The 56479-nt window shown below is 59.8% G+C and carries 51 protein-coding genes and 4 tRNA genes (1 of these 55 cut by a window edge); 25 read left to right on the top strand and 30 right to left on the bottom strand.

Annotated features, from left to right (window positions below):
• Positions 1-854: the 5' portion of an outer membrane protein assembly factor BamD gene (locus KW838_RS18815; RefSeq protein ID WP_015096879.1), read on the bottom strand. Its footprint begins 169 nt before the window's first position; the window shows 854 of its 1023 coding nt (coding positions 1-854); it begins with the start codon at positions 852-854; its stop codon lies off the left edge, out of view.
• Between the two features lie 151 nt (positions 855-1005).
• Here KW838_RS18815 and rluD point away from each other — a divergent pair, with 151 nt between their 5' ends.
• The 7 genes from rluD (at position 1006) to KW838_RS18780 (ending at position 6100) form a co-directional block, all read left to right on the top strand.
• Complete coding sequence (rluD, locus tag KW838_RS18810; RefSeq protein WP_007990414.1) at positions 1006-1968, top strand: 23S rRNA pseudouridine(1911/1915/1917) synthase RluD; 963 nt, start codon at positions 1006-1008, stop codon at positions 1966-1968.
• Complete coding sequence (pgeF, locus tag KW838_RS18805; RefSeq protein WP_218502412.1) at positions 1965-2690, top strand: peptidoglycan editing factor PgeF; 726 nt, start codon at positions 1965-1967, stop codon at positions 2688-2690. Before rluD ends, pgeF begins: the two co-directional genes overlap by 4 nt.
• Positions 2691-2820: 130 nt before the next feature.
• Positions 2821-5385 carry an ATP-dependent chaperone ClpB gene (clpB, locus tag KW838_RS18800; RefSeq protein WP_015096877.1) on the top strand — a complete coding sequence of 855 codons (2565 nt, stop codon included), beginning with the start codon at positions 2821-2823 and terminating at the stop codon, positions 5383-5385.
• A gap of 300 nt (positions 5386-5685) precedes the next feature.
• A tRNA-Asn gene (locus KW838_RS18795) sits at positions 5686-5761 on the top strand.
• A 9-nt stretch (positions 5762-5770) separates the two neighbouring features.
• Positions 5771-5847 (top strand) — tRNA-Pro (locus KW838_RS18790).
• Positions 5848-5852: 5 nt separating this feature from the next.
• A tRNA-Lys gene (locus KW838_RS18785) sits at positions 5853-5928 on the top strand.
• 95 nt (positions 5929-6023) lie between these two features.
• A tRNA-Pro gene (locus KW838_RS18780) sits at positions 6024-6100 on the top strand.
• Positions 6101-6272: 172 nt separating this feature from the next.
• Here KW838_RS18780 and KW838_RS18775 read toward each other — a convergent pair.
• Genes KW838_RS18775 through KW838_RS18760 form a run of 4 tightly spaced genes read right to left on the bottom strand, consistent with a single transcriptional unit; the run spans position 6273 to position 9009 of the window.
• A complete protein-coding gene (locus KW838_RS18775; RefSeq protein ID WP_218502401.1) occupies positions 6273-7571 on the bottom strand; it encodes an NAD(P)/FAD-dependent oxidoreductase in 1299 nt (432 codons plus the stop codon).
• Positions 7572-7631: 60 nt separating this feature from the next.
• A complete protein-coding gene (locus tag KW838_RS18770; protein WP_007970531.1) occupies positions 7632-7805 on the bottom strand; it encodes a DUF3094 domain-containing protein in 174 nt (57 codons plus the stop codon).
• Between the two features lie 53 nt (positions 7806-7858).
• A complete protein-coding gene (locus KW838_RS18765) occupies positions 7859-8386 on the bottom strand; it encodes an MOSC domain-containing protein (protein WP_102701609.1) in 528 nt (175 codons plus the stop codon).
• Positions 8383-9009, bottom strand: a complete 627-nt coding sequence (locus tag KW838_RS18760; protein WP_007970534.1) for a DUF1780 domain-containing protein — start codon at positions 9007-9009, stop codon at positions 8383-8385. The genes KW838_RS18765 and KW838_RS18760 overlap by 4 nt, the downstream gene beginning before the upstream one ends.
• A 219-nt stretch (positions 9010-9228) precedes the next feature.
• On the opposite strand from KW838_RS18760, the gene KW838_RS18755 reads away from it, so the two are divergent.
• Genes KW838_RS18755 through KW838_RS18745 form a run of 3 tightly spaced genes read left to right on the top strand, consistent with a single transcriptional unit; the run spans position 9229 to position 13080 of the window.
• Positions 9229-10572 (top strand): aromatic acid/H+ symport family MFS transporter, encoded by a 1344-nt coding sequence (locus KW838_RS18755; protein WP_102701610.1) that lies wholly within the window; start codon positions 9229-9231, stop codon positions 10570-10572.
• A gap of 3 nt (positions 10573-10575) precedes the next feature.
• Positions 10576-11796, top strand: a complete 1221-nt coding sequence (locus tag KW838_RS18750) for a benzoate/H(+) symporter BenE family transporter (protein ID WP_102701611.1) — start codon at positions 10576-10578, stop codon at positions 11794-11796.
• A gap of 15 nt (positions 11797-11811) precedes the next feature.
• Complete coding sequence (locus KW838_RS18745) at positions 11812-13080, top strand: OprD family porin (protein WP_218502399.1); 1269 nt, start codon at positions 11812-11814, stop codon at positions 13078-13080.
• Between the two features lie 9 nt (positions 13081-13089).
• Here KW838_RS18745 and KW838_RS18740 read toward each other — a convergent pair whose 3' ends face one another.
• Complete coding sequence (locus tag KW838_RS18740; RefSeq protein WP_057713259.1) at positions 13090-13332, bottom strand: DUF2790 domain-containing protein; 243 nt, start codon at positions 13330-13332, stop codon at positions 13090-13092.
• A 121-nt stretch (positions 13333-13453) separates the two neighbouring features.
• Here KW838_RS18740 and KW838_RS18735 point away from each other — a divergent pair, with 121 nt between their 5' ends.
• Both KW838_RS18735 and KW838_RS18730 read left to right on the top strand, forming a co-directional pair.
• Complete coding sequence (locus KW838_RS18735) at positions 13454-14386, top strand: LysR family transcriptional regulator (RefSeq protein ID WP_218502397.1); 933 nt, start codon at positions 13454-13456, stop codon at positions 14384-14386.
• A 71-nt stretch (positions 14387-14457) separates the two neighbouring features.
• Positions 14458-15147 (top strand): energy-coupling factor ABC transporter permease, encoded by a 690-nt coding sequence (locus tag KW838_RS18730; RefSeq protein WP_218502387.1) that lies wholly within the window; start codon positions 14458-14460, stop codon positions 15145-15147.
• 18 nt (positions 15148-15165) lie between these two features.
• Here the strand turns inward: KW838_RS18730 and yacG are convergent, their stop codons facing one another.
• From yacG to KW838_RS18710, 4 genes are read right to left on the bottom strand one after another with little or no spacing between them, the layout of a single operon-like run.
• The gene (gene yacG, locus KW838_RS18725) at positions 15166-15366 is read right to left on the bottom strand and encodes a DNA gyrase inhibitor YacG (protein ID WP_007970539.1); all 201 of its coding nucleotides are present in this window, start codon (positions 15364-15366) and stop codon (positions 15166-15168) included.
• Positions 15363-15986 carry a dephospho-CoA kinase gene (coaE, locus tag KW838_RS18720; protein WP_007970541.1) on the bottom strand — a complete coding sequence of 208 codons (624 nt, stop codon included), beginning with the start codon at positions 15984-15986 and terminating at the stop codon, positions 15363-15365. The genes yacG and coaE overlap by 4 nt, the downstream gene beginning before the upstream one ends.
• Positions 15983-16855: an A24 family peptidase gene (locus KW838_RS18715; protein WP_218502377.1), complete on the bottom strand. Its 873-nt coding sequence runs from the start codon at positions 16853-16855 to the stop codon at positions 15983-15985. The genes coaE and KW838_RS18715 overlap by 4 nt, the downstream gene beginning before the upstream one ends.
• Position 16856: 1 nt before the next feature.
• On the bottom strand, positions 16857-18074 hold the full coding sequence (locus tag KW838_RS18710) for a type II secretion system F family protein (RefSeq protein WP_218502375.1): 1218 nt from the start codon (positions 18072-18074) through the stop codon (positions 16857-16859).
• A gap of 227 nt (positions 18075-18301) precedes the next feature.
• Between KW838_RS18710 and KW838_RS18705 the strand changes: the two genes are divergently transcribed.
• On the top strand, positions 18302-18724 hold the full coding sequence (locus tag KW838_RS18705; protein ID WP_218502373.1) for a pilin: 423 nt from the start codon (positions 18302-18304) through the stop codon (positions 18722-18724).
• A gap of 433 nt (positions 18725-19157) precedes the next feature.
• Positions 19158-19514, top strand: coding sequence for a BON domain-containing protein (locus KW838_RS18700; RefSeq protein WP_056728649.1), 357 nt, complete (start codon positions 19158-19160; stop codon positions 19512-19514).
• Positions 19515-19781: 267 nt separating this feature from the next.
• Here the strand turns inward: KW838_RS18700 and KW838_RS18695 are convergent, their stop codons facing one another.
• The 16 genes from KW838_RS18695 to dksA all read right to left on the bottom strand — a co-directional run bounded on the left by KW838_RS18695 (position 19782) and on the right by dksA (position 40736).
• Positions 19782-20075: a DUF2845 domain-containing protein gene (locus tag KW838_RS18695; protein ID WP_218502371.1), complete on the bottom strand. Its 294-nt coding sequence runs from the start codon at positions 20073-20075 to the stop codon at positions 19782-19784.
• Positions 20075-23032, bottom strand: coding sequence for a DUF748 domain-containing protein (locus KW838_RS18690; protein ID WP_218502362.1), 2958 nt, complete (start codon positions 23030-23032; stop codon positions 20075-20077). The genes KW838_RS18695 and KW838_RS18690 overlap by 1 nt, the downstream gene beginning before the upstream one ends.
• A 93-nt stretch (positions 23033-23125) precedes the next feature.
• Positions 23126-24142, bottom strand: coding sequence for a class I SAM-dependent rRNA methyltransferase (locus tag KW838_RS18685; RefSeq protein ID WP_102701622.1), 1017 nt, complete (start codon positions 24140-24142; stop codon positions 23126-23128).
• Between the two features lie 103 nt (positions 24143-24245).
• Positions 24246-25118 (bottom strand): oxygenase MpaB family protein, encoded by an 873-nt coding sequence (locus tag KW838_RS18680; RefSeq protein ID WP_102701623.1) that lies wholly within the window; start codon positions 25116-25118, stop codon positions 24246-24248.
• Positions 25119-25226: 108 nt separating this feature from the next.
• On the bottom strand, positions 25227-27164 hold the full coding sequence (gene acs / locus KW838_RS18675) for an acetate--CoA ligase (RefSeq protein ID WP_218502360.1): 1938 nt from the start codon (positions 27162-27164) through the stop codon (positions 25227-25229).
• A 193-nt stretch (positions 27165-27357) separates the two neighbouring features.
• The gene (gene pgi, locus KW838_RS18670) at positions 27358-29022 is read right to left on the bottom strand and encodes a glucose-6-phosphate isomerase (RefSeq protein WP_102701626.1); all 1665 of its coding nucleotides are present in this window, start codon (positions 29020-29022) and stop codon (positions 27358-27360) included.
• A 224-nt stretch (positions 29023-29246) separates the two neighbouring features.
• On the bottom strand, positions 29247-29627 hold the full coding sequence (gene panD / locus KW838_RS18665) for an aspartate 1-decarboxylase (protein WP_003228271.1): 381 nt from the start codon (positions 29625-29627) through the stop codon (positions 29247-29249).
• Positions 29628-29811: 184 nt separating this feature from the next.
• Positions 29812-30672, bottom strand: coding sequence for a pantoate--beta-alanine ligase (panC, locus tag KW838_RS18660; RefSeq protein ID WP_218502357.1), 861 nt, complete (start codon positions 30670-30672; stop codon positions 29812-29814).
• On the bottom strand, positions 30669-31469 hold the full coding sequence (panB, locus tag KW838_RS18655) for a 3-methyl-2-oxobutanoate hydroxymethyltransferase (protein ID WP_095965623.1): 801 nt from the start codon (positions 31467-31469) through the stop codon (positions 30669-30671). The genes panC and panB overlap by 4 nt, the downstream gene beginning before the upstream one ends.
• Positions 31470-31833: 364 nt before the next feature.
• Positions 31834-32319 carry a 2-amino-4-hydroxy-6-hydroxymethyldihydropteridine diphosphokinase gene (gene folK, locus KW838_RS18650; RefSeq protein WP_218502336.1) on the bottom strand — a complete coding sequence of 162 codons (486 nt, stop codon included), beginning with the start codon at positions 32317-32319 and terminating at the stop codon, positions 31834-31836.
• 3 nt (positions 32320-32322) lie between these two features.
• Positions 32323-33723: a polynucleotide adenylyltransferase PcnB gene (locus tag KW838_RS18645; protein WP_218502334.1), complete on the bottom strand. Its 1401-nt coding sequence runs from the start codon at positions 33721-33723 to the stop codon at positions 32323-32325.
• A gap of 818 nt (positions 33724-34541) precedes the next feature.
• Positions 34542-35981 (bottom strand): sigma-54 dependent transcriptional regulator, encoded by a 1440-nt coding sequence (locus tag KW838_RS18640; protein WP_102701631.1) that lies wholly within the window; start codon positions 35979-35981, stop codon positions 34542-34544.
• Between the two features lie 22 nt (positions 35982-36003).
• Complete coding sequence (locus tag KW838_RS18635; protein ID WP_007971103.1) at positions 36004-38958, bottom strand: sensor histidine kinase; 2955 nt, start codon at positions 38956-38958, stop codon at positions 36004-36006.
• Positions 38942-39118: a hypothetical protein gene (locus KW838_RS18630; RefSeq protein ID WP_003176118.1), complete on the bottom strand. Its 177-nt coding sequence runs from the start codon at positions 39116-39118 to the stop codon at positions 38942-38944. The genes KW838_RS18635 and KW838_RS18630 overlap by 17 nt, the downstream gene beginning before the upstream one ends.
• 77 nt (positions 39119-39195) lie before the next feature.
• Positions 39196-40092 (bottom strand): tRNA glutamyl-Q(34) synthetase GluQRS, encoded by an 897-nt coding sequence (gene gluQRS / locus KW838_RS18625; protein ID WP_218502331.1) that lies wholly within the window; start codon positions 40090-40092, stop codon positions 39196-39198.
• Positions 40093-40295: 203 nt separating this feature from the next.
• A complete protein-coding gene (gene dksA, locus KW838_RS18620) occupies positions 40296-40736 on the bottom strand; it encodes an RNA polymerase-binding protein DksA (RefSeq protein WP_007971100.1) in 441 nt (146 codons plus the stop codon).
• A 334-nt stretch (positions 40737-41070) separates the two neighbouring features.
• On the opposite strand from dksA, the gene KW838_RS18615 reads away from it, so the two are divergent.
• Together KW838_RS18615 and sfsA are read left to right on the top strand one after the other, a co-directional pair.
• A complete protein-coding gene (locus KW838_RS18615; RefSeq protein ID WP_218502328.1) occupies positions 41071-42243 on the top strand; it encodes a pyridoxal phosphate-dependent aminotransferase in 1173 nt (390 codons plus the stop codon).
• Positions 42243-42956 (top strand): DNA/RNA nuclease SfsA, encoded by a 714-nt coding sequence (gene sfsA, locus KW838_RS18610; RefSeq protein WP_218502326.1) that lies wholly within the window; start codon positions 42243-42245, stop codon positions 42954-42956. The genes KW838_RS18615 and sfsA overlap by 1 nt, the downstream gene beginning before the upstream one ends.
• Here the strand turns inward: sfsA and KW838_RS18605 are convergent.
• The 4 genes from KW838_RS18605 to KW838_RS18590 all read right to left on the bottom strand — a co-directional run bounded on the left by KW838_RS18605 (position 42953) and on the right by KW838_RS18590 (position 46250).
• The gene (locus tag KW838_RS18605) at positions 42953-43270 is read right to left on the bottom strand and encodes a Rieske (2Fe-2S) protein (protein WP_015096854.1); all 318 of its coding nucleotides are present in this window, start codon (positions 43268-43270) and stop codon (positions 42953-42955) included. The two genes, sfsA and KW838_RS18605, sit on opposite strands and share 4 nt — an antisense overlap.
• Positions 43271-43737: 467 nt before the next feature.
• Positions 43738-44010 (bottom strand): TfoX/Sxy family protein, encoded by a 273-nt coding sequence (locus KW838_RS18600; protein WP_007971093.1) that lies wholly within the window; start codon positions 44008-44010, stop codon positions 43738-43740.
• Positions 44011-44258: 248 nt separating this feature from the next.
• Positions 44259-44603, bottom strand: coding sequence for a pentapeptide repeat-containing protein (locus KW838_RS18595; RefSeq protein ID WP_102701635.1), 345 nt, complete (start codon positions 44601-44603; stop codon positions 44259-44261).
• 90 nt (positions 44604-44693) lie between these two features.
• Positions 44694-46250 carry a bifunctional aminoglycoside phosphotransferase/ATP-binding protein gene (locus tag KW838_RS18590; protein WP_218502324.1) on the bottom strand — a complete coding sequence of 519 codons (1557 nt, stop codon included), beginning with the start codon at positions 46248-46250 and terminating at the stop codon, positions 44694-44696.
• A gap of 115 nt (positions 46251-46365) precedes the next feature.
• Between KW838_RS18590 and mrcB the strand changes: the two genes are divergently transcribed.
• From mrcB to msrQ, 9 genes are all read left to right on the top strand, one after another.
• Complete coding sequence (gene mrcB, locus KW838_RS18585; RefSeq protein ID WP_102701637.1) at positions 46366-48684, top strand: penicillin-binding protein 1B; 2319 nt, start codon at positions 46366-46368, stop codon at positions 48682-48684.
• A gap of 16 nt (positions 48685-48700) precedes the next feature.
• Positions 48701-49456, top strand: coding sequence for a tetratricopeptide repeat protein (locus tag KW838_RS18580; RefSeq protein WP_218502312.1), 756 nt, complete (start codon positions 48701-48703; stop codon positions 49454-49456).
• Complete coding sequence (locus KW838_RS18575; protein ID WP_102701639.1) at positions 49456-49791, top strand: YqcC family protein; 336 nt, start codon at positions 49456-49458, stop codon at positions 49789-49791. The genes KW838_RS18580 and KW838_RS18575 overlap by 1 nt, the downstream gene beginning before the upstream one ends.
• Positions 49792-50274: 483 nt before the next feature.
• A complete protein-coding gene (locus KW838_RS18570; protein WP_015096847.1) occupies positions 50275-51999 on the top strand; it encodes an acetolactate synthase 3 large subunit in 1725 nt (574 codons plus the stop codon).
• Between the two features lie 2 nt (positions 52000-52001).
• Positions 52002-52493: an acetolactate synthase small subunit gene (ilvN, locus tag KW838_RS18565; RefSeq protein ID WP_003176102.1), complete on the top strand. Its 492-nt coding sequence runs from the start codon at positions 52002-52004 to the stop codon at positions 52491-52493.
• Between the two features lie 45 nt (positions 52494-52538).
• Positions 52539-53555 (top strand): ketol-acid reductoisomerase, encoded by a 1017-nt coding sequence (gene ilvC, locus KW838_RS18560; RefSeq protein ID WP_003228216.1) that lies wholly within the window; start codon positions 52539-52541, stop codon positions 53553-53555.
• Between the two features lie 144 nt (positions 53556-53699).
• Entirely contained in the window at positions 53700-54554 is an 855-nt protein-coding gene (gene pssA, locus KW838_RS18555) for a CDP-diacylglycerol--serine O-phosphatidyltransferase (protein ID WP_102701640.1), read from the top strand.
• A 58-nt stretch (positions 54555-54612) separates the two neighbouring features.
• Positions 54613-55626, top strand: a complete 1014-nt coding sequence (gene msrP, locus KW838_RS18550; RefSeq protein ID WP_218502309.1) for a protein-methionine-sulfoxide reductase catalytic subunit MsrP — start codon at positions 54613-54615, stop codon at positions 55624-55626.
• On the top strand, positions 55626-56240 hold the full coding sequence (gene msrQ, locus KW838_RS18545) for a protein-methionine-sulfoxide reductase heme-binding subunit MsrQ (RefSeq protein ID WP_218502298.1): 615 nt from the start codon (positions 55626-55628) through the stop codon (positions 56238-56240). The genes msrP and msrQ overlap by 1 nt, the downstream gene beginning before the upstream one ends.
• Positions 56241-56479: the final 239 nt, after the last annotated feature.

The following is a 56479-nucleotide window of genomic DNA, read 5'->3' as shown; positions in this document are numbered from 1 at the left end:
GCGCGGGTTTCGCCCGGCGGCAGCGGCGGACGGGACTCGATCAGGCCCAGGGTCGCCTTGCTCAGCCACGAACGGTTGTCGGCTTCGGCCACGGTCGGCACGAACTGGCCGTCTACCAGCGTCGGGTGGTTCGGGTAGTTGAGTTTCAGGGTTTCCAGGCTGGTGGCAGCCAGTTCGTCCAGGTGCAGGCGCTGATAGGCCTCGGTCATCACCGCCAGGCCGTCGCCGACCGAAGGGGTTTCCTGGAAGTTTTCCACCACGTAACGACCGCGGTTTGCCGCCGCGACATAGGCCTGGCGGGTCAGGTAGTAGTCGGCCACGTGAATTTCGTAGGCGGCCAGCAGGTTGCGCAGGTAAATCATGCGCTGCTTGGCATCCGGCGCGTAACGGCTGTTCGGGAAACGGCTGGTCAGCTGGGCGAACTCGTTATAGGAGTCGCGGGCGGCGCCCGGGTCACGCTTGGTCATGTCCAGCGGCAGGAAACGCGCCAGCAGGCCGACGTCCTGGTCGAAAGAAGTCAGGCCCTTGAGGTAGTAGGCATAATCGACGTTCGGATGCTGTGGGTGCAGACGAATGAAGCGCTCAGCCGCGGACTTGGCCGCTTCTGGCTCGGTGTTCTTGTAGTTGGCGTAGATGAGTTCGAGTTGCGCCTGGTCGGCATAGCGACCGAACGGATAACGCGACTCCAGAGCCTTCAGCTTGGCGATGGCGCTGGTGTAGCTACTGTTGTCCAGGTCATTTTGAGCCTGTTGGTACAGCTCGACTTCACTGAGGTTTTCGTCTACGACTTCCTTCGATGAGCAAGCAGCGGTCAATGCGAGGATGGCGATCAGCAGCAGGTGTTTCACTTGCATGGCGGCTTGCGTCCCTATGACGGCCGCTGTCTTGGGCGTGGCCGTCCTGTTATGATGAGCGCCCCGTTGAAAAGCCTCGGGGCAAAAGACGCCGTATTTAACCACAAGCGCGCAGCCGAAACCAAAGGCTGTGCCGACGCCTAGTCTGAGCATGTCCGATAAAATTGAACTTCGCGCAGAGGTGCCGTCCGAATTGGGCGGCCAACGCCTCGATCAAGTCGCCGCACAATTATTCGCTGAGCACTCGCGCTCGCGCCTTTCCGCCTGGATCAAAGACGGCCGCCTGACTGTGGATGGGGCGGTTATCCGCCCGCGAGACATCGTCCATGGCGGCGCCATCCTTGAGTTGACTGCCGAGCAGGAAGCTCAGGGCGAATGGGTCGCTCAAGACATAGCCCTGGACATCGTCTACGAAGACGACGACATCCTGGTGATCAACAAGCCTGCGGGCCTGGTGGTGCATCCGGCTGCCGGTCATGCCGACGGCACCTTGCTCAACGCCTTGCTGCACCACGTGCCGGACATCATCAATGTGCCCCGCGCCGGTATCGTGCATCGCCTGGACAAGGACACCACCGGTCTGATGGTGGTGGCCAAGACCATACAAGCGCAGACGCAGCTGGTGACACAGTTGCAGAGCCGCAGCGTCAGCCGGATCTACGAGTGCATCGTGATCGGTGTGGTGACGGCCGGTGGCAAGATCAATGCGCCTATCGGTCGTCACGGCCAGCAACGCCAGCGCATGGCCGTAATGGAAGGTGGCAAGCAAGCCGTCAGCCATTACCGCGTGCTCGAGCGCTTCCGCTCCCACACTCACGTGCGGGTGAAGCTGGAAACCGGTCGTACGCACCAGATTCGCGTGCACATGGCGCACATCAACTACCCGTTGGTCGGAGATCCTGCCTACGGCGGTCGTTTCCGTATTCCGCCGGCCGCCAACCCGACCATGGTCGAGTCGCTGAAGAACTTCCCGCGTCAGGCGCTGCATGCACGTTTCCTGGAGCTGGATCATCCGACCACCGGTAAGCGCATGAGCTGGGAATCGCCGTTGCCGGAAGACTTCGTCTGGCTGCTGACCCTGCTCAAGCAAGACCGCGAGGCGTTCATCGGATGAGTGACTGGCTGATTCCTGACTGGCCCGCGCCGGCCGGGGTCAAAGCCTGTGTGACCACCCGTGCGGGCGGCGTCAGTGTGGCGCCGTTCGACAGCCTCAACCTCGGTGATCACGTCGACGACAACCCTGAAGCGGTTGCCGAGAATCGCCGTCGTCTTACCGATCATTTCTCTATTCAGCCGGCCTGGCTGCAGCAGGTCCACGGCATTGTCGTGGCTCATGCCGATCCGGGCCGGGTGGACACGGCTGATGCCAGCTGGACATCAACGCCGGGTGTCGCCTGCGCAGCGATGACTGCGGACTGCCTGCCCGCGCTGTTTTGCGACCGTGCCGGGACGCGTGTCGCGGCAGCCCATGCCGGTTGGCGCGGGTTGGCGGCAGGAGTGCTGGAAGCGACTCTCGACAGCCTAAATGTGCCATCCGCCGAAGTACTGGTCTGGCTCGGCCCGGCCATCGGCCCGCAAGCCTTTGAAGTGGGCCCGGAAGTGCGCGAGACCTTCGTTCAGCAGTTGCCGCAAACCGCTGAGGCTTTTGTGCCGAGTCAGAACCCCGGCAAGTTTATGGCCGACATCTATAGGCTGGCCCGCTTGCGCCTGGCAGCTTGTGGTGTAACCGCGGTCTACGGCGGCGGTTTCTGCACCGTGACCGACTCACGCTTCTTTTCTTACCGCCGCAGTCCACGCACTGGTCGGTTTGCCTCCCTTATCTGGCTCGAACGCTAGACTTGTCTGATCTGCATCAACGTCACGACGCTTGAAACTCCCAGAATCGACCGCATCTATTGTGGTATCTGGCAGGTTTCTTCATTCAGGATGTTTTATAGGTCCGGCCTGCTCAAAAGGAAGGTGACCCATGCGTATAGACCGTTTAACCAGCAAATTGCAGTTAGCGTTGTCCGATGCCCAATCCCTGGCTGTCGGCCACGATCATCCGGCCATTGAGCCGGCGCACTTGATGCAAGCCTTGCTCGAGCAGCAGGGCGGCTCGATCAAGCCCCTGTTGATGCAGGTGGGCTTCGATGTCAACAGCCTGCGTAAAGAGCTGACCAAAGAGCTCGACCAGCTACCGAAAATCCAGAACCCGACCGGCGATGTGAATATGTCGCAGGATCTGGCGCGCCTGCTCAACCAGGCTGACCGTCTGGCCCAGCAGAAGGGCGACCAGTTCATCTCCAGCGAACTGGTGCTGCTCGCCGCCATGGACGAGAACAGCAAGCTCGGCAAGCTGCTGCTCGGCCAGGGCGTGAGCAAGAAAGCCCTGGAAAACGCGATCAACAACCTGCGTGGTGGTGAGGCCGTCAACGACCCGAACCACGAGGAAGCACGCCAGGCCCTGGACAAGTACACCGTCGACCTGACCAAGCGCGCCGAAGACGGCAAGCTCGATCCGGTGATCGGTCGTGACGATGAAATTCGCCGGACCATCCAGGTGCTGCAACGTCGTACCAAGAACAACCCGGTGCTGATCGGTGAGCCTGGCGTGGGTAAAACCGCCATCGCCGAAGGCCTGGCCCAGCGCATCATCAATGGCGAAGTGCCGGATGGCCTCAAGGGCAAGCGTCTGTTGTCCCTGGACATGGGGGCGCTGATTGCCGGTGCCAAGTATCGTGGTGAGTTCGAAGAGCGCCTGAAATCCCTGCTCAATGAACTGTCGAAGCAGGAAGGGCAGATCATCCTGTTCATCGACGAACTGCACACCATGGTCGGCGCCGGTAAAGGCGAAGGCTCGATGGATGCGGGCAACATGCTCAAGCCGGCCCTGGCCCGCGGTGAACTGCACTGCGTGGGCGCCACCACGCTGAACGAATACCGCCAATATATAGAGAAGGACGCCGCTCTCGAGCGACGTTTCCAGAAAGTGCTGGTGGACGAGCCGAGCGAAGAAGACACCATCGCCATCCTGCGTGGCCTCAAAGAGCGTTATGAGGTTCACCACAAGGTGGCCATCACTGACGGCGCGATCATTGCAGCGGCCAAGCTCAGTCATCGCTACATCACTGACCGGCAGTTACCGGACAAGGCCATCGACCTGATCGATGAAGCCGCCAGCCGCATCCGCATGGAGATCGACTCCAAGCCTGAAGTGCTGGACCGTCTGGAGCGTCGCCTGATTCAGCTGAAGGTGGAATCCCAGGCGCTGAAGAAAGAAAGCGACGACGCAGCGAAGAAGCGTCTGGAAAAACTGCAGGAGGAAATCGCTCGTCACGAGCGTGAGTACTCGGATCTCGAAGAAATCTGGAACTCGGAGAAAGCCGAAGTCCAGGGTTCTGCGCAGATCCAGCAGAAAATCGAGCAGTCCCGTCAGGAACTGGAAGCGGCCCGCCGCAAAGGCGACCTGAACCGCATGGCCGAGTTGCAGTACGGTGTAATCCCGGACCTCGAGCGCAGCCTGCAAATGGTCGATCAGCATGGCAAAGCCGAAAACCAGTTGCTGCGCAGCAAGGTGACTGAAGAAGAGATCGCCGAAGTCGTGTCGAAGTGGACCGGTATTCCGGTGTCGAAAATGCTCGAAGGCGAGCGCGACAAGCTGATGAAGATGGAAAGCCTGTTGCACCAGCGTGTGATCGGCCAGGATGAAGCGGTGGTGGCTGTTTCCAACGCGGTGCGGCGTTCCCGTGCCGGGTTGTCCGACCCGAATCGCCCGAGCGGCTCGTTCATGTTCCTCGGCCCGACCGGTGTCGGTAAAACCGAGCTGTGCAAGGCGTTGGCCGAATTCCTCTTTGATACCGAAGAGGCGATGGTGCGGATCGACATGTCCGAGTTCATGGAGAAACACTCCGTGGCTCGCCTGATCGGTGCGCCACCGGGCTACGTGGGGTATGAAGAGGGCGGTTACCTGACCGAGGCCGTACGTCGCAAGCCGTATTCGGTGATCCTCATGGACGAAGTCGAGAAGGCGCACCCGGATGTGTTCAACATCTTGCTGCAAGTGCTCGAAGACGGCCGTCTGACCGACAGCCATGGCCGCACGGTGGATTTCAAGAACACCGTGATTGTCATGACCTCCAACCTGGGGTCGGTACAGATCCAGGAACTGGTCGGTGACCGTGAGGCGCAGCGCGCAGCGGTGATGGATGCGATTTCCAGCCACTTCCGGCCGGAGTTCATCAACCGGGTCGACGAAGTGGTGATCTTCGAGCCGTTGGCGCGGGATCAGATCGCCGGCATTACCGAGATCCAGTTGGGTCGTCTGCGTAGCCGCCTGACCGAGCGCGAGCTGAAGCTTGAGCTCAGCCCTGAGGCCATGGACAAGCTGATAGCGGTCGGTTACGACCCGGTGTACGGCGCACGGCCGCTCAAGCGCGCTATCCAGCGCTGGATCGAGAACCCGCTGGCGCAGCTGATTCTGTCCGGACGGTTCATGCCGGGCGATACCGCTCACGGTGTGGTGGAAAACGACGAAATCGTCTTCGTCTGATCCATAACGGCAACAAAATCGAAAAGGCCTCGCAATGCGAGGCCTTTTTTTCGTTAGGCTGTTGAACTCAAAGGAAAAGGCTTGTAAAGTGCGCCCCGCAGTCAGTCACCCGCCAGGGTTTCCGCTCCCCAAGCTGGAATCCAAAATAAGTTGCAAATCATTAACTTGAAAGCAATTTAGGGGGTTGACAGAGGTGCTGAAGATTGTAGAATAGCGCGCCTCAGACACACGAACGCAGCGATGCGAACGGGTCGAAGAGAACGCAGTAAAGCTTCAAAGTTGTAAATTGAAATATGTAGTTCCGTGATAGCTCAGTCGGTAGAGCAAATGACTGTTAATCATTGGGTCCCAGGTTCGAGTCCTGGTCACGGAGCCAATTTCAAACCGGGGTATAGCGCAGTCCGGTAGCGCGCCTGCTTTGGGAGCAGGATGTCAGGAGTTCGAATCCCCTTACCCCGACCATATTTGGGTCGTTAGCTCAGTTGGTAGAGCAGTTGGCTTTTAACCAATTGGTCGTAGGTTCGAATCCCACACGACCCACCATTTTTGAAACCAGTTAACGCTGGAATCGAATCTTAAGATCAGACGCCAAAAGCTCTGTTCGCAGAAGGCGCCTTTCGAAGGTGCCTTTTTTTTACCGGGGTATAGCGCAGTCCGGTAGCGCGCCTGCTTTGGGAGCAGGATGTCAGGAGTTCGAATCCCCTTACCCCGACCATATTAAAAATCCTCGTATCGAAAGATACGGGGATTTTTTTTGCCTTCGATAATACTGGGCGTGCCGAAAAACCCTGTGGGAGCGAGCTTGCTCGCGATGACGGTGTATCAGGCGACATTGATATCGACAGAAAGGACGCCATCGCGAGCAAGCTCGCTCCCACAGGTTTACATCAGTGCAGCTTCAGCCTTGGCTCAGTACCGCGCCCGATCTTGCTGCCCAGCATCAGCATCGCCGTGCGGAACGGGCCATACAGCGCCATCTGGTGCATGCGGTACAGCGACACGTAGAACATCCGCGCCAACCAGCCTTCGAGCATCACGCTGCCGGTGAGGTTGCCCATCAGGTTACCCACAGCCGAAAAACGCGACAGTGAGATCAGCGAGCCGTAGTCGGTGTACTTGTACTCCGGCAGGGGCTTGCCTTCGATGCGCAGTTTCAGCGATTTGGCCAGCAACGAAGCCTGTTGGTGAGCGGCCTGGGCGCGTGGTGGCACATTGCGGTCGCTGCCTGGTTGCGGGCAGGCGGCGCAGTCGCCGAAGGCGAAGATGTTCTCGTCGCGAGTGGTTTGCAGCGTCGGCAGCACCTGCAGTTGATTGATGCGGTTGGTTTCCAGGCCATCGATGTCCTTGAGGAAACCCGGCGCGCGAATCCCCGCGGCCCAGACTTTCAGGCTGGCCTTGATTTCGTTGCCGTCGGCGGTGATCAGGCTGTCGGCCGTCACTTCGCTGACTGCGGCATTGGTCATGACGTTGACCCCGAGTTTCTCCAGGGTTTTATGCACAGGCCCGCCAATTCGCTCCGGCAGCGCCGGCAGCACCCGTGGACCGGCTTCGATCAGGGTGATGTGCATGTTTTCCGGTTTGATCCGGTCCAGGCCATAGGCTGCCAGTTCGTGGGCGGCGTTGTGCAGCTCGGCGGCCAGCTCGACCCCGGTGGCACCGGCGCCGACGATGGCCACGCTGATTTGTTCGACTGCGTCGGTCTGGCCGGCGTGAGCGCGCAGATAGTGATTGAGCAGTTTCTGGTGGAAGCGCTCGGCCTGTTTTCGGGTATCGAGGAACAGGCAGTGTTGCGCTGCGCCCTGGGTGCCGAAATCGTTGGTGGTACTGCCGACGGAGATCACCAGCGAGTCGTAAGGCACTTCTCGGGCCGGCACCAGTTCCAGACCGGCTTCGTCATAGGTGGCGGCCAACTGGATTTTTTTCTTCGCGCGATCCAGCCCGCTCATGCGCCCCAGCTGGAACTCGAAGTGGTTCCATTTGGCCTGGGCGACATAGTTGAGTTCGTCTTCGGAAGAGTTCAGGGACCCGGCTGCCACTTCGTGCAACAAGGGTTTCCAGATGTGAGTCAGGTTCGCGTCGACCAGCATCACGCTGGCCGTACCGCGCTTGCCCAGAGTCTTACCCAGACGGGTAGCCAACTCCAGACCGCCGGCGCCGCCGCCGACAATGACAATACGATGGGACATAAGGATAACTCGCAAGGCTAAAAGAAATCGGTGCAATTACCCGAGCGAGCGCAAGGCAGCTCATAGCGTCAGGTAACTGATAAGTCGGCTCAACAGGCCCAGACCAATGGTCACTGCCAATACCAGTACAAGGAGCATCCACGGCCGGAAAGGTCGGCGCTCGACTTGGTGCTGGGACAACTGCAGGTACTCTTCGACATGCTTTTGGTCGTCGGGGTTCAGGCGGCTGGTCATATCGGGCCTCGTCAAAGGTAGACGTTGCTGAATGTGTGGAAGCTACAGTGTTTTTACCCAGGGTTGAACGCAGCATAGCCGCTGTCTGGAACGGGTTCGACGCTGACGATATCGTCCAGGCGAATGATTCCACTTTGTAACACCCGGGCAGTGATTCCGCCATGTCCGCGCACGGCCTGAAAGGTGCCGATGCCCAGGTTGCTTTCAAGGCGCGCGCAGGGTTGGCACCAGCCGGTGGTTTCGAACGTTGCCTGGCCAATCCGGAAGCGGCGGCCCTTTAGGCTGAACAGATTGATGCCACTGATAACGAGATTGCGCCGCAGATCTTCAGGCCGGACCGGATGATCCTGTGCACGCCCCATCAGCGAACTGATCACCGCCAGATGCTCCCACTGAATCAGCGTGACCTGCCGCGCATTGCGCACGCCGGGGCGGGCGTGGTCGCCGGTCAGGCCGGCCTCCAGGCGCGCTTCCACGGCATCGAGTTCAAGCATCGCCGAACGTGATTGCGGGCGCACGCCGATCCAGCGCACACGACCTTGTTGCGGCACCTCGGCGATCAGCTCCTGCAGCGGGCTCACAGGCTGATACCGACGTCGAAGACAATGCTGCGTCCCAGGTTGCTGCGCAAGAAGTCCGGCGCATCCGGGTGAGCGAACAGCACGCGGGCAAATGTCGGCCCGACCAAGGACAGCGAACGCCAGCCCTGGCGCAGGTACTCGGTCGGCGGCGGGAAATGGCTGTTGAGGTCCAATACTTCGCGTTTGAGGCTGGCGAAGGCAATGATGTCCAGTTCACCCAGATCCATGCCGCGCTCTTTGTAGTTGTGCGCTTTTTTGCGCAAGGTCGGCGCCAATCGCAGCAAGAACTCGTTGGCGGGGATGCGTCGTGGCTTGGCCTCGCGGCGTACCAGCTGGCTCAGGGAAAACGCGCTGCGTCGGCGTTGCAGTTCGTCGCGCCATTCATCGTTGAGGCGCCGGCCCTCGTCGAGCACGAAGAACACCTCGAAACTGGCATCGCGAAACAACACATCCGGCGGCTCCCCGGCGGGGGCGAACTCATCGGCGCGATAGGGAATGTTCAAACCTTGCAACAGGCGCTGGCACACCCAACGCTCACGCTCCCATTTGCGGGCATTGGACAAAAACGCGTTGGCTTGCTCGGCCGCGATGGTCAGCAGGCGTAAATAATCTGAGTCATCCATAGGCCCAAGCTTAGCGTTCAAATGTGATCGCAAAGAAGACAATTTGTCGGAGAGGCTCATAAGCCTTCCGTTCCCATGCCCGTTTCAGGGCCCTGCACAAAACGGATAGTGATCTGCGCGCACTGGCTATTGCCACGTGGCGGGCGGCTCTACCCTCGGCTGTACGGACGTAAGCCGTGTTACCGCCGCTCTAAAAAACAACAACAAGAGATAGATGCCATGCGCAAGATCGACGTACATGAGGTTATCGACAACGCTCGTTTCAACCGCTTTCACTGGATGGTGCTGTTCTGGTGTGCCCTGATCATCATCTTCGACGGTTACGATCTGGTGATCTACGGCGTGGTCTTGCCGATGCTGATGAAAGAGTGGGGGCTCAGTCCTCTGCAAGCCGGTGCACTGGGCAGCTATGCACTGTTCGGCATGATGTTCGGCGCGCTGTTCTTCGGTCCGCTGTCGGACAGGATCGGCCGCAAAAAAGCCATCACGATCTGCGTGATGCTCTTCAGTGGCTTCACCGTGCTCAATGGTTTCGCCCGCAACCCCACGGAGTTTGGCCTCTGTCGCTTCATTGCCGGGCTCGGCATTGGCGGCGTGATGCCTAACGTCGTCGCACTGATGAACGAGTACGCGCCGAAAAAAATCCGCAGCACGCTGGTCGCGATCATGTTCAGCGGTTACTCGGTGGGCGGGATGCTGTCTGCCGGGCTGGGCATTGTGCTGATCCCGAGTTTCGGCTGGCAGTCGGTGTTTTACGTGGCGGTCCTGCCGTTGCTGTTGTTGCCGCTGATCATGTATTTCCTGCCCGAATCGGTGGGCTTCATGTTGCGTCAGGGGCGTCATGAAGAGGCGCGCAATATTCTTCAGCGCATCGATCCGGCCTACGTCGCGCAAACCTCCGATCAACTGCACATGGCCGAGGTAAAAGGCACGGGCACCCCGGTGTTGCAGCTGTTCCGTGAAGGCCGTGCGCTGCGCACGCTGATGCTGTGGCTGGCGTTTTTCTGCTGCCTGTTGATGGTGTACGCGCTGAGTTCCTGGCTGCCGAAACTGATGGCCAACGCCGGTTACAGCCTGGGTTCGAGCCTGTCGTTCCTGCTGGTGTTGAATTTCGGGGCGATCTTCGGTGCGGTCGGTGGCGGGGTGCTGGGCGACAAACTCAATCTGCCGCGGGTGCTGGCGGTGTTTTTCGCCATGGCGGCGGTGTCGATCACGCTGTTGGGCTTCAACAGCCCGATGCCGGTGTTGTACCTGCTGATCGCCATTGCGGGTGCCACCACCATTGGCTCGCAGATTCTCTTGTACGCCTGCGCCGCGCAGTTTTATTCCATGACGATTCGTTCTACCGGTCTGGGCTGGGCGTCGGGCATTGGGCGCAACGGGGCCATCGTCGGTCCGCTGCTGGGTGGTGCCTTGCTCGGGATCAGCCTGCCCCTGCAGCTGAATTTCATGGCGTTTGCCGTGCCCGGTGCGGTGGCGGCCCTGGCCATGACCGTGTTCGCCATAAGCAGCCGACGCAGCGCTGCAGGTCTCAATCCTGTGTTGTCAGCGACCGGTGCCTGAGTGATGAAAGCGTTTTTCCAGGACTTCTCGTTGTCAGCCGCGGTGGCTGGATTCATTGCCACGGTGATTTCCTATGCCGGTCCATTGGTGATCATCTTTCAGGCGGCAGAAGCGGCCCATCTTTCGCGGGAAATGCTGTCGTCCTGGATCTGGGCGATCTCAATTGGCAGTGCCGTGCTCGGTATCGGTTTGAGCCTGCGCTACCGCGTTCCGGTGATCATCGCCTGGTCGGCGCCAGGCTCGGCGTTGCTGGTGACGCTGTTGCCGGACATCTCCATGGCAGAGGCGGTGGGGGCTTATCTGGTCAGCAGCCTGGTCATTTTCGTGGTTGGCATCTCGGGGGCTTTCGACCGGATCATCAGCAGGCTGCCCGCGGCCATCGCGGCGGCGATGCTGGCGGGGATCCTGTTCAGTTTCGGCACCGGGTTGTTCGTGTCGATGCAGCACAAGCCGGTGCTGGTCCTGGCGATGTTTGCCTGCTACCTGATCTGCAAGCGCGTGATGCCGCGTTATGCGGTGATGCTGGTGCTGGTGGTGGGGTGTTCGATTGCCGCGTTCACCGGTGATTTGCATCGTGAAGCGCTGGTGATCGGCCTGGCCACGCCGGTGTGGATCACGCCCGAGTTCAGCCTGGGCGCGATCCTGAACATCGCCTTGCCGCTGGTGATGGTGGCGCTGACCGGTCAGTTCGTGCCCGGCATGGCGGTGCTGCGCGCCAGCGGTTATCCGACGCCGGCGAGCCCGATCATCGCCAGCAGCGCGCTGGGCACCGCGCTGCTGGCGCCCTTTGGTTGCCATGGGCTGAATCTGGCGGCGATCACCGCGGCGATCTGCACCGGTCGCGAAGCCCACGAAGATCCTCACAAACGCTACGTGGCCGGGGTCGTCGGCGGCCTGTGCTACCTGCTGTTGGGGATCTTCGGCGCCACGCTGGTCTCGCTGTTTTCAGCGTTCCCCAAAGAGTTGATCGCGGCGCTGGCCGGGCTGGCCCTGTTCGCCGCCATTGCCGGCGCGTTGACGGGCGCGATGGCGGTGCCGAGCGATCGTGAAGCCGCGCTGGTGACCTTTCTGGTCACGGCTTCGGGCATGTCGTTGTTCGGTTTGTCCGCGGCATTCTGGGGGCTGATTTTCGGCATGGTCACCCATGTGCTGTTGAGCGTCCGTCGTCCCGTTCCCCATCGCCAATCCACGGCTACTGAAGTCCTTCAACCAGTCGATCAATAACAATAAGAGAAAACGATGAAACAGATTCTCCCAACAACCGGTTCGGCGTTGTCCCTGGCTGTCGTCTCGAGTTTTTCCACAGGTGCGATGGCGGCGCAAACCGGCTTTGTCGAAGACACCACCGCGACGTTGCAGGCGCGCAATTACTACTTCAGCCGCGACTATTCCGACATCGTCGGCGCCAACCAGCAATCGAAGGCTGAAGAGTGGGCCCAGGGTTTCATCCTCAACGTGAAGTCCGGATACACCCAGGGCACTGTCGGGTTTGGGGTGGACGTCATCGGCTTGCTCGGTCTCAAGCTCGACAGCGCTCCGGACCGGACCAATACCGGTTTGCTGCCGGTGCAGGACGACGGCCGCGCGCCGGACAACTACAGCCGCCTGGAAGGCGCGTTGAAGATGCGCTACTCCAGAACAGAGCTGAAAGTCGGTGAGTTGCAACCCAATCTGCCGGTGTTGGCATTCAGCGATATCCGCCTGCTGCCACCGAGTTATCAGGGTGCAAGTATCACTTCCAGCGAGATCAATGGCCTGACGCTGCAGGGTGGTCACTTGAGTTCAACCAGCCTGCGCAACGAGGCTGGCGACGAAAAGATGCAAGCGATGCTGGGGCACGTGCCGCAGCGCCAGGTCAGCAGTGACGGTTTCAATTTTGCCGGCGCTGATTATGTCTTCAACGACAAGCGCAGCTCGGTCAGCGCCTGGTACGGACAACTGGAAGATATCTACAACCAGCGCTTTCTGGGTTTGAAGCACAGTGAACCGGTGGGCGACTGGACCCTCGGCGCCAACCTCGGTTACTACGATTCGCGCGAGGACGGCAAAAAACTGCTGGGCAACATCGACAACCAGGCGTTCTTCTCGTTGCTGTCGGCCAAGCGTGGCGGTCATACGTTTTACGTCGGCTATCAGGGCATGTTCGGCGACAGCGCGTTTCCACGGGTGTTTGCCAACATCTCGCCGCTGGGCAACGAAGTGCCGACCTACGAGTTCGCCTCCACCGATGAACGTTCCTGGCAGGCGCGCTACGACTATGACTTCGCGGCGCTCGGCGTACCGGGGCTGACCAGTACCGTGCGCTACATCAGCGGCAATAACGTCGATACCGGCAAGGGTTATGAAGGGAAGGATCGCGAGCGTGACCTGGACATCGGCTATGTGTTGCAGAGCGGCAGCCTCAAAGGCCTTGGCATCCGAGTGCGCAACGCGATGGCGCGTTCAAACTACCGCAGTGATATCGACGAGAACCGCTTGATCCTCAGCTACACCTGGACCTTGCTGTGAGCCCATTGATTACAGGTTGCTGGTGCAATCACCCATGACGTTATAGGTCACGCGGTGGGTCTGGCCCTGATGATCGACATACTCCATGGTCGCCGGTACAACCCCGCACGCGGTCGCAGTGTCGGACACAGAAACCACTTTGGCGATGTCCAGTGGCTGCGCCGGGTTGTACAGGACTGCGAGCGGCTCGTTGTCAGCGGCCATGGCCGAGGTGGCGATGACGGTCAGCAACAGGCTGATCAACGTTTTCATGTTGGCGTGCTCCGTGTTGTTGGTGATGTTTGAATTTTAGTCTTTGCCACCCACGGATAAAGGGGCGAACGGTGGATGCAGCCTTACATAAAACGTAACAGTCATCGCCCGAGGGGGGCTTATGGATGTGCTTAACAACTTGCGCGTGTTCATCCGGGTGGTGGATTGCGCCAGTTTCACCGGGGCTGCCGATGCGCTGGATCTGTCGACCGCGCAGGTATCCCGATTGGTCGCGGATCTGGAGGAACATGTACAGGCGCGCCTGCTGCAACGCACCACGCGGCGCTTGAGCCTGACCGACGCCGGCGAGCGCTTCCTGCTGCGCAGCCGGCAAATCGTCGACGCCATGGATGAGGCGACGGCCGAGGCCCGTGGCGCTCATATCAAGCCGGCCGGACGCCTGCGGGTGCACAGCATGAACGGCCTGGGGGTGCTGCTCACGCCGTTGATCGCCCGCTACAGCGAGCTTTATCCCGATGTGGTGTTCGAGCTGACCTTGTCGCAGCTCAATCCCGATCCGCTGGAGGAGGGGCACGATGTGGTGATTTCGATAGCTCCCGAACTGGCCGACTCGCAAATGGTTGCGCAGGCCGTCGGGCAGATCTACAGCGTGCCCTGTGCCTCCCCGGCTTACTTGCAACGCCGGGGTGTACCGCGGCAGCCGCTGGCGCTGAACGATCATCAATGCCTGCGCATGCTCGACCCCTTGTACAGCGATCAATGGCTTTTCCAGGACGAGCACGGCGAGCACGCCGTCAGCCCGGCCAAGACCTTTCAGTGCAACGTTGCCGAGTCGATGGTCAAGGCTTCGGAGGCGGGCATGGGCATCAGCCTGCTGCCGTTCTACACCGCGACGCGGCCCTTGAGCGATGGCACTTTGCTGCGCCTGTTACCTGCATGGCGCCTGCGCGAGCGTAATGTGTATGCGCTGTATCCTTCGCGACGCTTTCTCGATGCCAAGGTCCGCACCTGGGTGGATTTTCTCAAGTCTGAGCTGCCGAAGCTGTTTGCCGAACATGACGCGGTGACGAACGATCCGCGGCATTGGGCTTGAAGTCGAAGGGCAGGCGAGCGGCGGTGTAGACTGAGTGTCATTTGTCTTTCGCCAAGGAGTCGCGCGTAGCCATGATCGGTGCAGAGTTGCTGTCATCGCAAACCCTTGCGGTCGGCTGGCTGATCTATGTGCCCGTGTTGATCTGGGCGATCGCGCGCGCGTCGTGGGTTGAACTGTTCACCGACAGCCGTCGTCAGCATCTGCTGTTTGGAACGGTGTTTGCGCTGTTTCTGTTGTGGCTGGTGCGGCGCGACTTTGATACCGGCGTGTCTTACCACTTCATCGGCATGACAGCGGTGACGCTACTGCTGGACTGGCCGCTGGCGCTGGTTGGCGGGTTGATTGCACAAGCGGGACTGGTGCTGCTCGGCCGACAGGACCTGGCGGCGGTCGGGGTCAATGGCGCGTTGTTGATTGCGCTGCCGGTGCTGGTCACCGAGTGCTGCGCGATCCTGGTGGAGCGGGCGCAGCCACGAAATCCCTTCGTGTATATCTTCGTTTCCGGATTTTTCGCCGCCGCGCTGTCGGCATTGCTGTGTCTGCTGCTGGCGCTTTGGTTGCTATGGTTCGACGAGCGTTTTGCCATGCCGTACTGGCTGGAAGATTTTGTCGGATATCTATGGCTGATCATTTTTCCCGAAGCCTTTATCAACGGCATGATCGTCAGTGCGCTGGTCGTGTTTTGTCCGGAGTGGCTTGAGACGTTCAACCGCACCCGCTACCTCTCGGCCCCCTGGAAGGACGACGATCCCAAGCCCTGAAATCGTCGAACCGGTGGATCAGTGGCGCGGGTCGAAGTCACCGCTGAACATCTCGTCCTCGGCATCGGGAGCCACTGGAATCTTGTGTTCTTCGGACGCCCAGGCGCCCAGGTCGATCAGTTTGCAGCGGTCGGAGCAGAATGGCCGGAATTTGCTCTCGGCGGTCCATTCCACGGGGGCGCCACAGGTTGGGCATTCGACGGTTGTTGGTTGGCTCATGACTGGCCTCCACGCAAAGTAAGATAAAAGTGATGCAGGCGTTCGACCTCGCTGTGCAGCCAGGCCAGGTCGCGGTCGTTGACCACGACGTCGTCGGCATGGCTCACGCGATCCTGGCGGCTGGACTGGGCCTTGAGGATCGCCTGGACTTGTTGCTCGCTGGTCTGGTCACGTTGCAGGGTGCGTTCGATCTGCAATTGTTCCGGCGCATCGATCACCAGCACCCGTTGGGTCATGGCGTACTGGCCGGACTCGATCAGCAGCGGCGAAACCAGAATCGCATAAGGTGATTTTGCCAGCGCCAGGTGATGAGCGATTTCCTCGCCGATCAGTGGATGCAGGAGGGCCTCCAGCCAGCGGCGCTCTTCAGGCACTTCGAAGATCAATTTGCGTAGTGCGGCGCGGTCCAGTTGACCGTCGGTCTGCAACACGCCGGGGCCGAAGTGTTCGGCGATTTGTGCCAGTGCCGGGCGGCCGGGTTCAACGACCCAGCGAGCGGCATGATCGGCGTCGACCACATGCACGCCCAGATCGATGAAGTGTTGGGCGGCCGCGCTTTTACCGCTGCCGATGCCGCCGGTCAGGCCGAGAATCCAGGGTTTTTCCACAGGGGTATTCATTTCAAACCGACAAACTGCCAATAGAGGTCGGTTATTTGACCACCCCAGAGCAAGGCAATCCAGCCGGCAATGGCCAGATAGGGACCGAAAGGGATAGGTGTCGAGGTTTTTGCGTGGCGCAAGCGCAGGGTGATCAACCCGATGATTGCTCCCACCAGCGAGGACAGGAGGATGGTCAGCGGCAAAATCTGCCAGCCACCCCAGGCGCCCAGCATCGCCAGCAGCTTGAAGTCACCGTAGCCCATGCCGTCCTTGCCGGTGATCAGCTTGAACAGCCAGAACACCGACCACAGCAGGCCGTAGCCGGCGATCGCCCCCCACAGCGCCTCGTGCAACGACACGAACAGGCCGAAACTGTTGACGATCAACCCCAGCCAAATCAACGGCAGGACCAGTACGTCCGGCAATATCTGATGTTCGGCGTCGATCAGGCTCATCGCCAGTAACCCCCAGCTCAGGACCAGCACCAGGGCGGCCGGCCAACCGAAACCGAAGTGCCAGGCAACAAACGCCGACAACAACCCGCAGGCCAGTTCGGTCAACGGATAGCGCGGGCTGATCGCTGCCGCACAGGCTGAACAGCGGCCGCGCAAGAACACATAACTGAGTAGCGGGATGTTTTCCCAGGCGCGGATTCGGTGACCGCAGTGCGGGCACTGGGAGTGGGGCAGCAACAGGTTGTAGGTCGGCAGTGGCGTTTCGCCAGGTAGCCCGAGAATGTCATGGGCCTGCTCACGCCAGTCGCGTTCGAGCATTTTCGGCAGGCGCCAGATCACGACATTGAGGAAACTGCCGACCAGCAGGCCGGTGATGCCTGCGAGAAGGACAAAGGCCAGCGGAGAGTGAATCAGGATTTCATTCAAGGGCATGTCAGATCGCTGAGCCAAGTTGGAAGATGGGCAGGTACATGGCAACTACCAGTCCACCGACGATAACACCCAGCACCACCATGATGAACGGCTCCATCAGGCTGGTGAGGTTATCGACCATGTTATCGACGTTGTCTTCGTAGAATCCCGCGACTTTGTCGAGCATGGCGTCCAGGGTGCCTGACTCTTCGCCGATGGCCGTCATCTGTATCGCCATGTTCGGAAAGACGCCGGAGGTACGCATGGCGAAATTCAATTGCATGCCGGTCGAAACGTCTTGCCGGATGCGCAACACAGCGCGCTTGAACACGCTATTGCCGGTCGCGCCGGCCACTGATTGCAGGGCCTCCATCAGCGGCACGCCGGCAGCGAAAGTGGTCGACAGTGTGCGGGCGAATCGGGCCACGGCGGACTTGTGCATCAGGGTGCCCACCAGCGGCAGTTTCAGCAGCCAGGTGTCCATCCGGTCACGCAAGGCCGGGGACTTCCCGAGGGCGTGGCGCACGCCGAAGGCCATCGTGAGCAGTGCACCAAGGACCACCCACCACCAGGCCTGCATGAATTGCGACAGGCCAATGACCATCACGGTGAAGGCCGGCAGTTCGGCGCCGAAGCCTTTGAACACCGATTCGAACTGCGGCACGACATTGACCAGCAGAATCCCGGTGACAATTGCCGCGACGAACACCACCACCAGTGGGTAGGTCATGGCTTTTCGGATCCTGGCCTTGAGGGATTCGCTTTTTTCCTTGTAGGTCGCGACCCGCTCCAGAAGGGTGTCGAGGGCACCGGCCTGCTCGCCGGCATCCACCAGGTTGCAATACAGCTCATCGAAATACCGGGGCTTCTTGCGCAGGGCGGCGGCGAAGCTGCTGCCTGCTGCAACTTCCTGTTTCAGTTCGTCCACCAGCGTGCGCATGGCCGGGTTATCGAAGCCCTCGCCGATGATGTCGAAGGACTGCAACAACGGCACGCCGGCCTTCATCATCGTCGCCATTTGCCGGGTGAACAGGGCAATGTCCTGGGCCTTGATACGCTTGCCCATGCTGAACACAGATGGGTTTTTTTTGCGAACCTTGCCGGGACTGATGCCTTGCTTGCGCAGTTTCGCCTTGATCAGCGCCGGGTTTTGAGCGCTGAGTTCGCCGGTCACTTTTGTGCCTTTGCGGTCGATGCCTTCCCATGCATACACGCTGATTTTCGCTGCCTTGACCGCCATGTTCAGTCCTGGGTATTCCGATTGAGTTGCTCTTATAGCCTAGTCAAAGGATGGGGCCAAACCCGCCAGGGTGAGGTGACAAAAAACGTCAGATAGTGCGGGTTCTGGTGGGAGGAAAAGGCCTGACGGCTACCAGGTCCCCTGCCAACAGGGGCTTCCGGCCTTGGCACAGGCTGTGCTGCCAAGGGGCAGGTCATGAGCCTTCGACTCATGCATGGAGCTTGTACATGAACAATCAGAAAGGTTTTACCCTGATCGAGTTGCTCGTCGTGGTGGCGATCATCGGGATCCTGGCAACACTGGGCCTGCCGATGTATTCCAAGTACCAGGCCCGAGCCAAGGTCACGGCGGCGATGGCCGAGCTGACTGCGATGAAGGTGCCGTTCGAGGATGTGATTAATCAGGGGGAAACGCCGACAATTGCCAACGTGGCGCCCGCCGGTGAGGCATCGACCACCCATTGCACCCTGTCTGTGACGGCTACAACGCCGGAGGGAGCTGGATCAATCGTATGTACGTTGCACAATGCCCCGGGGGTGGTCCAGGGCAAAACCGTCACCCTGACACGGGACGAAGCCAAAGGCTGGTCATGCAAGAGCAGTGTTTCCCAGGATTACTTGCCTAAAGGGTGTTCCGGTTCTGCGGCATGAGTTGCTCAATCAATTCCCCGCTTTTGCGTAATGCTGTTCATCTGTGGCGAGGGAGCTTGCTCCCGCTGGACTGCGCAGCAGTCCCATTTTCAGGGCCGCTTCGCGCCCCAGCGGGAGCAAGCTCCCTCGCCACAGATACAGTGAGCACTACCGCTTTTGCGGGGTTTTTCCTGTTTGTCGACCGGTCGTCAAAAGCCGCTCATAAAGCTCAGAAATTTCAGCATCTTAGGAACTTTTCATAAACCCGCAACTTGCATGCAGTGTTTGTGCATCTCGTGCATTTTGCATGATTCCGAAAATTAGCTGATTTTATAACTTGTTGATTTATAATGTTTTATCCTTGGTCTCAAAGTTGGCACAGCGTTCGCAGTATCCTTGGTAACCCTGCCGACAAGACACCCGGCAGACTTTCCGAAAAACAGGAGTTACTCGTATGAAGAAGTTCGCTATCACTGCCGCTGCTGCTACCGCGCTGACCCTGACCATGGCCAACGCCGCGTTTGCTCAAACCACCCAGGCAACCCAGTCGCCAATGGTGCTGGCTGCCGGTGAGATGACCGAAGCGAAAGAAGCTACTTCCGATACCTGGATCACCACCAAAGTCAAAGCTGACCTGATGACCGAAAAAGGCATCCCAGGTAGCGACATCAAGGTTGAAACCAACAAAGGTGTGGTATCGCTGTCGTCGACCACCGCCGTGACCGATTCGCAAAAGGAAATGGCTGTGGCCATCACCAAGAAAATCAAAGGCGTCAAGGCGGTCTCCGCTGACGGCCTGAAAGCCGAGTAAGGCAAGACTTCTCGCCTGGACCGGGAGAAGGCGCGACAGACGAGCCGAGTCATACGTCTGTTGCAACCTGAGTGTTCATGCGAAGGGCCAAACGGATGTTGGCCACCACAGGCCCCGCGCATTTTTGCCGGGGCCTGTTTTATGTGGTTCGCCGTAAACAATTGTGGGAGCGGGCTTGCTCGCGAAGGCTGACTGACATTCAACACATGCGTTGAATGAAAAACCGCTTTCGCGAGCAAGCCCGCTCCCACTTTGAATCGTGGTTAATCAATTGCCGCGTTTGCTGGTGATCTGTTTCAGCCGATTACCTTCGAACCGCAAGTATTGATACATGCCGCCATTCGGTCCGTAGGTCCATTCCTCGACCTGAAACTCCTCGCGCCGGTCTGCACTGCGCTTGTAGCCCAGCAGGTCGCGACTCACCGGTTCACCGCATTTCTGCACCACCTCACTTGAGCGATCACCGACGCTGATCAATTGGCTGCCGCAGCGCAGGGTATCGGCGGCCCAGGCCTGACTGGCCGATAGCGCCAGGACCAGGCCTGCCAGCCGCCGCATCATCACTCGGCATCCAGATGCATCGGTGTCACCACGCGGCCGTCACTTTCCGCTTCGCCCAGATTGGCGTCGATGAAGTACACCCGCTCATCTTCCAGTTTGGCCTTGTCGACCAGGTAATCCTTGATGCTGCTGGCGCGCTCCTGGCCCAGTTGACGCAACAGTACGTCACTGGAACTCCAGAACTTGATCACCTCGGCGCGCATTTTTGCGGTGCGCTCTTCCTTGCCCAGGTCCTTCCATTCGGCAGGGGGCTGGGTTTTAAGGCGGGTGCGGTAGATACCTTCGAGCAACGGACCTTTTTCCCCATCCGGCACTTCCAGCAACGAAGCCTGGGCCGGGACCTTGTCACCGCGGCGCTGGAGCATTTTGTAGTAGTTGTACTGGTATTCCCGTTCCAGGCGTTGTTCGGCGATCAGCGGGCCATCGCTGCTCTGGGCGGCGGTGCCTTCGATTTCCAGGCGCAGGGCCGGGCGTTCCTTGAGCGCCTTGGACAGTTTGTCCAGGGCGCCTTCGGCGTCCTTGCCCAATTCGCTGGAACCCGCCGCAAATGAAACGCTGCCCAGGTCTTCCGAACCGCCACCGTTGACCAGCCCGCCAATGAGTTTGAACGGCGCCGCTGCGGCTTTGACGATCAGGTTGCGCAGGGTCTGCCAGATAATCGGCATGACGCTGAACTGAGGGTTGTTCAGATCGCCGGTGACCGGCAGCTCGATGGAGATCTTGCCGTCGACGTCCTTGAGCAAGGCAATCGCCAGTTTCAGCGGCAGGCTCACGGCATCCGGGCTGTCGACTTTTTCACCCAGCTGCAGTTGCTCGACCACCACCTTGTTTTCGGCTTTGAGCTGCCCCTTGGTGATCTGGTAATGCAGGTCGAGATTGAGCCGGCCCTTGCGGATACGGTAGCCGGCGAACTTGCCGGAGTAGGGGGTCAGCGTGGTCAGTTCCACGCGTTTGAAGCTGGTGGCGATGTCGAGGCTGGCCATCGGGTCGAACGGATTGACCGAGCCCTTGATGGTCACCGGCGCGTAGCGGTCGACCTTGCCCTTGACGTCGACACTGGCCGGTTTGGGCTGGCGGCTGTCGATGGTGCCGATCTGCCCGTTGAGTTGCTGGATGGCGGTGGCGAAGTTCGGGGTCAGGCTGAAGTCGGCGAAGTTGGCCGAACCGTCATTGATGAAAATGCCGCCGATGTGGATGCCCAGTGGTTTTTCGTTGCTTGTCGGTTTGCTCGCTGCCGTTTTTGCCCCGGAATCCGCCGGTTGCGGGATCAGCAGATCGTCGATGTTGGTGGTGCGATCATCGTTGATCATGAAACGCGCATAGGGCTGGAACAGGTTGACCTTGTCGATCGACAGGCTGTCCCCATGCTGATAGTTCAGGCCTTCGACCACGACCTGTTGCCACTTGAGGAAGTCGCGGGTTTTCAGGGTGTCCAGGGTATGCAGCTGATCGACCTGGGCGCGACCGGTGACGCCGAAGGCCAGGGGCTCGGTGCTTTTGAGGTTGACCGCCAGATCGCTGCCGAGCATGCCGCTGCGCAGTTCCAGGCGAATGAATGGCGTGATGTAGGACTGGGCAACTCGCAGGTCGATGTCCCTGGTCTGGACCTTCAGCCTGGCGCTGACCGGGGCCAGGTTGACCTCGCCGTCGGCCATGATCTTGCCTTGCTTGCCCACGCCGGTATCGAGCTTGAGGGTAAAGGGCGAGCCGTTGAGGCTGTCGAAGTTTTGCAGGTCGAGGTTCAGCGGAGCCAGGTCCAGGGCGACGGCAGGCTGCGCCTTGCGGTCAGCCAGATGCACCTTGTAGTCGCGCAGTTGCACATCCTTGATCAGTACCTGCCAGGGTTTGTCGGGTGCGCCCGGTTCGGGTTTCGGTGAGTCTGCCGCCGCCGGAGTGCTGGTCGGTTCGGCATCCGCCTTGGCTTTGGCGGTGGCTTTTGACGGTTGGCTGGCGAACAGTTTCTGCCAGTCGAGTTGGCCGTCCGGTTCCAGCGCGGCCCAGGTTTCCAGTTTGTGGCTGCGGATCTTGCCGACCACCACCTGCTGTTTGGCCAGGTCCACCGTGGTTTCGCTGACGTCCAGTCGCTCAAGCTTTACCAGCGGCCGGCCATCCGGCGCCTTGATCGCGAAGGGGGCGACAGTGACCGCTACATTGCTCAGCAGCAGCTCGGTTTCCTTGGACAGACTGAGTTTGTAGTCGGTGCTGATGCTCATGACGCCATTTTCGAGATCCAGTGGAACGGCATCGCGCACATAGGGCCAAAAGGCTTTCATCTTGCCATCAGTGATTTTCAGCTTACCTTCGGAGGCGATCGGGATCAGGCTGAAATTGCCCGTCCAGTCGATCTGTCCGCCATTGGGGCCGACGGCCACCAGGGTCATGTCGGCACTGTCATCGGGCAGGGTGCTGAGGTTCTTCAGCTCGAAATCGAGGGAGTCGTAGAGAAACTCGATGGGCTCGCTGGGGCGGGCGTCTTCAAAGTGCACGGCGCCGCCGGCCAGCTTGATCCGCTCGATGCGCAGCGGAAACGGCTTGGCATCCGGGTCGGTTGGTGTGGGTTCGCTTGCTGGCAGTTTGAACAGCCCGAGCAGATTGAGTTTGCCGTCCTTGCCGAACAGGATTTCGGTCTTGGGCTTGTCCAGTTCGACATCGGACAGGTGCACCGCCTTGGTCCACAGGCTGTCGAGTTGCAGATTGGCGTACAAGCGTTCGAAAGCGACCTGCTCCTTGCCGGGCTCGCCGATGTTCAAGCCCCAGAGGGTCAGTTCAAGGCTGAACGGATTGAACTCGATCCGCTGGATCGTGGCGGGGGTGGTGGCGTAGTTGGCCAGTTGCTGGTTGGCAATGCGCAACGCCACACCCGGTAAAATCAGAAAACCCAGCAAGCTGTAGAGAGCCAGAGCAGTCAACAAGGCGCCGATGGCGCGAATCAATCCTTTGTACATGTGCGGCTTCATCTGTCTGAATCGGAGTGCCTTGGAGTATGGCACGCGTTTCTGGTTCCGAAGTGATTGACCTGTCGAGGAAGTTTCAGATTTCTCCCACAGCTGTCAGAGCTGCAGAATCAGGGTTTTCAGCGGTGGTTGCTGATCCATCGACGGAAAGTCGGCGCCTGGTTTCATCACGCTCCATTCACGCACCGGCCGCCCGGCCTTCTCTGCGCAACGCAAAACCTGCTCGCGCCAGTCGTCCATGCTGACTTTCGCCAGGTTGTTGCAGCAGATCAGCACGCCGTTGTCGGCGGTGGTCAACAAGGCCGGCTTGAGCAGACTCTGATAGTCGCGCAGCAGGTCGACGGTACCGAATGCGCTCTTGGCCCAGGCCGGTGGGTCCAGCAGCACCAGATCGTACTGGCGCTGTTCCAGGCGCTGATAGCTCGGCAGTTTTTGCCCGCGGCGCTGGCTGATCGGCAGGCCGGCCAGTTGGCGAATGGCCGGGAAGTAGTCGGACTGGATAAATTCCATGGGCGGCAACTGCGGGTTGAGTTGGCCGTTCTCCCGACCGACCGCCAGGTTGCCTTCGGCGAAGTCCAGGTTGCACACCTCGCGCGCGCCGCCGGCGGCGGCACTGAGGCCGACGCCACAGGTGTAGGCGAACAGGTTCAGCACGCTTTTGTTCTTGCTGTGATCCTTGACCCAGCCGCGGGTGTTGCGCAGGTCGAGGAACAGCAGAGGGTCTTGTCCGGCATGGCGGCCACGCACCCGATAGTTCAGGCCCCATTCGTGGCCGACCAGGTCTTGCAGGGCGGCTTCGTCGGCGCGGTAGACGATGTCTTCGCGATCGATGCGCGAGTTACCGCGGGAGCGGTCGTTGTAGACCAACAGGGTTTCAAAACCCAGGTATTGGTTGATCGCGTCGTGCAGCTGCAGCAGCGCCTCGCGCTCCAGCGGCTGATGGAAGCTCTGCACCAGCAATTGCGGGCCGTAGCGGTCGATGGTCAAGCCACCGGCACCTTCCTGGCTGCCGTGGAACAGGCGATAGCAATCGGTGCCCTGCTGGTGCAGTTCGGCGAGCAGGTCCTGGCGTTGATCGAGGGCGGCGCGCAGCGCCTGATTCAAGGAAGACATGCTGGGCGCCTTGCAGGAGAGAATTGGGCGCGGGAGTTTAACAGTTACTGAGCTTCAAGCTTCAAGCTTCAAGCTTTGAACTTGGAGCTTGCGGCTCTGAGCGTCAGCTCAGCAACCCCATCCGTCGTTTAGCCCGATGCACCGATCCATTACGCACCGCCCAGCGCAGCATTGGCGCGCTGCGGTTGACGCTGGCGCGGATCAGTTTGCGTTGCAGCGGGTTCTGGCTGACGCCGAGCATGTCACTGGCCCAATCCGGCAGCAGATCGATCCCCGCCTGCATCATCAACCCGCCGAACGGCTTGGCCAAACGACTGGGAGAGGGCGCGTTCAACAACAGGCGCAGCACCTCGCGGCTGCGCTCGTCGCACAGCAGTTGCGGGCGCACGCGCTCAAGGTAGTCGGCAATGGCCTGCCGCGAACGGGGCACATCCCGGGCACCGAGACGCTCGGCGACCAGGGCGATCTCTGCGTAATAGCGATCCTGATCGGCTGGGGACAGTTGCGGGTTGCGATAGCGCAAATGCGCGGCGAGGAAGTTGCTGACCTCGGCGACGTGCACCCAGGTCAGCAGATCGGGATCGCTGGCGGCATAGGGGCGTCCATCCGGCGCCGTGCCGGTCACCTGCAAGTGAATGGTGCGAACCTTCTCGATCAACCAGTCGGCGTCTTGCCGCGAACCGAAGGTGGTGCCGGAGATGAACTGCCCGGTGCGGCGCAAGCGACCGAGCATGTCTTCACGAAAATTCGAATGGTCCCAGACCCCGGCCAATGCCAGCGGGTGCAGGGCCTGCAGCATCAGGGCGCTGATGCCACCGATCAGCATGCTGCTGAAATCGCCATGGACTTGCCAGCTCACCGAGTCCGGTCCGAACAGCCCGGGGTCGCCCTTGGGGTTTTCCAGATCGAGCTTGCCCAGGGACAAACCGGTCAGGCTCATGATTTGGGTTTCGATGCGGGTGCGGATGAATTCCATGGTGTCCCGGTAATTTTTTGTAGGAGCTGCCGCAGGCTGCGATCTTTTGATCCTGCAGAGCAAAGTCAAAAGATCGCAGCCTGCGGCAGCTCCTACAGAGAGCGAGCATTATTGATTCAGGCGTTTATCGATCAGCCCTTGCACCACGCTCGGGTCGGCCAGGGTCGAAGTATCTCCCAGGCTATCGAGTTCGTTGCAGGCGATCTTGCGCAGAATGCGCCGCATGATCTTGCCTGAGCGGGTTTTCGGCAAGGCCGGCGCCCACTGGATCAAGTCCGGTTTGGCGAAACTGCCGATTTCCTTGCCGACCAGAGCCAGCAATTCCTGCTTCAGTTCATCGTTGGTTTCGACGCCGTTCATGGGCGTCACGAAGACATAGATACCCTGGCCCTTGATGTCGTGGGGGTAACCGACCGCAGCGGCCTCGGCGATGCTGTCGTGCAGCACCAGCGCGCTTTCGACTTCGGCGGTGCCGATACGGTGGCCGGACACGTTGATCACATCGTCGATGCGCCCGGTGATCCAGTAGTCGCCATCTTCATCGCGCCGCGCGCCATCGCCGGTGAAGTAGTAACCCGGATACGGCTTGAAATAAGTGTCGACCATGCGCTGCGGGTCGCCATAGACGCTACGGATCTGCGCCGGCCAGCTGGATTTTATGGCCAGTACGCCGCTGCCGGCGCCTTGGATTTCCTTGCCTTGCTCGTCGAGCAGCACCGGCTGCACACCGAACATCGGTTGTGTGGCGCAACCGGGTTTGATTCGTTGGGCGCTGACCAAAGGGCTGAGCATGATGCCGCCGGTCTCGGTCTGCCACCAGGTATCGACGATCGGGCAACGCTCTTCGCCCACCTCATGGAAGTACCACTCCCACGCTTCCGGATTGATTGGTTCGCCGACCGTACCGAGTAGCCTGACGCTGGCGCGGGAGGTTCCCTTCAACGCGGCGGGCCCTTCGCGCATCAACGAACGCAGGGCCGTCGGGGCGGTGTAGAAAATGTTCACCTTGTGTTTGTCGATCACCTGCCAGAAGCGCGAGGTCGTCGGGTAGCTCGGCACGCCCTCGAAGATCAGCGTGGTCGCGCCGTTGGCCAGCGGACCGTAGACGATGTAGCTGTGGCCAGTGACCCAACCGACGTCGGCGGTGCACCAGAAGACCTCGCCATCGCGGTAATCCAGCACGTACTTGAAGGTCATCGTCGCTTGCAGCAGGTAGCCGCCGGTGGTGTGCAGCACGCCTTTGGGTTTACCGGTACTGCCGGAGGTGTAGAGGATGAACAGCGGGTCTTCGGCGTCCATCGGCTCGGGCGGGCAATCGGCGCTGGCTTCGCGCAGGGCCTGCTGGTACTTGATGTCCCGTCCTTCGACCCAGTTCACTTGCACATTTCTGCGCTCGACCACCAGCACGGTGCTGACGTTCGGGCAGCTTTGCAGCGCCTTGTCGACGTTCTGCTTGAGTGGCACGGGCCTGCCGCCGCGCACGCCTTCGTCGGCGGTGATCACGGTGCGGCAGTCAGCGTCGAGAATGCGGTCGCGCAACGAGTCCGGGGAGAAACCGCCGAACACCACCGAGTGCACCGCACCGATGCGGGTACAGGCAAGCATGGCGTAGGCCGCCTCGGGAATCATCGGCATGTAGATGCACACGCGGTCGCCTTTTTTCACGCCACGGCTTTTCAGCACGTTGGCCAGGCGGCAGACGTTTTCATGCAGTTGTTTGTAGGTGATCGATGTCGAGTCGGCAGGGTCGTCGCCTTCCCAGATGATGGCGACCTGATCGCCGCGTTTCTCCAGGTGCCGGTCGATGCAGTTGTAGCTGACATTCAATTGCGCACCGGCAAACCAGCTGGCCTCACCGGTCTTCAGGTTGTAGCGCTGGACGGTTTCCCAGGGCGCGCTCCAGTCGAGAAAACGCGTGGCCTGTTCGGCCCAGAAGGTGCTGGGGTGTTCAATGGATTCGCGGTACAGGCGCTGATAGTCGTCTTGACTCAGTTGTGCAGCCCGGCGGACGGCATCGGCTTTGGGGAACTTGCTGATATCGAACATGACGGTTCCTTATTCTTGTTTTGCGACAAAGATAAAGATGCGCCGAGTGGTCAATGGGTTCAAGCCGTACACAAAACAACTGTGGGAGCGAGCCTGCTCGCGAAAGCGTTGGGTCAGTCAACATCAAAGTCGACTGACAAACCGCATTCGCGAGCAGGCTCGCTCCCACAAGGTACAACAGGGCAGTGTCAGATTATCCGCGGTGACGACCGCGGAAGTAGTTGATCAGCCCTTGAGTCGAGGCGTCCTCGGCCGGGGTTTCTTCACTGCCGACCAGGCGGTTGTAGACGCCTTTGCCCAGCTCCTTGCCCAGCTCCACGCCCCACTGGTCGAAGGCATTGATGCCCCAGATCACGCTTTGCACGAAGACTTTGTGTTCGTACATCGCCACCAGTGCGCCGAGGCGACGCGGGCTGATGCGTTCGACCACCAGGGTGTTGCTCGGACGATTGCCCGGGATCACCTTGTGCGGCGCGAGTTTGTGTACCTCGGCTTCGCTCATGCCTTTGTCGCGCAGCTCGGTTTCGGCCTCGGCCAGGGTCTTGCCGAGCATCAGCGCCTGGCTTTGGGACAGGCAGTTGGCGTACAGCCACTGGTGGTGGTCGGACACTGGGTTGAAGCTGACGATCGGCACGATGAAGTCGGCCGGAATCAGTTGGGTGCCCTGGTGCAGCAGCTGGTGGTAGGCGTGCTGACCGTTGCAGCCAACACCGCCCCAGATCACCGGCCCGGTATCGGTGGACACCGGCTTGCCGTCCTGGCGTACGCTCTTGCCGTTGGATTCCATGTCCAGCTGTTGCAGGTGCTTGGTGATGTTACGCAGGTAGTGATCGTACGGCAGGATCGCGTGGCTTTGCGCACCCCAGAAGTTGCCGTACCACACGCCGAGCAAGGCCAGCAGCACCGGCATGTTCTGTTCGAACGGTGCGCTCTGGAAGTGCTGGTCCATGGTGTAGGCACCGGACAGCAGCTCCTTGAAGTTGGACATGCCGATGGCCAGGGCAATCGGCAAGCCGATGGCCGACCACAGCGAGTAACGGCCGCCGACCCAGTCCCACATCGGGAAGATGTTTTCTTCGCGAATGCCGAAGGCTACGGCGGCGGCGTTGTTGCTCGAGACCGCGATGAAGTGGCGATACAGCTCGGCTTCCGAACCACCCTGGGCCAGGTACCAGGCACGGGCGGCCTGGGCGTTCTTCAGGGTTTCGAGGGTGTTGAAGGATTTCGACGAGACGATGAACAGCGTGGTCTCGGCGCGCAGCTTCATGGTCAGTTCGTGGAACTCGCTGCCGTCGATGTTCGCCAGGTAATGGCAACGCACGCCTTTCTGGGCGTAGGACAGCAAGGCTTCGGACACCAGTTCCGGGCCGAGGAAGGAGCCACCGATGCCGATGTTCACCACGTCGGTGATCGGCTTCTCGGTGTAACCACGCCACAGACCATCGTGGATGCGGCCGACGAGGTCGGTGATCTGGTTCAGCACCTTGTGCACTTCGGGCATCACGTTGACGCCATTGACCGACAGCTTGTCACCGACCGGGCGGCGAAGCGCGGTGTGCAGGGCTGGACGGCCTTCGGAAGCATTGACGATTTCGCCATCGAACAGCGATTTGATCGCGCCCTTGAGGTCGACTTCGTTGGCCAGGCCCACCAGCAGATTGCGGGTCTCGGCGTTGATCAGGTTTTTCGAATAGTCGAGAAACAGGCCGCAGCTGCTGAGGGTGAATTGAGTAAAGCGCTGCGGATCGGCATTGAAGGCCTCGCGCATGCTGAAATCCTGCATGGCTTGGCGGTGGTCATTCAGCGCTTGCCAGGCGGGCAGAGCGGTAACGTCGTGAGGAGTGCGGTAATACGCCATCGCTGCGGGTTTCCTTATTACTTGAACGGCCTTTAGAACACTAAAAATCCCGGAGCGCTGTGGGTGGGCGTTCCGGTCAACTGCGTCGACACGATTTCATGGCGCAGGGCGAATACAGTAAACCCCGCGCAATGATCTGTCTTGACTTTGTCTGACCTGTTTCCGGTACTTTTTTAACATCGAAGTTAGGAATGGTCCGACAAACGGAAGAGACAGGGCTCGGATCAGGCGACCTGGACCGGAATGGCATTGCTGGTGTGGCTCAGTTCATTGCCCGGTGCCATGTAGAGCATGCGCGGCTTGAAGTTGAGCAGTTCGGCTTCGCTGTAGTGTGCGTAAGCGCAGATGATCACCCGATCGCCAACCTTGGCCTTGTGCGCGGCGGCGCCGTTGACCGAGATCATGCGCGAACCTTCTTCGCCACGGATGGCGTAGGTGGTGAAGCGCTCGCCGTTGTCGACGTTGTAGATCTGGATCTGTTCGTACTCGCGGATGCCGGACAGGTCCAGCCATTCACCGTCGATGGCGCAGGAGCCTTCGTAATCGAGTACAGCGTGGGTGACTTCGGCGCGATGCAGCTTGGCTTTGAGCATGATGGCGTGCATGAGTGTTTCCCAGGTCGGCGGGCAAGTGGCCCGAAGGGTTTGTGGGCGTCAGTAAGGTGTGTATGGGCGCAGCAGAACCCCTGTGGGAGCGAGCTTGCTCGCGATAGCGGTGGATCAGGCAAAACTGTTGTGACTGAACATCCGCCTTCGCGAGCAAGCCCGCTCCCACAGGGTTTTTTGTTGTTTAGATTGGCGCGTCGAGGTTCAGATGCAGGTTGTCGATCAACCGCGTCGTACCGAGGAACGCCGCCACCAGAATCACCAGGTCACGATCCTGCGCCGTCGCCGGGCGCAGGGTCAGGGCATGGCGGATTTCCAGATAGTCAGGACGCAGGCCAGCCGTTTCGAGCTGTTTGACCTGCGTGTCGATCAGCGCCGGGAAATCGCGTTCGCCCTGCTTGATCGCCTCGCTGATCGCATTCAGCGTGCGGTAGACCACCGGTGCCACAGCGCGTTGCTCTTCGTTGAGGAAACCGTTGCGCGACGACAGCGCCAGGCCATCGGCCGCCCGTACGGTCGGCTCACCGATGATCTGGATCGGCATGTTCAAGTCATGTACCAGCGCGCGAATCACCGCCAGTTGCTGGAAGTCTTTCTCGCCAAAGATCGCCAGGTCCGGCTGGACCATGTTGAACAGCTTGCTCACCACCGTCGCCACGCCTTCGAAATGCCCCGGCCGGCTTGCGCCACACAGGCCTTCGGACAATTGCGGGACACTGACGCGGGTCTGGCCGGCCATGCCGTCGGGATACATCTCCTCGACGGTTGGCGCGAACAGCAGATGGCAACCGGCCTGGAGCAGTTTTTCCTGGTCGGCGGCGAGGGTGCGCGGGTACTTGTCGAGGTCTTCGCCAGCACCGAATTGCAGCGGGTTGACGAAAACGCTCGCCACCACGAAGTCCGCCCGTTGGGAGGCCTTGGTCACCAGCGCAACGTGGCCGCTGTGCAGGTTGCCCATGGTTGGCACAAAGGCAATGCGCTTGCCTTCGCTACGGGCACGGGCCACGGCGGCCCGCAGTTCACGTACGGTCTTTACGGTGTTCATGCAGAGAATCCGTGTTCGATTCCAGGGAAAGTCGCCGCCTTGACTTCAGTCACGTAGGCATTCAATGCAGCTTCAATGCTGGTCTGGCCAGTCATGAAGTTCTTCACGAATTTTGGCACGCGGCCGGTAATGGACAGCCCCAGCATGTCGTGCAGAACCAGCACCTGGCCATCGGTGCGATTGCCGGCGCCAATCCCGATCACCGGAATCTTCACCGCCTGGGTGATTTCTTCTGCCAGCTCGCTCGGGACGCATTCGAGCAACAGCATGGCCGCGCCCGCCTGTTCCAGGGCGATCGCGTCAGCACGCATCTGCCGCGCCTGGTTTTCATTGCGACCCTGGACCTTGTAGCCGCCAAGGATGTTCACCGACTGCGGCGTCAGGCCCATGTGCGCGCAGACCGGGATGCCGCGCTCGGCCAGCAGGCGGATCGAATCGGCCAGCCACAACGCTCCTTCGACCTTGACCATGTGCGCGCCGGCCTGCATCAACAGGGCGCTGTTGGTCATGGCTTGTTCGGTGGTGGCGTAGGCCATGAAAGGCAGGTCGGCGAGGATCAGGGCATCGCTGTTACCGCGTTTGACGGCAGCCACGTGGTAAGCCATTTCTGCGGTGGTGACAGGCAAGGTGCTGTCGTGGCCCTGCAAAACCATGCCGAGAGAGTCGCCCACCAGCAGCACTTCGACGCCGGCCTGGTTGCAGGCGTGGGCGAAGGTTGCGTCGTAGCAGGTCAGCATGGTGATCTTTTCACCTTTTTGCTTCAGACCTTGCAGGGTGGTCAGGGTGATGGCTGGCATGAAAAGTTCCTCATTCAGGCGCTGTGGAAACTACTGCGAGTAACGCGCGTGATTCTTCGTTGAATACAGGCGCACGCTCTTTCGTCGTGCTTTTAAGGCCTGGATTGCGCCCTTGAACGCCGTGTAGGCGGCAGCGGGACGCCTATAGTCGTGAGGAGAACGAGGGAAGTCAATTGCGTGTGTTACCGCATTGTTACGGGTGGGGTGTTACCGGAGTAACTGATGCGATTCAGCAGCAGATCTTGTGCTCGACACAAAACCAATGTGGGAGCGAGCTTGCTCGCGAAGGCGGTGTTTCAGCCAACATTGATTCTGGATGACACACCGCCTTCGCGAGCAAGCCCGCTCCCACAGGGGATTTCGGTCAATTTTGGGGCAGGCGTTCCAGGCCGACGAACGGGCATGCCTTGAGCAGTTCGACCAGGGTTCGGCCATCGGCGAGTTGCAAATCCGCAGGTGCCAGTTCCGCCAGCGGATACAGCACAAAGGCCCGTTCCTGCATGTGGTAGTGGGGAACCTTGAGGCGCGGCTCGTCGATCAGGCGATCACCGAACAGCAAGATGTCGAGGTCCAGCGTACGCGGTCCCCAGCGTTCAAGGCGCTCGCGACCCTGGCCGTTTTCGATGGCCTGCAAGGCATCCAGCAATTCCAGTGGCGCCAGCATGCTGTCGAGAGCGGCCACCGCATTGGTGTAGCGCGGTTGTCCGGGAAGCAGCGAGTCGCTTTGATAAAACGCAGAAACCCCGACCAGTCGGGATTGCGGCAAGGACGCCAGCGCCTCGGCGGCGCTGCGCAATTGTTCGGCGGGGTCAGCCAGATTACTGCCCATGCCGATGTAGATGCGTTCCATGGATTACTCGCCCGAGGTGCTCGAAGCGCCAGCGGCGCGCTTGCGCTTGGAACCACCACTGCGGCGACGCTTGCGCGGGGCGCCGGTGCCTTCTTCCTTGCCGCTGAGGTCGCGGATCATGTCGCGGCGCTCGCTTTCATTGGCGTCCTGATAGTCGGTCCACCATTCGCCGAGGCCGTCAGTCTGCTCGCCTGCACTCTCGCGCAACAACAGGAAGTCATAGCCGGCGCGGAAGCGCGGATTGTCCAGCAACAGATCGGCACGCTTGCCGCTGCGGCGCGGCAGGCGTTCCTGCATGTCCCAGATCTCGCGGATCGGCATGGTGAAGCGTTTCGGAATCGCGATTCGCTGGCACTGTTCGGCAATCAGCTCATGCGCCGCTTCCTGCATCGCCGGAATCGGCGGCATGCCACGCTCCTGCAGGCGCAGGACGCGCGCGGGCAGGGCAGGCCAGAGCAGGGCCGCGAACAGGAACGCCGGGGTGACCGGTTTGTTCTGCTTGATCCGCAGGTCGGTATTGATCAGGGCTTCGCTGATCAGGGTGTGGGTGTAGGTCGGGTTGTATTCCAGTGCTTCGGCGCTGGCCGGGAACAGTGGATCGAACAACTGCAGGTCGACCAGCATTTCAAACGTATCCGCGGCGTGGCCGGAGAGGAACAGCTTGAGCACTTCTTCGAACAGGCGAGCCGACGGGATCTCGCGCAGCATCGGCGCCATGTCGCGGATCGGCAGGGCACTGTGTTTTTCGATACCGAAGTTCAGCTTGGCGGCGAAACGCACGGCCCGCAGCATGCGTACCGGGTCTTCCTGGTAGCGTTGCTTCGGATCGCCGATCAGGCGGATCAGGTGATTGCGGATGTCGTGTACGCCGTTGGCGTAGTCGAGGATGCGCTCGCTGACCGGATCGTAATACAGGGCATTGATGGTGAAGTCGCGACGTTGCGCGTCTTCTTCCAGGGTGCCATAGACGTTATCGCGCAGGATGCGCCCGCTTTCGTTGCGCGAAGACTGGTTGCTGTCTTCCTCGTCTTCGTTTTGCGGGTGATTGGCACGGAAGGTCGCGACTTCGATGATTTCGCGGCCGAAGTGGATGTGCACCAATTTGAACCGACGCCCGATGATTCGCGCGTTACGGAATTCGGCCCGCACCTGCTCGGGGGTGGCGCTGGTGGCAACGTCGAAATCTTTCGGTGTAATGCCCAGCAACATGTCGCGCACGCAGCCGCCCACCAGGTAAGCCTGATAACCGGCGCTCTGCAGGCGTTCAACGATATTCACCGCGTAGCGGCTGAATTGCGCCTTTTGCAGCGAGTGTTGGCCGCTGTTGAGCACTTCAGGCGTGCTGCGAATGTGTTGCGTAGGACGCTTGGGAGAACGGAATGACTGGAACAGCTTCTTCAGCATGGGATGCACTGTTTGAAGGAATATTCGGCCATAACAGAAGAATGACCGCATGATGGGCGGGGATTCTAGCATTTAGTCGGGGGATGGTGTAGGACACAGCAGATATGAGCTGTAAGGCGCAGGATGTAGGAGCGAGCTTGCTCGCGATGGACGTGAACGATTACGCGTACAACCAGATGCCCCGATGTGCCTGTGGGATTTTCGCGAGCAGGCTCGCTCCTACAGTGATACGCGGGTTTTTCTGAATCGCGGAAACTACAAGGGGAGCCGAAGCTCCCCAAGAAGTAGTTGCATGCTCTATTTTTATTTTTGGTTTCGGGCTTTTTGTTTTTGTTAAGTGCCCTTGTCATGAAGCTTTCCTTCATGACCCTCCCAATCGGGAGCCAAGAGCAAACGGATTGCTTTGGTCGCTGAATTGCAGTGATCTTTCGATCCAACCAGTACAGGCTCTGTCTTAGGACAGTTTTTGTTGTTCTCGGCCTGGTCGTGGGGCAAGCCCCAAATACAACGCCTCTCCAAAAGAATCAGTTAGCTGCGCCTCTCGCCGTCTTGTTTTTATTGTGCGTGAGTCGATTCGTCTTATTTTTATTGTCTTGTGCATTGCTTGTTATTGTTCTTGTACCAAACATATAGCAGGGTGCGTGCCAACTTTTGCGAAACCCAATAAAACAAGGGGTTAGGTCGGCTGCCAGGCATTTCGAAGGCAAAAAAAAGCCGGGGCTTCGTTACCGTAAGCCCCGGCTTCTGTTACGTGAAAAAACTGAGGTAACAGTTTTTTCACAAAGTCACGTGTTACCCGCACATGAGACAGGTGGGGTTCAGCTTTCGCTGGCCACCCCTGTCTTGCGCCGCGGGATGCCCAGGCGCTGACGGCGCTCCCACAGGCATTTGCGGCTGACCCCGAGTTTGCGGGCCAGCTCGGTTTCAGTCATGTGGTCCTGATGCTCGAGGACGAAATGCTGGAAGTAGTCCTCCAGGGAGAGGTCTTCGGTCGGTTCGTGGTTGCTGTTACCGGCGTTGCTGTTGCCCTGTTGGGGGGGCAGGCCAATGAATTCGTCATCTTCCAGGTCGCCCAGTTCGATGTCGATGCCCAGCAGCTCGGCGGAGATTTCCGGGCTTTCGCACAGGATAACGGCGCGCTCGACGGCGTTTTCCAGTTCACGGACGTTGCCCGGCCAGGAGTAGTGACGAATGGCTTGCTCGGCATCCGCGGCGAACTTCAGGTCGGTGCGGTTGATTCGCGCACTTTGCCGCGCCAGGAAGGCGTTGGCGATTTCGTTGACGTCCGCACCGCGTTCGCGCAGGGCTGGCAGCTTCAGCGCAATAACGTGGAGGCGGTAATACAAGTCTTCGCGGAACTGGCCGATCTTCGCCAGGCTCTTGAGGTCGCGGTGAGTCGCGGCGATCAGGCGCACATCGACTTTTTGCGACTGCACAGAACCTACGCGACGAATTTCGCCTTCCTGCAATACGCGCAGCAGGCGAGCCTGGGCTTCCAGCGGCAGTTCGCCAATTTCGTCGAGGAACAAGGTGCCGCCGTCCGCCGCTTCCACCAGGCCGGCGCGCCCGGCGCTGGCGCCGGTGAATGCGCCTTTTTCGTGGCCGAACAGTTCGGACTCGATCAGGCTTTCCGGAATGGCTGCGCAGTTCACCGAAATCATCGGTGCCTTGGCGCGTCTGGACAGGTTGTGCAGTGCGCGGGCCACCAGTTCTTTACCGGTGCCCGATTCGCCCTGAATCAGCACATTGGAATCGGTCGGCGCGACTTTGCGGATCTTGCCATACAGGTCCTGCATCGGCGGGCATGAGCCGATAATGCCGATTTCACCGTTGCTGTTGTCGGCACCGGACTTCGCCGCACCATTGGCGGCTTTGCCGGCAACCGCTTCACCACCGGTTTGTGCCGTTTGTCGGTCACGCAGGATTCGTGCGGCGGCTTGCAGCATTTCGTCGTGGTCGAATGGCTTGGCAATGTAATCCACCGCACCCATTTTCATCGAGTCGACGGCCGAGCGCAGGCTCGCGTAGCTGGTCATGATCAGCACCGGCGTACCTTGGGCGAGCTTGATCAACTCTGTGCCAGGCGCGCCCGGCAAGCGCAGGTCACTGACGATCAGATCGAACGAGGGAATGGTGAAGCGTTCTTGTGCTTCCTGCACTGAACCGGCTTCGCTGACCTGGTACTGGTTGCGTTCCAGCAGGCGGCGCAAGGCGGAGCGGATAATGGTTTCGTCTTCGACGATCAAAATGTGCGGCATTGATTCGATACTCTCGACGGTCTCAGTTCACAGCGGACGTCGCTTCGACATGACGCGGCAAGGTAACCCTGATTCGGGTGCCGCGTTGGCTTTGAACATCAGCCGGGCTGTCGATGGTGATTTGTCCATAATGCTCTTCAACGATGGAATAGACCAGTGCAAGGCCCAGACCGGTGCCTTCGCCAGGGTCCTTGGTGGTGAAGAAAGGTTCGAACAATCGGTCCATGATGCTCGACGGAATACCGCTGCCTTCGTCCTCCACGATCAGATCGACCGTGTGTTCGCCGGCTTCGCTCTTGACCCGCACCGCACTGCCGGGAGGCGATGCGTCACGGGCGTTTGAGAGCAGGTTGATCAACACCTGGGCCAGCCGTTGCGGGTCGCCTTCGACCCAGTGCTCGGGGTCGCACAGGTTGTAGAACTGCACTTCGAAATTGCGTCGGTTCAGGGCCAGCAGGCCGATGGCATCCTGAGCCACTTCGGCCAGACAGACGGGCTCGTCGCTGTGCTGATGGCTGCCGGCATGGGCAAAGCTCATCAGCGACTGGACAATGCGCGACACGCGCTTGGTCTGCTCGAGGATCTGCCCGCTGATCTCCTTCAGCTCGCCGTCTTCCTCGCGTTCTTCGCGCAGGTTCTGCGCCAGGCACGCGATACCGGTGATCGGGTTGCCGATTTCATGGGCCACGCCGGCCGCCAGGCGACCGATGCTCGCCAATCGCTCGGAGTGCACCAGTTTGTCCTCGAGCATCTGGGTTTCGGTCAGGTCTTCCACCAGCAACACCAGGCCACTGTTGCCCGGTGCCAGGGGTTCGTCGATCGCCGCTTTGTGCAGGTTCAGCCAGCGTGTCTGGCCGTCGAGGGCCAGGTGCTGCTTGTGCAAGTGCTCGTCCGGCAGATTGATGAAGCCTTGCAGCAGTTCTTTCCACGGATCGGCAATGGTGCTCAGGCGCGAACCGACCACGCGCTGCGCAGCGATGCCGGTCAGCTCCTCCATGGCCTTGTTCCACATGAGGATTTCCTGATCTTTCGCCAGCGAACACACGCCCATCGGCAATTCCTGCAGGGTCTGGCGGTGATAGCGACGCAGGGCATCGAGTTCGGCGGCCAGGCCGGTCAGGCGCGAGTGGTAGTCCTCGAGTCGGCTTTCGATGAAGTGAATGTCTTCGGTCACGTAGTTTTCGCCACCTGCCTTGTAGGGCAGGAACGTCTCGACCATGTCCTGGGCTACGCTCGGCCCCATCAGGCCGGAGAGGTTGGCTTCGATGCGGTCACGCAAGCGACGCAGGGCATAGGGTCGGCGTTCGTCGAATGGCAGATAAAGGTCGCGCAGTGCCTGTTCCACTTCTTTCTGCGCCGCTTTTGCACCCAATGGTTTGGCAAGCTGCGTGGCGAATTCCTGGGGCGAGGCGGCGTGCAGTTCGCGGCGTTGCGGGCGGCGCACGTTATCCACGGCGCAGGCTTCGGCAGCGCTGGCCTCTTCGGTGCTGGCGTTGGTGAACAGCGAGATCAGGGTAAACATCAGTACGTTGGCCGCCAGCGAGGCAATCGCCGCCATGTGCCAGCTGGTGTCGTCCAGCACGTAGATCATGTTCAGCAGCGGAATGTAGAAGCCCTGCAGGTTGCCGACCAACGGTAACAACATGGTCACCAGCCACACCAGTATCCCCGCCAGCAAGCCGGCGATGAAGCCGCGACGGTTGGCGGTCGGCCAGTACAGGACCGAGAGCACGCCCGGCAGGAACTGCAACGTGGCGACGAACGCGACGATGCCGAGGTTGGCCAGGTCCTGTTCGGCGCCGAGCATCAGGTAGAAGCCGTAGCCAGCCATAATGATCGCGACAATCAGCGCCCGGCGGGTCCACTTCAGCCAGCGGTAGATGTTGCCTTCGGCCGGTGGCTGATAAAGCGGCAGCACCAGGTGGTTCAAGGCCATCCCGGACAGCGCCAGCGTGGTGACGATGATCAGGCCGCTGGCGGCGGACAGCCCGCCGACATAGGCCAGCAATGCCAAAGCCTTGCTGTTGGCGGCGATGCCGATGCCCAGCGTGAAGTATTCCGGATTGGTGGTGGCGCCCAGTTTCAGGCCGGCCCAGAGAATCAGCGGCACCGCCAGGCTCATCAGCAGCAGGAACAGCGGCAGGCCCCAGCTCGCACTGACCAGCGAACGCGGGTTGAGGTTCTCGGTGAAGGTCATGTGATACATGTGCGGCATCACGATCGCCGAGGCGAAGAACACCAGCAACAGGGTGCGCCACGGGCCTTCCTGCAAAGGCGTGTGCAGGGCCGCGAGCGCGGTCTGGTTTTGCAGCAGCCAAAGCTCAAGCTGTTGCGGGCCGTCGAACACGCCGTAAAGCGCATACAACCCGACACCGCCGAGGGCGATCAGCTTGATCACCGACTCGAAGGCAATCGCGAACACCAGGCCTTCATGCTTTTCCCGGGTGGCGATGTGGCGGGAGCCGAAGAAAATCGTGAACAGCGTAATCAGTGCGCAGAAGCTCAGGGCCACGCGATTCTGTACGGGCTCGCGGGTGAGGATGCCGATGGAGTCGGCGACCGCCTGAATCTGCAGGGCCAGCAATGGCAATACGCCGACCAGCATGAAAATCGTGGTCAGCGCTCCGGCCCAGGTGCTGCGGAAGCGGAAGGCGAACAGGTCCGCCAGGGACGACAGTTGATAAGTGCGGGTGATCTTCAGGATCGGATACAGCAACACCGGCGCCAGCAGAAAGGCCCCGGAAACGCCCAGGTAGCTGGACAGAAAGCCGTAGCCGTACTGGTAGGCCAGGCCCACCGTGCCGTAAAACGCCCAGGCACTGGCATAGACGCCCAGTGACAGGGTGTAGGTCAGCGGGTGGCGAATGATCGCCCGGGGAATCATGCCCCGTTCACTGATCCAGGCCACACCGAACAGCACCGCCAGGTACGCGGCGCTGATCAGGATCATCTGGGTCAGGCTAAAGCTCATCGGCATCTTTTTGACTCTGCAGGATGAAGGTCACGACGATCAGAATCAGCCAGAGCAGATAAGGGCGATACCAGGCGCCAGTGGCGTCGATCCACCAATCCATGATGGCCGGGGAAAACAGGTAAATGCCCACTACCAAAAGCAGGACCAAGCGATAGATGTACATCCCGGCCTCTCTTTTTTATGTGCGTGCCCGAAAACGTGCGGCGATGGTAACGGATGGGCGCGCCACTGCAAGTGCGATCACAGCAGCTGTGCCTCGGGCAGGCTCAGTGTGCGCGGGATCAGCAAGGCATCCCAGTGGGCAATGCCCCAGTTCAGCACTTCCCGTGGCGTGGCGTAAATCAGTTCGGTTCCCGGGTTCTGTCCCAGTGCACGCAGCGCCCGCAATAACAGTGGCGTTGCCTGATCCTCGGTCAACGGCGGCGAACGGTAGGATTTACCGAGTTTATGGCCATCAGGCTGAGTAATCAGCGGGATATGCAGATAACGCGGTTGCGGCAGGCCGAGCAGTTCTTGCAGGTACAGCTGGCGGGGCGTGGAGTCCAGCAGGTCGGCACCCCGAACGATATCGGTGATGCCCTGCCAGGCATCGTCCAGGACCACGGCCAGTTGATAGGCGTAGAGCCCGTCGCGACGGCGGATCACGAAATCACCGACTTCCCGGCCCAGGTGCTGGCGGTACTCGCCCTGCACCCGGTCGAGGAAGTGGTACTCCAGCTCCGGTACGCGCAGGCGGATGGCGGCATCATCGGCGCCATGGCCGGCATTGCGGCACAGCCCCGGATAAATCCCGTGATACGGTTCCAGCTGTTTGCGCGAACAGGTGCAGGCGTAGGCCAAGCCGTGATTGAACAGGCGATTGAGCACCTCGGCGTAGGCGTCGTGCCGCTCGCTTTGGCGAACCAGATCGCCATCCCACTCGAAGCCATAGCTTTCCAGGGCCTTGAGAATGGCGGCCTGGGCGCCGGGTTCCTCACGGGGCGGGTCGAGGTCTTCCATGCGCATCAGCCAGCGTCCGCCCACCGAGCGCGCATCAAGGTAAGAAGCCAGCGCTGCGACCAGAGAACCGAAATGCAGATGGCCACTGGGCGTGGGGGCAAAGCGCCCGATGTAGGTGGATGAGGCGATGGCAGTCATAAGGGCAGTGTTACTTTTTCCAGGCTTGCGCTAACCACCTTGTGGGAGCGGGCTTGCTCGCGAAGACGCCATCAGCCTCAACATCAATATAGGCTGATGCACCGCTTTCGCGAGCAAGCCCGCTCCCACAGGTTTGCTGCTGAGGCGAATTTTAGAAACAAAAACGGAGCGTTCGCACGCTCCGTTCTTCGTTCAAGTCGCAATTACTTGCCGACTTGCTTTTCCTTGATTTCCGCCAGGGTCTTGCAGTCGATGCACAGGTCGGCAGTAGGACGCGCTTCGAGGCGCTTGACGCCGATCTCGATGCCGCAGGATTCACACCAGCCGTACTCTTCGTCTTCGATCAGCTGAAGGGTCTTGTCGATCTTCTTGATCAACTTGCGTTCACGATCGCGGGCACGCAGTTCGAGGGCGAATTCCTCTTCCTGGCTGGCACGGTCTGCCGGATCAGGAAAGTTGGCCGCTTCGTCCTTCATGTGGTCCACGGTCTTGTCGACACCTTCCATCAGCTCTTTTTTCCACTGATTCAGGACCTTGGTGAAGTGCTTGCGCATGGGCTCGCCCATGTACTCTTCGCCAGCTTTCTGAACATAGGGCTCGAAGCCGCTGATTGCCTGGTTTTGCTGCTTTGCTTGGGTGGACATGAAATAGACCGCCTCTACTCTTGTAATCCATCTGCGCAGGATTGCTCCATCACCGACACCTGCCGGCCCTGCGGCTGCAAGCGGGCGAACTTACCAGATCAACTCGGGCCGCGCTACTCCCGGATGTCGAGCTTGCGGCTCATGGTGCTTGCCAATGATGACAAACCGTTGTCTGGCGGCTCCGGAACCCTGCTCAACTATTGATTTTAGTCAAACCTTGCGCACACGCTTGAATCGTTTGTAGTCAGGGTTATAAGCCCTCTGACCGCTTTAGGTTCTCGCTCGTTCCTGCGCTTGGGTAGAATCGGTTTTTTTCCCAGTTGAAGGAAGGCCAATGGCTCAGTCCTACAGTGCCCGCAGTCGCGCGATCGAACCTTTTCATGTCATGGCGCTGTTGGCGCGGGCCAATGAATTGCAGGCGGCTGGCCACGATGTGATCCACCTGGAAATCGGCGAGCCGGACTTCACCACCGCCGAGCCGATCATCCAGGCCGGCCAGGCTGCGCTGGCAGCGGGGAAGACCCGTTACACCGCCGCGCGCGGCATTCCGGAGCTGCGTGAGGCCATTTCGGGCTTTTATCAGCAGCGTTATGGCTTGAACATCGACCCTCGACGCATCCTCATCACCCCCGGCGGCTCCGGTGCGTTGCTGCTGGCCAGCGCTTTGCTGGTCGACCCCGGCAAGCACTGGCTGCTGGCGGACCCGGGCTACCCCTGTAACCGGCACTTCCTGCGACTGGTCGAAGGCGCCGCGCAATTGGTGCCGGTCGGTCCGGAGGTGCGTTATCAATTGACGCCCGGCCTGATCGAGCGTCATTGGGATCACGACAGTGTGGGCGCATTGGTGGCGTCGCCAGCCAATCCGACCGGCACGATCCTGACCCGCGATGAGCTGGCGAAGTTGTCTGTCGCGATCAAGGAGCGCCACGGTCATCTGGTGGTCGACGAGATCTATCACGGCCTGACCTACGGCACCGATGCGGCCAGCGTGCTGGAAGTCGACGACAGTGCCTTCGTGCTGAACAGTTTTTCGAAGTACTTCGGGATGACCGGTTGGCGGTTGGGATGGCTGGTCGCCCCGGACGCGGCCGTCGGTGAGCTGGAAAAACTCGCCCAGAATCTCTACATCAGTGCTCCAAGCATGGCGCAGCACGCCGCGCTGGCCTGTTTCGAGCCGGCAACCATCAGTATTCTCGAAGAGCGTCGCGCCGAATTTGGCCGGCGTCGGGATTACCTGCTGCCGGCCTTGCGGGAATTGGGCTTTGGCATTGCCGTGGAACCGGAAGGGGCATTCTACTTGTACGCCGATATCAGCAAGTTCGGCGGCGATGCCTTCGCGTTCTGTAAACATTTTCTCGAGACCGAGCATGTGGCCTTCACCCCGGGGCTGGATTTCGGGCGTTATCAGGCCGGGCATCATGTGCGGTTCGCCTATACGCAAAATCTCGAGCGTTTGCAGGAAGCGGTCGAGCGCATTGCCCGTGGGTTGCGGAGCTGGCAAGGCTGATGCGATTTCATCCCCCCCTCGAAGAAGGTCGCCTGATTCGACGCTACAAGCGTTTTCTCGCCGATATCGAAACCGTTGACGGCGAGATGCTGACCATTCACTGCCCGAATACAGGATCGATGCTCAATTGTCAGGTCGAAGGCGGGCAGGTCTGGTTCAGCCGCTCCAACGACCCGAAACGCAAGTTGCCCGGCACCTGGGAGATCGGCGAAACCCCGCAAGGGCGGCTGTTTTGCGTGAACACCGCCCGGGCCAATGGTTTGATCGAAGAGGCGCTGCGAGCGGGCATCATCACGGAATTGAACGGCTTTACCGGGCTCAAGCGCGAAGTGGCTTATGGTCAGGAAAACAGTCGTATCGATTTCCGGCTCGATTACCCCGAAGGGCCTGCCTACGTCGAGGTCAAAAGCGTGACCCTGGGTTTCGACGGTACGGCGGTGGCGGCGTTTCCCGATGCGGTCACCCAGCGTGGCGCCAAGCATCTGCGGGAACTGGCCCACTTGGCCAGGGACGGTATTCGCGCGGTGCAGTTGTACTGTGTTTGCCTGACCGGCATCGAGGCCGTGCGTCCGGCGCAGGAAATCGATGCGGCTTATGCGCAGGCTTTGCGTGAGGCTATTGAGTGTGGGGTCGAGGTGCTGGCTTACGCTGTGAGCTTGAATCACCAGGAAATGCTGGTCGACCGGCGTCTGGACGTGTTGCCGGGCGGCTAAAGGCTGATCCAGATCCCTTGTTCGTCCTCGCGACAGGCCACTCTGGTCAAGGCTTGCCCCGCACAAGGGCCGGCGACGCATTCACCGTCTTCGATCAGGAACAGTGCGCCATGGGTGGCGCATTGGATCAGGCTGTTGCTGGGGTCGAGAAACTGGTCGGGATGCCACTCCAAGGCCACACCCCGGTGTGGGCAGCGATTGATGTAGACATGGACCTGGCCGCTGCGGCGCACCGCAAAAAGCTTTTGGCCGTCAATGTCGAAACCGCGACTGCTGTCATTGACCAGTTCGGCACCTGCACAAAGCAACTTCATCTCTATCCTCAGTCCCGCAGCTCGTGACCGGATAGGTCCGGGCTTGACGGTTAAATGCGATCAATTGGCCGTCTTGCCCGCCGGGGACAAGTGCCTATCGTCGAGGATACTTGGCCTGACCGTTCGATGCCCGGGAAACTGTCATGCGTCTGACCGCCCGCATTGTGGTGATCGGCATGGCGCATCCATCGCCGAATCCCGTCAGTACTTTTCCACAGGCAAAAAAAGACCCGGCAAGAGCCGGGTCAAATAACCGTGATTAGCCTGATGAGGAGATAATCTGAGAGTCCGAACCAAGGGCTATTCAGAATATCGACCAGTCTCGCGACCAGTTGTGATAATCATATCGATTCTCATTACCAAGTCAACCGCTGTTTTTTGATTTCATTGCGATTCGCCGAATTTACTTCTGCAGGCCCCGTAATCATTGGGTTTCAGGTTGCAAAGCTTCGGAAATATTTGTCGGCTCAGTTCTTGTGGCGTGAAGAAATGGCTTCCAGTTGTTTGTTCAGCGCTTCCTTGCGCTCGGCAGGGATGTCATTCCAGTGAACGTCCATCAGGGCACCTTCAATCGCGTACAACAACACCTTGGACGCCCGAAAACCGCGCGTACGCACGGCCCGATAAGCATCCACCGCCCCGAGGCGACGCAAGTCCGATGCGCTATGGATGCCCACGGCATGCAGCCATTGCGCTGACGTCTTGCCAAGATTCTTCAGGTGTTGCAGTTCATCATTCATCAAGCCTCCTTGCGATGGCCGAATGGAGAGCGTGGGCAATCTTCTGAGGAGTGTAGCCATCAGTAGGAAAAGCGTGATTGTTTGCTCGTTTTCGACGCAAATGCTTCTAAGAGACACGTGTTGGCAGGGTGTTGAAGGTCGGCGAACGCGCAAAAAAGGGGAAGAGGAGAGCAATCAGGGATGGCGAGTGAATGTCCCCGCAGTCCAGTGCAATGGGGGGCACTGGACCTGTCTGCCGGCAACAGTGATCAGCGTGTGCGGTAGCGCAATCGCGTGCCGAAGTTCATCGACATGAGGATTTCGTCGGCACTCAGTTCCACTGGAAAGTAGGTACCGGAGATTTGCGCGTGGGCCAGGCTCGCGCCTTCCAGGTTCGCTTTGCGAAAATCGATGCCGCGCAAGTCGGCGGAACGGAAGTAGGCGTCGCTGAAGTCCACACCGTCGGCATTCAGTTCGCGCAGGTCCAGCCCCCGGAAATCGCCACCCACCATGTCGATGGGGCCATCCTTGGGGCGCTCACTGTTAAAGCCTCTGATGTCGTCTTTGTGCAGCAGGGCATAAAGCGGAGTGTCGAGAAGTTTTGGCTGGCTCATGTCGCATCACCTGATGGTTTTATGACGCCAGTATAGTGCCACTGTTTGACAGTCGTGAGGACTGCGAGGGCCTCACGGCTGAAATAGTTTTTACAGGCCCGGCAGGCGCTGGCGAATCTGTTCCACAACGGTATCCAGAGTCCCGCTTTCATTGGTCTGGACGCGCTTGCTGCAGAGGATTTCTGCGGGGGTCAGCGCCTCACGGCTGGCTTGTTGGGCTTCGATCACGGCCAGAGTGGCGTCGGACGGGTCCTTCTTGTCGGCCTGGCGCACGGCCAGCCAGCTTTCGATCACGGCCTGTGGTGCATTGCAGTCGAGGATCAGGAAGGGTGCACCCGTGGCCTCGGCCACCTTCGCCGCATTGTCACGCTGTTCACGCTTGAGGTAAGTGGCGTCGACCACCACCGGGAAGCCCGCATGCAGAATGACGTCGGCGATTTCGTGCAGGCGGGCATAGGTCGCCGCGCTGGCGTCGGCGCTATAGATGCCGGCCTGTACATCATTCTCGACGGTCTGCTCGCCGAACAGGCGCTTGCGCTCGACATCGGAGCGCAGGCGAATCGCGCCCAGGGCTTCGACCAGGCGCATGGCGACATGGCTTTTACCGACTGCGGAAACGCCGCTGGTAATGGCCATGAAGCGCGAAGGAATGGTGCTGTAGCTTTCCGCGAGGTTGGCGTAGTTGCGGTACTGGCGCAGGGTCGTGGCGCGCTGCACCGCAGTGGCGTCGGCCGGCATGCTGAACAGGGCGACCTTGGCGCGAACCAGGGCGCGGTAGGCTTTATAGAAGTTCAGCAGCTCGAGGCCGTGATAGTCGCCGGTCAGCTCCAGGTACTGGCTGACGAAACGGCGCGCCAGGCACTTCAGGCCGCGATCTTCCAAGTCCATCGCCAGGAAGCCGGTGTCGGCATAAACGTCGGTAAAACGGAAGGGTTCGTTGAATTCGATGCAGTCGAAGATCACGACCTTGCCGTCGATCACGGTAGCGTTACCCAGATGGATGTCACCGTGGCATTCACGAATGAAGCCTTCGGCCTTGCGCTGGGCGAGCAGTGGTTTGAGGCGTTCGAAGCTGCTTTCGGCCCAGGCTTGCAGGGCGTCGAGTTGCAACAGGTCGGCTTTATCGCTGAGGAACGGACGGATCTGCTCGAAGTTCTGCCGTACCGGCGCCATGACGCTGTCCGGGGTGCCGGCTTCGTGCCCGGCCGGCACTTTTGGGGCGTTGAGGTGGAAGCGGGCGATCTGCTCGGCCATCTCGTCGATGTGCGCGGTGGTCAATTCGCCATTGGCTTGCAGGGTGCTCAATAGTCCGCTTTGCGGGAACTGGCGCATCTTCAGCAGATATTCGATGGCTGGCCCTTCGCCGCCCAATTGCGGAGCCTCGGCGCTGCCGGTGACGGGCAACACTTCCAGGTACAAATCGTCGGTCAGGCGCTGGTTCAGGCGCAGCTCTTCAGTACAAAAATGTTCGCGAGCCTCAAGGCCGGTAAAGTCGAGAAAACCGAAGTTGACCGGTTTCTTCACTTTATAAGCGAAGGGGCCGGTGAGAATGACCCAGGAGATATGGGTTTCGATGACCTGGAATCCTTCTACCGGGTGCGGGTAGAGGGCAGGGTTTTGCAGGGCAGCGATCAAGGTCTGGCTCACAGGCGATCCTTCAGAGTCTGGAAAATCAAGGCCGTCATTATGGCTGCAAGTCCGCTTGACGCAAACCTCGGAGCGCTCCTGTTGAGTATGAATAAAGTGCGTATAATCCGCCGCCATGACTCGTACTCGAACTCCCCGTACCCCAAAAAAACCACCCTCCAGGGGCCTGCGCCCGTGGCTGGGCTGGGCCATTAAACTCAGTCTGGTCGGCCTGGTAGTGCTGGCCGGATTCGCCGTTTACCTTGATGCAATTGTCCAGGAGAAGTTTTCCGGCAAGCGCTGGACGATTCCGGCCAAGGTTTACGCTCGTCCCCTCGAGCTGTTCGTCGGACAAAAGCTGAGCCGGGATGATTTCCTGACCGAACTCGATGCCCTGGGTTATCGCCGTGAAAGCGTGGCCAACGGCCCGGGCGCGGCGTCGGTGAACGGCAATACCGTTGACCTGAACACCCGTGGCTTCCAGTTCTATGAAGGCATGGAGCAGGCGCAACCGGTGCGGGTGCGTTTCTCCGGCGATTACGTGGCCGAGTTGGCGGGGGCAAAAGGCTCGAAACTGTCGGTGGTGCGCCTGGAGCCGCTGCTGATCGGTGGCCTGTACCCGAAAAACCTCGAAGACCGGATCCTGATCAAGATCGATCAGGTGCCGCCGTATCTGCTGGAAACGCTGGTGGCGGTCGAGGACCGCGATTTTTATCATCACTTCGGTGTTTCGCCGAAGTCGATCGCCCGAGCGATCTGGGTCAACGGTTCATCCGGCCGCATGCGTCAGGGCGGCAGTACCCTGACTCAGCAGTTGGTCAAGAACTTCTACCTGACCAACGAGCGCAGCCTGAGCCGCAAGCTCACCGAAGCGATGATGGCGCTGCTGCTTGAACTGCATTACGACAAACCCGAAATCCTTGAGGCTTACCTCAACGAAGTGTTTATCGGGCAGGACGGTCAGCGCGCGGTGCACGGTTTCGGTCTGGCCAGCCAGTTTTTCTTCAGCCAGCCGCTGGCCGAACTCAAGCTGCATCAAGTCGCACTGCTGGTGGGGATGGTCAAAGGGCCGTCTTCCTATAACCCTCGTCGTTATCCGGAGCGTGCCCTTGAGCGGCGCAACCTGGTACTCGATGTGCTGCAGGAGCAGGGCGTCGCGACTGCCGAGCAGGTTGAGGCGGCGAAGAAAATGCCGCTGGGCGTGACCAAGCGCGGCAGTCTGGCGGACAGCTCGTTCCCCGGCTTCCTCGATCTGGTCAAGCGTCAGTTGCGCGAAGACTATCGCGACGAAGACTTGACCGAAGAAGGCCTGCGCATCTTCACCAGTTTCGACCCGATCCTGCAGATGAAGGCTGAAGCCTCGGTCAACGACACCTTCAAGCGCCTGGCCGGGCGCAAGGGGTCCGATGACGTCGAGGCGGCCATGGTCGTGACCAACCCGGAGACCGGCGAAGTACAGGCCATGATCGGCAGTCGCCAGGCCAGTTTTGCCGGGTTCAACCGGGCGCTGGATGCTGTGCGGCCGATCGGCTCGTTGATCAAGCCGGCGGTGTACCTGACCGCGCTGGAGAAGCCGAGCCAGTACACGTTGACCAGTTGGCTGTCGGACGAATCTTTCTCGGTCAAGGGCGCCGACGGCCAGGTCTGGAAGCCGCAGAACTATGATCGTCGTTCTCACGGTACCGTCTTCCTCTATCAGGGGTTGGCGCATTCCTACAACCTGTCGACCGCGCGTCTCGGCCTGGCGGTCGGTGTGCCGAACGTCCTGAAGACGGTGGAGCGCCTGGGGGTGTCTCGTGAATTCCCGGCCTTCCCGTCGATGTTGCTCGGCGCTGGCGGGATGACGCCCATCGAAGTGGCGACCATGTATCAGACCCTCGCCAACGGTGGCTTCAATACGCCGATGCGCGGGATTCGCAGCGTGCTGACGGCCGAAGGCGAGCCGCTCAAGCGTTATCCGTTCCAGATTCAGCAGCGTTTCGATCCGGCCTCCATTTACCTGATCCAGAGCGCCATGCAGCGCGTGATGCGAGAAGGTACCGGCAGCTCGGTTTACAACGTGTTGCCAAGAACGCTGAACCTCGCGGGTAAAACCGGCACCAGTAACGACTCGCGAGACAGTTGGTTTGCCGGTTTCAGCCAGGACTTGCTGGCGGTGGTCTGGCTGGGGCGCGACGACAACGGCAAGACGCCATTCACGGGCGCCACCGGGGCCTTGCAGGTCTGGACCAGCTTCATGCGCAAGGCCGACCCGTTGCCGCTAGACATGCCGCAGCCGGATAATATCGTTCAGGCCTGGGTGGATTCGCGAACCGGGCAAGGTTCTGACGCCGGTTGCCCCGGTGCCGTGCAGATGCCGTATATTCGCGGCAGCGAACCGCCTCCCGGCGCCGCTTGCGGTGGTGAAAACCCTGCGGAGTCGGTGATGGACTGGGTCAAGGGCTGGATGAATTAAGCAAAGAGGATTTCAAGTGAACAAGTGGTTGATTCCAGCGGTTGCCGCCGTAGCTTTGCTCAGCGGTTGCTCTACCGTCCAACGTGGTTCGATTCCGGTTGTGGATTCCGGCACCGCGGTGTCCAACAGTGAGCGGATCTCGGCCAATGGCGGCTTCCGCCAGACGACCGTCAAGCGTCCTGTACAAGGTCAGTCGTCCCAGACCCAGGCGATTCCCCAAGGTGACAGCGGCGTCGTGGTGATGGTGCCAGGCGCGGCAACGACTTCAACGCCAATCAGCACCACGCCTATTACCCCGGGGCCGATCACGCCGGGGCCGATCACGCCGGGGCCGATTGACACGTCGCCGGTACAATCGGCGCCGATCAACCAGGGCAGCTATAGCATGCCGTCGTCGCCAAGCGGGATTCCGTCGGCCAGCTCGGGCGGGCTCTCTGCCGATGAGCAGCTGGACGGCCCGGTACTGGCTTTGCTGACCACCGCTCAACAGCAACAGGCGAGCGGTGATCTCAACGGTGCCTCCTCCAGCCTTGAACGCGCCCAGCGCGTTGCTCCGCGTGAACCGCAGGTGCTGTACCGTCTGGCGCAGGTGCGGATGGCTCAAGGCGATGCAGCCCAGGCCGAGCAGTTCGCGCGCCGGGGGCTGACCTTGGCCAATGGGCGTCCGGCCCTTCAGGCCAACTTGTGGGAGCTGATTGCCCAGGCACGTGAAAAGCAGGGTGACTCCCAGGGCGCGGCACTGGCGCGCCAGAAGGCCAAGGTAACGCTGTGATGGATGCGCGCTTTCTGAAAATCGCCGATCAACTGCTGTTGATCGAGCGCGAGTTGCGGGTGCAAGGCTGGTGGGATGACGTCTCGCCATCGGCCGAAGCGCTTTCCAGTGTCGAGCCGTTTTCGGTCGATACACTGGATTTCGAGCAATGGCTGCAATGGATCTTCCTGCCGCGCATGAAAATGATCCTCGAGCAGGATCTGCCGCTACCCAATGCTTCGGGCATTCAGGAAATGGCTGAGATGGTCTTTGCCGGACGCAATGTCCAGGGCAGGGATCGGCAGTTGCAGGTATTGCTCAAAGAGTTTGATCAGTTGATCACAGCCTCTCGCTGAGCCAGAAGCTGCCAGCGTCCGCTGGCAGTTGTCCACAATCTCTCTCTATTTTGTCGGCCGCTGCAGGGTAAGCGCATGCGCGTGCCAATTTTTTGCCAAAAGTTGCGCAATCGAAGCTAACACGCGGCGGATTTACGGGTTTTTTCTTGCGTTCTCATGTGCTTAGTAGAATAAAGCTCATAGACGACTTGACTTGCGAAGGGCGAAACAGAAGAATCCAAAGTCCGCTGTACAGGGACTGCCAGAAGCAGACCCTCTCAGCAGATCATGAGGCGCATATCCGCGTCGACCTGTTACACCCGCAACGCGTTACCTCGCGCTGGGTGGGAAAGGCCCGCAACACTTGGGACGATCCCAATACTTGCTCAGTCAGTGCTGACGTAGTCGGCGACCACCGTCGCTCATGCTCTGCTGAGAAGTAAACCTATTAAGACCCGTCCCATTTTTCGTGGGCGGTATTCTGGCGTTTTAGAGGTGAGCAACGTGGAGCTTTTATCTGGCGGTGAGATGCTCGTCCGCTTTTTGCGCGACGAAGGCGTCAAATATATCTACGGGTACCCGGGTGGTGCTCTTCTTCATGTTTACGATGCCCTGTTCAAAGAACCGGAAGTGACCCACATCCTGGTTCGTCACGAGCAAGCGGCTACCCATATGGCTGACGGCTACGCCCGTGCCACCGGTAAAGCCGGCGTGGTACTGGTGACTTCCGGGCCGGGCGCGACAAACGCCATCACCGGTATTGCCACGGCCTACATGGACTCCATTCCGATGGTGGTCATTTCCGGCCAGGTGCCGAGCACCATGGTTGGCACCGACGCATTCCAGGAAACCGACATGATCGGTATCTCCCGGCCGATCGTGAAACACAGCTTCATGATCAAGCACGCGTCGGAAATCCCGGAAGTCATGAAGAAAGCCTTCTACCTGGCGCAATCCGGTCGCCCTGGTCCGGTCGTTGTCGATATTCCGAAAGACATGACCAACCCGGCCGAGAAGTTCGAATACGTCTTCCCGAAAAAAGCCAAGCTGCGTTCCTACAGCCCGGCTGTTCGCGGTCACTCCGGTCAAATCCGCAAGGCGGCAGAAATGCTTCTGGCGGCCAAGCGTCCTGTGTTGTATTCGGGCGGCGGCGTGATCCTCGGCGGTGGTTCCGCACCACTGACCGAACTGGCGAAGATGCTCAACCTGCCAGTGACCAATACCCTGATGGGCCTCGGTGGCTACCCTGGCACCGACCGTCAGTTCATCGGCATGCTTGGCATGCACGGCAGCTACACCGCCAACCTGGCGATGCACCATGCTGACGTGATCCTCGCTGTCGGCGCGCGTTTCGACGACCGTGTCATCAACGGCGCGTCGAAGTTCTGCCCGAACGCCAAGATCATTCACATCGACATCGACCCGGCTTCGATCTCCAAGACCATCAAGGCCGACGTGCCTATCGTGGGTCCGGTCGAGAGTGTCCTGACCGAAATGGTCGCGATCCTCAAGGAAATCGGCGAGACCCCGAACAAGGAGTCCGTTGCCAGCTGGTGGAAGCAAGTCGATGAGTGGCGCGGTGATCGTGGCCTGTTCCCTTATGACAAGGGCGACGGCAGCGTCATCAAGCCGCAGGCCGTGATCGAAACCCTGTGCGAAGTGACCAAGGGCGATGCCTTTGTAGCCTCCGACGTGGGTCAGCACCAGATGTTCGCGGCGCAGTACTACACGTTCAACAAGCCGAACCGCTGGATCAACTCCGGTGGCCTGGGCACCATGGGCTTCGGTTTCCCGGCGGCCATGGGCATCAAGCTGAGCTTCCCGGATGACGACGTCGTTTGCGTCACCGGCGAGGGCAGCATCCAGATGAACATTCAGGAGCTGTCGACCTGTCTGCAATACGGTTTGCCGGTCAAGATCGTCATCCTGAACAACGGTGTGCTGGGCATGGTTCGCCAGTGGCAGGACATGAGCTACGGTAGCCGTCACTCTCATTCCTATATGGAATCGTTGCCTGACTTCGTCAAACTGGCAGAGGCCTACGGTCACGTTGGCGTGCGTATCACCGATTCGAAGGACTTGAAGTCGAAGATGGAAGAGGCGTTCGCCATGAAGGATCGCCTGGTGGTGATCGACATTTCGGTCGACACCAGCGAGCACGTCTATCCGATGCAGATCAAAGACGGCTCCATGCGCGATATGTGGCTGAGCAAGACGGAGCGTACTTAATCATGCGGCACATTATTTCCTTGCTTCTGGAAAACGAACCCGGCGCTCTGTCTCGCGTGGTTGGCCTGTTCTCGCAGCGCAACTACAACATCGAAAGCCTGACCGTGGCCCCAACCGAAGACCCGACCCTGTCGCGTCTGACGCTGACCACTGTCGGTCACGATGAAGTCATCGAGCAGATCACCAAGAACCTGAACAAGCTGATCGAAGTGGTAAAACTGGTCGACCTGTCGGAAAGTGCTCACATCGAGCGCGAACTGATGTTGGTCAAGGTCAAGGCCACCGGCGCCCAGCGCGCCGAGATCAAGCGCACTACCGATATTTACCGTGGGCAGATCGTAGATGTCAGCGCCAGCGTGTATACCGTTCAACTGACCGGTACCAGCGACAAGCTCGACAGCTTCATTCAGTCCATCGGCACCGCCTCGATTCTGGAAACCGTCCGTAGCGGCGTGACCGGCATTGCCCGCGGCGACAAAGTACTCAGCATCTAAACCAAATTAGCGAACGGCCTGAACGGCCTGATATAGGGGAAATTCATGAAAGTTTTCTACGATAAAGACTGCGACCTGTCGATCATCCAGGGCAAGAAAGTTGCCATCATCGGTTACGGTTCCCAAGGCCACGCTCAGGCGTGCAACCTGAAAGATTCCGGCGTTGACGTGACTGTAGGCCTGCGTAAAGGTTCGGCTACTGTTGCCAAGGCAGAAGCCCATGGCCTGAAAGTGACCGACGTTGCTTCGGCTGTTGCAGCTGCCGACCTGGTCATGATCCTGACCCCGGACGAGTTCCAGTCCTCCCTGTACAAGAACGAAATCGAGCCGAACATCAAGAAAGGCGCCACCCTGGCCTTCTCCCACGGCTTCGCGATCCACTACAACCAGGTTGTGCCGCGCGCTGACCTCGACGTGATCATGATCGCGCCGAAGGCTCCAGGCCACACCGTACGTTCCGAATTCGTGAAGGGCGGCGGTATCCCTGACCTGATCGCTATCTACCAGGACGCCTCGGGCAACGCCAAGAACGTTGCGCTGTCCTACGCTGCCGGCGTTGGCGGCGGTCGTACCGGCATCATCGAAACCACTTTCAAGGACGAGACCGAAACCGACCTGTTCGGCGAGCAAGCCGTTCTGTGTGGCGGTACCGTTGAACTGGTAAAAGCCGGTTTCGAAACCCTGGTTGAAGCTGGCTACGCGCCAGAAATGGCCTACTTCGAGTGTCTGCACGAACTGAAGCTGATCGTTGACCTCATGTACGAAGGCGGTATCGCCAACATGAACTACTCGATCTCCAACAATGCCGAATACGGCGAGTACGTGACCGGCCCGGAAGTCATCAACGCCGAATCCCGTCAGGCCATGCGCAACGCCCTGAAACGTATTCAGGACGGCGAATACGCCAAGATGTTCATCAGCGAAGGCGCTACCGGCTATCCTTCGATGACCGCCAAGCGTCGTAACAACGCCGCTCACGGTATCGAAATCATCGGTGAGCAACTGCGCTCCATGATGCCGTGGATCGGTGCCAACAAGATCGTCGACAAAGCTAAAAACTAAGTCACGCCCTTGTACGAAAAACGCGGCTTAGGCCGCGTTTTTTCGTTTGGGAGAGCGGTTCTGGTATAAAGCTGCATCGTTTGCGGCCGAACCGTCGTCCCAGACACCTGTCCAAACTTTCCACCCCGTTGCAAGGTAATGTCCATGAGCGAACGCCCCGAAGAGCCAAACCAGGCTTCTGACGCCGAAAGCCTGCTGCCCATCGATGAACATGTCGAGGAGGGCCATGACGCTGAAGGTCGTAAAGTCCGGCATCGTGGTATCTATCTTCTGCCGAACCTGTTTACCACTGCGAACCTGTTCGCAGGGTTTTACTCCATCATCAACTCGATGAGCGCCCAGGCGGCCCTGAGTGCGGGTGACTCGGCCAATGCGAGCAAGTATTTCGCGTTTGCGGCCATCGCGATCTTCGTTGCGATGGTGCTCGATGGCCTTGATGGCCGCGTGGCCCGCATGACCAATACCCAGAGCGCCTTTGGTGCCGAGTATGACTCGCTGTCGGACATGGTTGCCTTTGGTGTCGCACCGGCGTTGCTGGCCTTCGGTTGGGCGCTGGGTGACATGGGCAAGGTCGGCTGGATGGTCGCCTTCGTTTATGTCGCGGGTGCGGCGCTGCGTCTCGCACGTTTCAATACTCAGGTCGGTACGGCGGACAAGCGCTACTTTATCGGCCTGGCCAGCCCGGCGGCGGCGGGTGTTGTTGCAGGCATCGTCTGGGCGTTCAGCGATTACGGTATCCAGGGATCGAAGATGTCCTTCCTGGTTGCGCTGATGGTGGCTGCGGCCGGCATGCTGATGGTCAGCAACATCAAGTACAACAGCTTCAAGGAGCTGGACCTGAAGGGGCGCGTGCCGTTCGTGGCGATTCTCGCGGTGGTGCTGGTGTTTGCCGTGGTGTTCAGTGATCCGCCGCGCATCCTGTTGCTGGTGTTTCTCGCCTATGCAGCCTCTGGCCCGGTTCAATACCTGTTACGTCTTCGCCGTAACAAGAGCGCGTAATTTCCCTCATACTCCGCAGTCTATGGGTGCATCTGTCCTCCAGAGCTGCGGAGTAACCATGCTGATCAAAGTCACCAGAACGTCCGACTGCCATGAGTCGGACGTCACACCTGAATCCCTCTATCTTTCTCGACGCAATGTGCTCGGCGCCACGATTGCCGGTTTCGCTCTGGGCAGCCTGCCGCAATGGGCCAGCGCTGGCGATGCTGCGCGTTACCCGGATGTCGAACCCGGCAATGCGCCTTCCTGGTTCAGCGAAAAACTTCCTGCTACCCAGTGGGGTGCGGTCAACGTCAAGGATGAGGCGATCACGCCGTTCAAGGATGCGACCCACTACAACAACTTCTACGAGTTCGGCACCGACAAGGGTGATCCGGCCGCCAATGCCGGCGCGCTGAAGACTGAGCCGTGGTCGGTGGTTGTGGACGGGGAGGTGGGCAAGCCAGGGCGGTATGCGCTGGAGGATTTCATGAAGCCGTACCAGCTTGAGGAGCGAATCTACCGACTGCGTTGCGTGGAAGCCTGGTCGATGGTCATTCCCTGGATCGGCTTTCCCCTCTCGGCGTTGCTCAAGGAAGTAGAGCCGACCTCGAAAGCCAGATTCATCCGCTTCGAAACCCTGCAGGACCCCAAAAGCATGCCGGGGCAGCGCTCGGGTTTTGCCTTGATCGACTGGCCCTATATAGAAGGGCTGCGTCTGGATGAGGCGATGAACCCCTTGGCGATTCTTGCGGTAGGCATGTACGGGCGTGAGTTGCCTAATCAAAACGGCGCGCCGCTGCGTTTGGTGGTGCCCTGGAAATATGGCTTCAAGAGCATCAAGTCCATCGTGCGCATCAGTCTGGTCAGCGAGCAGCCGAAAACCACCTGGCAGAGTATTGCTCCGGATGAGTATGGCTTTTATGCGAACGTGAATCCCACGGTTGATCATCCTCGCTGGACTCAGGCTCGTGAACGCCGCTTGCCGAGCGGCTTGTTCAAGCCCAATGTGCGCGACACGCAAATGTTCAACGGCTATTCAGAGGAAGTTGCCTCTCTATATACGGGGCTCGACCTGAGGAAGAATTACTGATGCGGTATCCGTTTTGGCGTATCGGTGTCTTTGTCGTGGTACTGGTGTGGCCGCTGCTGTGGTTGTCTCAGGCCTGGGAGGATGTCCTCGGGCCGGATCCGGGCAAGGTGCTGGTCGATCGATTGGGGTTGGGGGCGCTTGTTCTGCTGCTCGTGACTTTGGGTATGACGCCTTTGCAGAGGCTCACCGGTTGGCCAGGGTGGATTGTTGTGCGGCGACAGTTGGGGTTGTGGTGTTTTGCCTATGTAGTGCTCCACCTCAGTAGCTATGCCGCATTCATTCTTGGTTTTGACTGGTCGCAATTGGGTGTCGAGTTGCGCAAGCGGCCTTACATTATTGTCGGGGCGCTGGGCTTTCTTGGTTTGCTGGCATTGGCGGTGACGTCCAATCGATACAGTCAGCGGCGATTGCGGGCGAGTTGGAAGAAGTTGCATCGCCTGGCTTACGTCATTCTCGGGCTTGGATTGCTGCATATGCTCTGGATTGTGCGTGCCGACCTCAAAGAGTGGGTGATCTATGCGTCTATAGGTGCGTTGTTGTTAGTGCTGCGGCTACCGCCCGTAGCTCGTCGAATCCCTCGTTTAGCGGCTAAAAAGGCCTCTTCTGCCAAATAGGCGTAAATAGGTGTTGACGGCAGATTCTGGAGGCCTATAATTCGCCCCACTTCCGGCGCAGTCGAAACGGAAAACTCCTTGATAAACAAAGAGTTACGCAGTTTTCGGCGGTAGGTTGCTTCAGGTCATCGAAGCGCCAAGGAAGTTGAAAAAGAGGTGTTGACAGCAGCGAGTAACGCTGTAGAATTCGCCTCCCGCTGACGAGAGATCGAAAGCGCAAGTGGTTGAAGTTGTTAAGG

Origin of the sequence: Pseudomonas sp. PDM27 (assembly GCF_019219205.1) — a bacterium.
In the GTDB taxonomy this organism is placed as follows: domain Bacteria; phylum Pseudomonadota; class Gammaproteobacteria; order Pseudomonadales; family Pseudomonadaceae; genus Aquipseudomonas; species Aquipseudomonas laurylsulfatiphila.
Note: the sequence above shows the minus strand (reverse complement) of the source record. Positions and strands in the feature narration are given on the sequence as shown.

Excerpts from the sequence above, each read along its gene's own strand:
- folK (WP_218502336.1), bottom strand. The coding sequence starts at position 32,319 with ATGGAACGCATCTACATCGGCATGGGCAGTAATCTGGCTGACCCCGCC.
- KW838_RS18575 (WP_102701639.1), top strand. The coding sequence starts at position 49,456 with ATGGATGCGCGCTTTCTGAAAATCGCCGATCAACTGCTGTTGATCGAG.
- KW838_RS18755 (WP_102701610.1), top strand. The coding sequence starts at position 9,229 with ATGCGCAAGATCGACGTACATGAGGTTATCGACAACGCTCGTTTCAAC.
- KW838_RS18715 (WP_218502377.1), bottom strand. The coding sequence starts at position 16,855 with ATGCCCTTGAATGAAATCCTGATTCACTCTCCGCTGGCCTTTGTCCTT.
- KW838_RS18685 (WP_102701622.1), bottom strand. The coding sequence starts at position 24,142 with ATGTCTTCCTTGAATCAGGCGCTGCGCGCCGCCCTCGATCAACGCCAG.
- KW838_RS18700 (WP_056728649.1), top strand. The coding sequence starts at position 19,158 with ATGAAGAAGTTCGCTATCACTGCCGCTGCTGCTACCGCGCTGACCCTG.
- KW838_RS18775 (WP_218502401.1), bottom strand. The coding sequence starts at position 7,571 with ATGTCCCATCGTATTGTCATTGTCGGCGGCGGCGCCGGCGGTCTGGAG.
- KW838_RS18615 (WP_218502328.1), top strand. The coding sequence starts at position 41,071 with ATGGCTCAGTCCTACAGTGCCCGCAGTCGCGCGATCGAACCTTTTCAT.
- KW838_RS18760 (WP_007970534.1), bottom strand. The coding sequence starts at position 9,009 with ATGGATGACTCAGATTATTTACGCCTGCTGACCATCGCGGCCGAGCAA.
- dksA (WP_007971100.1), bottom strand. The coding sequence starts at position 40,736 with ATGTCCACCCAAGCAAAGCAGCAAAACCAGGCAATCAGCGGCTTCGAG.
- gluQRS (WP_218502331.1), bottom strand. The coding sequence starts at position 40,092 with ATGACTGCCATCGCCTCATCCACCTACATCGGGCGCTTTGCCCCCACG.
- msrQ (WP_218502298.1), top strand. The coding sequence starts at position 55,626 with ATGCGGTATCCGTTTTGGCGTATCGGTGTCTTTGTCGTGGTACTGGTG.
- KW838_RS18745 (WP_218502399.1), top strand. The coding sequence starts at position 11,812 with ATGAAACAGATTCTCCCAACAACCGGTTCGGCGTTGTCCCTGGCTGTC.
- KW838_RS18645 (WP_218502334.1), bottom strand. The coding sequence starts at position 33,723 with ATGCTGAAGAAGCTGTTCCAGTCATTCCGTTCTCCCAAGCGTCCTACG.
- ilvN (WP_003176102.1), top strand. The coding sequence starts at position 52,002 with ATGCGGCACATTATTTCCTTGCTTCTGGAAAACGAACCCGGCGCTCTG.
- KW838_RS18730 (WP_218502387.1), top strand. The coding sequence starts at position 14,458 with ATGATCGGTGCAGAGTTGCTGTCATCGCAAACCCTTGCGGTCGGCTGG.
- KW838_RS18640 (WP_102701631.1), bottom strand. The coding sequence starts at position 35,981 with ATGCCGCACATTTTGATCGTCGAAGACGAAACCATTATCCGCTCCGCC.
- pgeF (WP_218502412.1), top strand. The coding sequence starts at position 1,965 with ATGAGTGACTGGCTGATTCCTGACTGGCCCGCGCCGGCCGGGGTCAAA.
- ilvC (WP_003228216.1), top strand. The coding sequence starts at position 52,539 with ATGAAAGTTTTCTACGATAAAGACTGCGACCTGTCGATCATCCAGGGC.
- msrP (WP_218502309.1), top strand. The coding sequence starts at position 54,613 with ATGCTGATCAAAGTCACCAGAACGTCCGACTGCCATGAGTCGGACGTC.
- panC (WP_218502357.1), bottom strand. The coding sequence starts at position 30,672 with ATGAACACCGTAAAGACCGTACGTGAACTGCGGGCCGCCGTGGCCCGT.
- KW838_RS18635 (WP_007971103.1), bottom strand. The coding sequence starts at position 38,958 with ATGCCGATGAGCTTTAGCCTGACCCAGATGATCCTGATCAGCGCCGCG.
- KW838_RS18605 (WP_015096854.1), bottom strand. The coding sequence starts at position 43,270 with ATGAAGTTGCTTTGTGCAGGTGCCGAACTGGTCAATGACAGCAGTCGC.
- clpB (WP_015096877.1), top strand. The coding sequence starts at position 2,821 with ATGCGTATAGACCGTTTAACCAGCAAATTGCAGTTAGCGTTGTCCGAT.
- KW838_RS18630 (WP_003176118.1), bottom strand. The coding sequence starts at position 39,118 with ATGTACATCTATCGCTTGGTCCTGCTTTTGGTAGTGGGCATTTACCTG.
- pssA (WP_102701640.1), top strand. The coding sequence starts at position 53,700 with ATGAGCGAACGCCCCGAAGAGCCAAACCAGGCTTCTGACGCCGAAAGC.
- mrcB (WP_102701637.1), top strand. The coding sequence starts at position 46,366 with ATGACTCGTACTCGAACTCCCCGTACCCCAAAAAAACCACCCTCCAGG.
- panB (WP_095965623.1), bottom strand. The coding sequence starts at position 31,469 with ATGCCAGCCATCACCCTGACCACCCTGCAAGGTCTGAAGCAAAAAGGT.
- KW838_RS18595 (WP_102701635.1), bottom strand. The coding sequence starts at position 44,603 with ATGAGCCAGCCAAAACTTCTCGACACTCCGCTTTATGCCCTGCTGCAC.
- panD (WP_003228271.1), bottom strand. The coding sequence starts at position 29,627 with ATGCACGCCATCATGCTCAAAGCCAAGCTGCATCGCGCCGAAGTCACC.
- KW838_RS18705 (WP_218502373.1), top strand. The coding sequence starts at position 18,302 with ATGAACAATCAGAAAGGTTTTACCCTGATCGAGTTGCTCGTCGTGGTG.
- rluD (WP_007990414.1), top strand. The coding sequence starts at position 1,006 with ATGTCCGATAAAATTGAACTTCGCGCAGAGGTGCCGTCCGAATTGGGC.
- KW838_RS18735 (WP_218502397.1), top strand. The coding sequence starts at position 13,454 with ATGGATGTGCTTAACAACTTGCGCGTGTTCATCCGGGTGGTGGATTGC.
- pgi (WP_102701626.1), bottom strand. The coding sequence starts at position 29,022 with ATGGCGTATTACCGCACTCCTCACGACGTTACCGCTCTGCCCGCCTGG.
- KW838_RS18690 (WP_218502362.1), bottom strand. The coding sequence starts at position 23,032 with ATGAAGCCGCACATGTACAAAGGATTGATTCGCGCCATCGGCGCCTTG.
- KW838_RS18695 (WP_218502371.1), bottom strand. The coding sequence starts at position 20,075 with ATGATGCGGCGGCTGGCAGGCCTGGTCCTGGCGCTATCGGCCAGTCAG.
- yacG (WP_007970539.1), bottom strand. The coding sequence starts at position 15,366 with ATGAGCCAACCAACAACCGTCGAATGCCCAACCTGTGGCGCCCCCGTG.
- acs (WP_218502360.1), bottom strand. The coding sequence starts at position 27,164 with ATGTTCGATATCAGCAAGTTCCCCAAAGCCGATGCCGTCCGCCGGGCT.
- KW838_RS18770 (WP_007970531.1), bottom strand. The coding sequence starts at position 7,805 with ATGACCAGCCGCCTGAACCCCGACGACCAAAAGCATGTCGAAGAGTAC.
- sfsA (WP_218502326.1), top strand. The coding sequence starts at position 42,243 with ATGCGATTTCATCCCCCCCTCGAAGAAGGTCGCCTGATTCGACGCTAC.
- KW838_RS18680 (WP_102701623.1), bottom strand. The coding sequence starts at position 25,118 with ATGGAATTCATCCGCACCCGCATCGAAACCCAAATCATGAGCCTGACC.
- KW838_RS18750 (WP_102701611.1), top strand. The coding sequence starts at position 10,576 with ATGAAAGCGTTTTTCCAGGACTTCTCGTTGTCAGCCGCGGTGGCTGGA.
- KW838_RS18600 (WP_007971093.1), bottom strand. The coding sequence starts at position 44,010 with ATGAATGATGAACTGCAACACCTGAAGAATCTTGGCAAGACGTCAGCG.
- coaE (WP_007970541.1), bottom strand. The coding sequence starts at position 15,986 with ATGAATACCCCTGTGGAAAAACCCTGGATTCTCGGCCTGACCGGCGGC.
- KW838_RS18710 (WP_218502375.1), bottom strand. The coding sequence starts at position 18,074 with ATGGCGGTCAAGGCAGCGAAAATCAGCGTGTATGCATGGGAAGGCATC.
- KW838_RS18740 (WP_057713259.1), bottom strand. The coding sequence starts at position 13,332 with ATGAAAACGTTGATCAGCCTGTTGCTGACCGTCATCGCCACCTCGGCC.